This window comes from Bradyrhizobium sp. AZCC 1610 (assembly GCF_036924515.1).
Classification (GTDB): Bacteria; Pseudomonadota; Alphaproteobacteria; order Rhizobiales; family Xanthobacteraceae; genus Bradyrhizobium.
In genome coordinates this window covers 1-57,671 of sequence record NZ_JAZHRR010000001.1, presented here as the reverse complement: position 1 = coordinate 57,671, position 57,671 = coordinate 1, and the positions used below count along the sequence as shown (strand labels likewise).

The window sequence follows — 57,671 nt, the reverse complement described above, 5'->3', positions numbered from 1 at the left end:
CCGCAGAGCCAGGCGCAGACGCGACAGCCCGACGTCGGCGACCAGCCGGGGCTGATCGCGGACGATGCTGTCGAACTCGATCCGCAGTTCAGGAAGACGGCGGTGCTCTATCGCACCAACGAAGCGCCGGGCACCATCATCGTCGCCACGGCCGAACGCCATCTCTATCTGGTTCAGGGCAATGGCCGCGCGCTGCGCTACGGCATCGGCGTCGGCCGCGAGGGATTCCAGTGGCAGGGTCTCGTCAACATCACGCGCAAGGCGGAGTGGCCGGACTGGACACCGCCGCCCGAGATGATCGCGCGCCAGCCCTATCTGCCGCGCTTCATGGCCGGTGGGCCCGGCAATCCGCTCGGCGCGCGCGCGATGTATCTCGGCACCACCGTGTATCGCATCCACGGCACCAATCGGCCTGACACCATCGGCACCGCCGTCTCTTCCGGCTGCTTCCGCCTGGTCAACGCCGACGTCGCCGATCTCTACGAGCGTGTCCCGGTCGGCACCAAGGTGATTATCCGGCAAAAGCCGGAACTGTAATTGCGACGCGGTCTCTCAAGCCGATCCATCTCCCTGAAATTGTGAGTTGAAAAAATGCTACGGACATTCCGAGGCGGCCTCCTCATCGGGCTGGCGGTCGCAATCGCGATCGCGGCTATCGCGATCACCTATGAGCGTTACGACACCAAGACCCTGAAGCGGACGATCCGCCGCGGCGACGTGCTGTGCGGCGTCAACAAGGGCCTGCCCGGCTTCTCGATTCCCGACGACAAGGGCGACTGGACCGGCTTCGACGTCGATTTCTGCCGCGCCGTAGCCGCGGCGATCTTCGATGATCCCAAGAAGGCGAAATTCGTGGCCCTCGACGCCAACGAACGCTTCAGGGAGCTGCAGAGCCGCAAGGTCGACATCCTCTCCCGCAACACGACCTGGAGTATGTCGCGCGAGAGCAACTACGCTCTCTACTTCCCGGCGGTCGCCTATTATGACGGCCAGGGCTTCATGCTGCCGCGCTCGCGCAACATCGATTCCGCGCTGGACCTCAACGACAGCAAGGTTTGCGTGCAGGAGGGGACGACGACGGTGCTCAACGTCGCCGACCATTTCCGCGCCAACAACATGAAATACACCGAGGTAAAGTTTCCCAAGCTGGAAGACGTGCTCAAGGCCTATGAGTCCGGCAAGTGCGACACCTTCACCGCCGACGTCTCCCAGCTCTACGCGCTCCGCTTGAACCTCATCCAGCCGAGCGACCACGTCATCCTGCCCGACGTCATCTCCAAGGAGCCGCTCGCACCCGTGGTGCGTCAGCGCGACGACGACTGGATGATGCTCGTGAAGTGGACGCTGTACGCGATGATCAACGCCGAGGAACTCGGCATCACCTCGAAGAACATCGACGAGGCGATGAAGTCGAAGAAGCCCGATGTGATGCGGCTGGTCGGCACCGAGGGCGCCTACGGCGAAGACCTCGGCCTGAGCAAGGACTGGGCCGCCCGCATCATCCGCCATGTCGGCAATTACGGCGAAGTCTACGAGCGCAATGTCGGCGAAGGGTCGAAGCTGAAGATCCCGCGCGGACTGAACTCGCTCTGGAGCAATGGCGGCATCCAGTACGCCCCGCCGATAAGGTAAGTAAGTCCCTCAGCCGTCATTGCGAGGAGCGCAAGCGACGAAGCAATCCATACCTCACCAGCGGCGCTATGGATTGCTTCGCTTCGCTCGCAATGACGGCGAGACGGCTGCGCGTGATGCGCTCTGACTCTCAATAACTCTTCATCCGCGCCAGTTGGTCGGCGTGGTAATTGCTGTCCCCGAACAATTCCTGGCACACCCGCGCGCGCTTCATGAAGAAGCCGATATCGAACTGGTCGGTCATGCCCATGCCGCCATGCATCTGCACGCCCTCCTGCACCGCCAGCGTTGCCGTGGTTCCGGCGCGGGCCTTTGCAACTGCGACAGCGGCACCGGCGTGCTCGAAATCGCCGTCAAGCGTCTGCAGCGCCTTCAGGACGGCCGCGCGGGTGATTTCGATATCGATGTAAAGCTGCGCAGCGCGGTGCTGCAGCGCCTGGAATTCACCGATCAGCTTGCCGAACTGCTTGCGCTCCTTCAGATAGGTGACGGTGCGGCCGAACACCTCCTCGCTCAGGCCCACCATTTCGGAGGCCACCGCGCCGCGGCCGATATTGAGCACGCCTTCCAGCAGCGCCCCGCCCTGATCGACCTCACCGAGCACATGGTCCGCGTCGACCTCGACATGGACGAATTCGATTCTGGCGGCGTTATGCGCATCGACCATCACGATGCGTTCGACTGCGACGCCTTTGGCCTTGGGATCGACCAGGAACAGCGTCAGTCCGTTGCGCTCACCGGCCGCACCGCCGGTCCGCGCCGCGACGATCAGAAGATCGGCGGTGTGACCGTCGACAACAAGGGCCTTGGCGCCGTTCAGCATGAAACCATTGCCGGAACGCGCGGCCTGCAGTTTAGTCTGCAGCGGGCGATGCTTTGCGCCTTCATCGATCGCGAGCGCGGCCAGCAGCGAGCCGTCGGCGATCTTCGGCAGATGCGCTGATTTCTGCGCCTCGCTGCCGCCGCGCGCCAACGCGGAGGCCGCCAGCACCGCGGTCGACAAGAACGGCGACGGCATCAGGGTGCGGCCGATTTCCTCCATCACCACGCCGGCCTCGACACAACCGAGTCCAGAGCCGCCGAAATTCTCCGGCACCAGCAATCCGGAAAAGCCCATCTCGGCAAACGCTTTCCAGAGGTCGCGGGAAAATCCCGTGGCGTCCTTGCTGTCGCGCAAGCTGCGCAGATGCGCCACCGGCGCCTTGTCGCTGATAAGGCCGCGCGCGCTGTCGCGCAGCATGGATTGTTCTTCGGTAAGGACGAGTGCCATTGATGAATTCCGGTAATGCTGACGTTGATCGACTAGTCTTGATTTCAGGCAGTCGTCATGCCCGGGCTTGACCCGGGCATCCACGTCTTGGCCACACTGGCAAGAAAGACGTGGATGGCCGGGACAAGCCCGGCCATGACGGCGTGGAGCGCGCTCACGCCCCCGGCAGATCGAGGATGCGCTTGGCGACGATGCCGAGCATCACCTCGCTGGTGCCGCCTTCGATCGAGTTGGCCTTGGTGCGCAGCCAGGCGCGCGGGCGGGCGCCGCCTCGGGAGCGCTCGCTTTCCCATTCCAGCGCATCGATGCCGCCCGCCGACATCAGGATTTCGTGGCGGCGCTTGTTGAGTTCGGTGCCATAATATTTCATCGCCGAGGAAAACGCCGGATGCGACTGCCCGGCTTTCGCCAGATCGACCGCGCGTTCGGCCGCAGCGCCAAGTGCCGCCTCGTCGATTTCGAAGGTCGAGATCTGGCTGCGCAGCATCGCATCCTCCAGCCGGCCCTGCTCGTCGGCGCCGACGGAATCGGCCGCGACCTGGCCGAGCGGCCGGCCGACGCCGCGCTCACCCATCCCCGAGATCATCGCGCGCTCATGCTGCAGCAGGTATTTCGCGACATCCCAGCCGCGGTTGACGGTGCCCACTACATGCGATTTCGGCACGCGGACATTGTCGAAGAAGGTTTCGCAGAACGGCGAATAGCCCGAGATCAGGAGAATGGGCTTGGTCGACACACCCTTCGAAGCCATGTCGAACAGAATAAAACTGATGCCGTCATGCTTCTTCGCCGTGGGATCGGTGCGCACCAGGCAGAAGATCCAGTCGGCGTAGTTCGCGTATGACGTCCATATCTTCTGGCCGTTGATGATGTAGTCGTCGCCATCGCTCTCGGCGCGGGTCTGCAGCGAGGCGAGGTCCGATCCGGCGTTCGGCTCGGAATAGCCCTGGCACCAGCGGATCAGGCCCGCGGCGATTTTTGGCAGATGCTCCTTCTTCTGCGCCTCGTTGCCGTACTTCAAGAGCGCCGGCCCGAGCATCCAGATGCCAAAACTAGACAGCGGCGAGCGCGCGCCCATCACCGCCATCTCCTCGCGCAGCACCTTGTGCTCCGCAGGCGCGAGCCCTCCGCCGCCATATTCCTTCGGCCAGTCGGGCACGGTCCAGCCCTTGTCGCGCATCCGCTCGAACCAGATGCGCTGCGGCTCGGACGAGAATTTTGCGTTACGCCCACCCCAATACGTGTCGTTCTCCGAAGTCATCGGACGGCGCATCTCCGGCGGGCAATTGGCCTCCAGCCAGGCGCGGGTTTCACGGCGGAATGTTTCCAGATCGGACATGATGGCGTTTCCATGTGGGATGTTGGAGCTGACCTTAGCCCTCGCGTGGTGGAATTCAATATATGTCTGATGTCAGCCCATGCGGTGCCGACGGTAGTCATGACGCCCGATCGGGTGTATGCGCAAAGCCGTGACGATTGAAAAACAAGAGGAAACGGGCATGCGGTTGAAGTTGCTTTCGCCTGGCGAAATGAGCACCGACCAGAAAGAAACCTACGACGAAGCGATATCAGGCAAGCGCGGCGCCCCGCCCGCGCCGATGATGGCCTGGCTCAACAGCCCGGAGATGGCGCGGCACGCCACGCGGCTCGGCGAGCAACTGCGATTCAACACGATCTTTCCCGCAAAGCTTTCCGATATCGCAATCCTCGTCACCGCGCGGCACTGGACCTCGCATTACGAATGGTTCGCGCACAAACGACTGGCGTTGAAAGGCGGCATGGATCCGAAGATCATCGAGGACATCCGCGACCGCCGCACGCCTGTGTTCGATGACCCCAAGGGCAGGATGATCTACGACGTCGCCAAATCGCTGCATGAGGGTCACGGCGTGTCGCAGGCGCTGTATGATGAAGCCGTGAAGGTGCTCACCGAACGCGGGATCGTCGAGGTGATCGGGCTGTGCGGCTACTACACCATGGTGTCGATGACGCTGAACACGTTCGAGTTCGGATTGCCGGATGGAGAGGTGTCCGATCTTGCGTGATTGCAGTCCGTGACTACGTGTCCCGGACGCAGTGCAGCGCTTCTTCAGCGGTGCACTGCAGAGCCGGGACCCATGCCAGCTCCAACCAGGCCCCGGCTTAGCAGCGCACCGCTTTCGCGCTGCGCCGCATCCGGGGCACGCCAGCCGCTCGAAGGAAAAACCCATGCCCCCAACCCCACCCATCAATTCCGGCACCCGGATCGGGCATGTCCATCTCAAGGTCGCCGATCTCGAACGCGCGCTCGCCTTCTATTGCGGCGTGCTCGGCTTTGAGGTGATGCAGCGCATGGGCTCCGGTGCCGCATTCATTTCGGCCGGCGGCTATCACCATCACATCGGGCTCAACACCTGGGAAAGCAAAGGCGGCCATCCGCCTCCGCCTGGCACCACCGGGCTGTTTCACACCGCCATTCTCTATCCCACGCGCCCGGCGCTGGCGGATGCGCTGTATCGCGTGATCGAGGCCGGCATCGAACTTGATGGCGCCAGCGACCACGGCGTCAGCGAGGCGCTCTATTTGCGCGATCCCGACCAGAACGGCGTCGAACTCTACCGCGACCGGCCGCAGGAGGAATGGCCGCGCGCGGAGGACGGATCGCTGGCGATGTTCACGAAACGGTTGGATCTTGAGGATTTGCTGCGGCAGCGGGAAGCGTAGTTTTGTAGCCCGGATGAAGCGCAGCGAAATTCCGGCTACGCGCTTTTTCCGCGCCCCCGAATCATGATCAGCGCCGCCGCCGTCAGTTCCACCGCGATACAGCCATAGAACGGCAGCGTATAGCTTCCCGACAGATCGCGCAGCAGGCCGACCACGCCGGGCCCAAATGCGTAGGTGATCTGGTTGATCGCCGTGATCAGGCTGACCAGCACGCCGAACGAACGCGGTTCGAACTCGCGCTGCACGATCAGCGCCGGCAGCGTAATCAGATTGCCGACCGAGAAGCCGAACAGCGCGCAGGCGGCCATCAGCGCGTAATCATTGTGGACATTGATCACGACAAGGAGCGCGACCGCCTGGCTGACGAAGGAGAGCGAGGATGCCAGCCGCTGGTTCATCCGGTCGATCACGAACGAAAACAGCACGCGGCCGACCACCGCCATCGCCGTCAATAGCGCCACCGCAATCGCCGCCTGCTGCCGCCCGATCACCGAATCCAGAAACGCGATCAGGTGCACGATGAAGCCGACCTGCGCAAACAGCACCAGCGCGAACGCCGCTGACACCGAGAGGAAGCTGATATCGCGAAACGCCCGCGCGCGAATTTGCGTCGGCGACGGCGCATCAGCGGCTTCGATCTCACCGACGCTTGCAGGGACCGGCGGCCGTCCGACGGACAGCAGGATCACCGGAACCATCACCGCGACCATCACGACCGCCGACGCAGTCATCGCGCCGGAAAAGCCGAAATAGCCGATCGCCATGATCAGCAGCGGCACGCCGGCGATGCCGCCAAAACTCGCGCCGTTCAGCGCCAGGCTGATCGCCATGCCGCGCTTCTTGTCGAACCAGAGGCCCAGCGTATTGGTGATGATGCCGAGGCTGGTGCCGGCCCAGCCGAACGCCAGCACGGCGTTGGCGAGGTAAAGCTGCCAGGGCTCGCGCACCTGCCCGATCGAGATCGCCGCCGCCGCCATCGCCAACGTTCCCGCGACCAGGCAATTGCGCGGGCCGAACGCCTTGATGGCTTCGCTGACGAACGCGACCAGCGCGGCGCCGAACAGATAGAAGAACGTCGTGCCGGATGAGATCAGCGATGCCGGCCAGCCGTGCAGCCGCTGCAGTTCGGCGACATAGACGCTCTGGCCATAGAAGCCGAGCCCCCAGCCGAACGTCGCCAGCAGAAAACAGACGACGACGATGCGCCAGCCGTCGTAGCGGATCGAGGTTTCGTCGCGAGGGGAGCAGTTGAGCGCGTCCAAAAGAGGCCTCTTCGTTTCTGCCGCGTCATTGCCGCGCTTGCCCGGCACATGTCGGCAACAGCGAACAAAGCTGCAAGGGCCATCAATTCGACGGACACCGAACTGTCAGCAGGTGGCAACTACGGCTTCGACGGGTCGTAGAAGAACCGCTCGCGAAAGACCCTGTCGCCGCGCCATTCCTGCAGCGCGACTTCGTCGAACCGGCCGGTCTTGCCGGAACGATAGACGAACTCGAACACCCAGTTGATCGCGACGCGATCACCCTCGACCACTGACGCCACACAGGTTGACGTCACGCTCTTGACCCGTTCCAGCACCGCGCGCTCATGCGCCACCAGGACGTCGCGGCCGACCCGCGGCGGCGCCGCGTTCTCCTGCATGCTGGCGTCTTCGGTGTAGAAGCGCTCGATCGCGCCGGCGTGGTCGCCGGAGACGACGGCGGCAATGAACTCATCGAGACGGGCGCGCGACGGCATGGGGCCTCCTGCAATCAAATTGAAGATCAGATACCCGGACCGGGAATCTCGTTGACCGCCTGCAGCTTCGCCCGGCGCTTTGCGAATGACGCCAACGACAGCACCGCAAGGCCGAGCAGCACCGGCGGGAACACCACCATGTTTACCATCGACCAGCCGTAATGCGCCAGCAACTGGCCGGACGAGAACGAGCCGAGCGCCATCATCCCGAACACCAGGAAATCGTTGAAGGCCTGCACCTTGTTGCGTTCCTGCGGCCGATGCGTCTCCAGCACCAGCGCGGAGGCGCCGATAAAAGCAAAATTCCAGCCGACGCCGAGCACGATCAGCGTCGCCCAGAAATGCATTGCGGTGATGCCGGCAAGACCGATTCCCGCGGCTGCAGCTTCCAGCAGCAGGCCGACGGCAACGATCTTTGGCGCGCCGAAGCGCGCGATCAGCGAGCCCGTGAAGAAGCTCGGCCCGTACATCGCCACGATGTGCCACTGAATGCCGAAATTGGAATCGCTGACGGTCAATCCGCACATCTTCATGGCGAGCGGCGCCGAGGTCATCACGAGATTCATCATGGGGTACGCAATCACCCCGCACAGCGCCGCCGCAATGAAGCGCGGCTGCCGCGCGATCTCGAACAGCGGCCGGCCGCCATGCATATCTGACGGCGCCGGCTTTGGCGCATCGACGCCCCACAGCACCGCCATCGCCACCAGCGCGACGAAGGCCTGCACCACGAAGCTGAACGCAAACAAATAAGGCGGCCAGATATCCATGGTCCACTGCACGAGCTGCGGACCGAGCACGCCGGCGAACACGCCGCCCGCCATCACCCACGACACCGCCTTCGGCCGGAACGCGGTGCTGGCGCCGTCGGCGGCGGCAAAACGATAGGACTGCGCTACCGCGCCGTAGAGACCGCCGAGAAACGTCGCGCCGCAGAACAGCCAGAACGAAGCGTGCAGGACGGCGATGGCGGCGAGCGCGCCGGTCAGCACGCCGCAGAACGTGCCGATGATGAAAGCGGTGCGGCGGCCATAGGCGCGCGAGATCGCGCCGGTCGGCAGCGTGCCGGCGGCGAGCCCCAGCACATACATCGATAGCGGCACGGTGGCGAGCGAGATGCTTGGCGCCAGCGTCGCGCCGACGATCGAGCCGGTGGCGAAGATGACAGCCGAATTGGCGCCGGTCAGCGCCTGCGCCGCGGCGAGCCGCAGCACATTTGCGCGCGCACGTGCGTCATTGGCGATCTCTTCGGTAGCAATGGTAGTATCCAACATCGGCAATTCCGCCCCGGCAGGCCCCGGGGAGGGAGCCGCATCAATTAATTCCGCGGCACTATGAAGAGGTGAGGCTGCGCGATCAACCGGCGCAAACGGGCGCACGCTATGCGAGGGGCGCAAGATGCCTGTCGTGGGAAATGTTTCGTTGGACCGAAGAAGGGCGAGCGTAGCTCACCCGCTCTCTCTGCCGAAAACGCCCTTTCAAGGCCGCTTCCTGCCCGATCTCCTTTCGGCTCGCACTCCACCCGTCTTGTGGACCTTCGAGCGAGGATCCGCGACGCCGGGGTGCGGAAAACCCGGACTCCAATCAAGCGCAATCGTAGCGGCGAAGCCGAAGAAGCTGGAGCGGCTCATGCCAAGCTCGGTGGCGCGCTTGTCGATCCGCGCAATCAGGCTCTTCGGCAAATAGACGTTGACCCGCTCGGACGGATCGGGCGGATCGACCCCGACGATGAAATAGGCGACGACGTCGGCCCCCTTGGGCAACGCGATCTGCTCGATCGGCGTCGGCTCCGGCAGCGGCCTGCCCTGCTCTGCCATACCATCCACCGCTCGCGCCAGCGCGCCCTCCGCTTTCTCGATCGCCTCTTCCTGCGATCGCCCACCGGCAACGCAGCCCGGGAAATCGGGAAACCACGCGCCGAGCGCCCCGCGCCGGCCGCGCTCCAGCACTGCCGGATAGAGCCGCTTCTTCAATCTGGCCTCCCCGTGATTGTTATGCTATTTAACACACCCGTTAGTGTGTCAAATCACACATCTTATGTAACATAACCTGAGATGGAGGGCAAAATGGACGCGCAAGCCGAACTCTGTATCATCCGTGCGGCCTACGCGAAGCAGGTCCTTGCCGCTGCCAACGTGGTGGATGCGCGCGTCACGCAGGCGTTTGCGGCCATTCCCCGCGAGGATTTTCTCGGCCCCGGACCGTGGCTGGTGCGGCGGTGGCTACGTGACTATGTTTCGACACCCGACGCCGATCCCCTCTATCTCTATACCGACGATCTGGTCGCGCTCGTGCCCGAGCGTGGCCTCAACAACGGGCAACCGTCGTTGCACGCCTATCTCATTCACCAGGCCTCACCCGCCGCAGGCGAACACGTGGTGCATGTTGGAACGGGCACTGGCTATTACACCGCGATCCTGGCGCATCTCGTCGGGCCGTCGGGACGGGTGACGGCAATCGAGTATGATGGGGCTCTCGCCGCGCGAGCCAAAGCCAACCTCGCTCTATACGCAAATGTCGCCGTGATCGAGGGCGACGGCACGCAGGTGCCGTTCGATGACGCCGATGTCATCTATGTCAATGCCGGCTGCACACGGCCTGCCACACGCTGGCTCGACGACCTCGCCGATGGCGGCCGCCTGATCATGCCGATGACGTCGGATGAGGGATTTGGCGGCATCGCGCCGGAGCGCACGGCGAGCGCCGGCGCGGTGTTCCGAATTGAGCGAAGGGGCGCGGACTATCTTGCATACTGGATCTCGCCAGTTGCGATCTTTCCCTGCGCCGGCAGCCGCGACGAGGCGTCCGAACAAGCGCTTGCCGAAGCCTTTACCCGTGGCGGCTGGCAAAAGGTCACACGACTGTACCGAGAGCAGGACGTTCCCGACGAGCGCTGCTGGCTTCGCGGTCAGGGATGGTGCCTCGCCTACAATTGACGTACCGAAAGTCGCTTACGCCGACGTGGCCGTTCGCCCGAAGACCAGAATCAGGTTGTTGGCAGGCATTGGCACGGTTTCGACCAGTACAAGGCCGACCGTCGCAGCGAGCTTCTCGACATCGGCGATATCGCGCACACCCCATTCGGCGGCCTGCTGGCGAAGGCTGGTGTCGAACACGGCATTGCTCATCGCGGTGTGCTTGCCGTCGCGCTTGAAGGGGCCGTAAAGAAACAACCGACCGTCAGCGCGCAGATATCGCCCCGCGCCGGCGAACAGGCCCTCGGCGACGCGCCAGGGTGCGATGTGGATCACGTTGGCGCAGAACACCGCCAGCAATTCGGCAGGACCGCCGCCGGCTTGCATGGACAAAGACCATGCGGGATCGGTGAGATCGATCCGCTGCGGCGGACGAATGTTCGGCAGTCCGGCATGCGCGCGCCACGCTTCGATGCTTTTCAGGTGCGCGTCGTTGAGATCGCTCGGCCACCAGGTGATGCCGGGGGTGTGTTTTGCAAAATGAACGACATGCTGGCCGGTGCCGCTGCCGGCCTCCACGACGTCACCGGACTTGCCGGCGAGGAATCTCTGCAGCACCGCCCAGATCGGCGCATGGTTGCGGTGGAACGCCGCCGCATCGAGCCGGCCGTCCGGTTCGACCGGCCGGCCATCCTTGCCGAATTCCACCACATATTCGGCCATTGCCGCCTCGCCTGAAAATCGTTGTGGGCCTGAAACGCCGCAAGCGTCACTTCAGTTCGCCGCAATAAATCTCTTTCAGCACCTGCAGCAGGCGCAACGCGCGCTCGTCGGCAACCCGATAATGCAGCGTCTGCGACGTCCGCCGGAATTCGACCAGGCCATCGGCGCGCAATTTCGCCAGATGCTGCGACAATGCGGACTGGCTCAGCTTGACGATGCCGACGAGTTCCCCGACCGTCATCTCACCGCGCACGGCGAGAAAACAGAGGATCAGCAGGCGCTTTTCGTTGGCGAGCATTTTCAGGAGTTGCGCGGCTTCGCCCGCCTGCTTCGCCAGCTTCTTCAGCGCCGCCGCATCGTCGGCGCCGGGGGCGGATGGTGTCTCTTTGGCTGCCGCCGCGGCTGCTCTCATAGCATCAAATCCGGGATGGTTTTCCGTGCCTGCGAAGCACACATAACATACTAACGTCCCGACCATTGTTTAGCATTGACTAAATTAGCAAATGTCGATATCGGTTCAAAAAAGCAAGAAATGATGCGGCGATGTGGCCGTGAGGGGAAGAAAACGTGCGGCATAACCCGTTACGCAGCAAACTTGCTCTCTCCGATCTTGTCGGCTCGGACGCGCTCGTGGGGCGACGCAGCTTTCTCACCCTCGGCGCGGCGCTGACCGGCAGCCTCGCCCTTGGCGGCAAACCCGTAATCGCCGACCCCGCGCAGGAGGCTCCCCCCGCAGACGCCCCCTGGTCGCAATCGATCGGCGCAGGCGTGGTCGACCAGCCCTATGGCCGGCCGGCGGATACCGAAGCTTCCGTCATCCGGCGCAACGTCCCCTGGCTCACCGCCAGCGCGGAATCGTCGGTGAGCTTTTCGCCGTTGCAGGACCTGCACGGCATCATCACACCCAATGGATTATTCTTCGAGCGCCACCACGCGGGCCGGCCCGACATCGATCCGGCGCAGCACAAGCTCATGATCCACGGGCTGGTCGAGCGCCCGCTGCTGCTCACCATGAAGGACATCCTGCGTTTCCCATCGATATCGCGCATTCATTTCATCGAATGCCCGGCCAATGGCGGCATGAACTGGCGCGCCGCGCAGATGAACTCGCTGCAATTCAGCCACGGCATGGTCAGTTGCGCCGAATGGACCGGGGTCAGGCTATCGACGCTGCTGGAGGAGACAGGCGTCAAGAAGGAAGCGAAGTGGGCGATGGTCGAAGGCGCCGACGGCGCGCACATGAACCGCAGCCTCCCGCTCGACAAATGTCTCGACGATTGTCTCGTGGTCTACGCGCAAAACGGCGAGGCGCTGCGGCCCGAACAGGGCTATCCGCTGCGGCTGGTGGTGCCGGGCTGGGAAGGCAACGTCAACATCAAGTGGCTGCGCCGGATCAAGCTCGGCGACAAGCCGTGGCACTCCCGCGAGGAAACCTCGAAATACACCGACCTGATGCCGGACGGCACCTCGCGCGGCTTCACCTGGCTGATCGACGCCAAATCCGTCATCACCTTTCCCTGCCCTGAAAAGCCGCTCGACGGGCCCGGCCTCTATGAGATCAGGGGACTGGCCTGGACCGGCAACGGCAAGGTCAGGCGCGTCGACGTCTCCGTGGACGGCGGCGTCAACTGGCAGAGCGCGCGGCTGCACGAACCGGTGCTGTCGAAAGCGCTGACGAAATTCACCCTGCCCTGGCGCTGGGACGGCCGCCCGGCGCTGGTCGCATCCCGCGTCATCGACGAGACCGGTTACGTGCAACCGACAATTGCGGAGCTGCGAAAGCAGCGCGGCTCGAACTCGGTCTATCACAACAGTTCGATCCAGACCTGGCAGGTCAAATCAGACGGAAGCGTCTTCAATGTACAGCTCGCGTAAGATTTGCCTGCCGATCGTGGCCATCCTGCTTGCGGCCGGAGGCCTCGCAGGCGCGGCCGAGCCCGGCTATTTCGGTTACGGCAGCGTGGCGACGCCGGCACAGATCGCCGGATGGGATATCGACGTGCGCGGCGAAGACGGAGCAGGCCTGCCGCCCGGCAAGGGCACGGTTGACCGGGGCGCCGACGTCTATGCCGAGCAATGCGCCGCCTGTCATGGAACCTTCGGTGAAGGCGAAGGCCGCTTTCCCAAGCTGGTGGGCGGCGTGGGATCGCTCCGGGACGAGCGCCCGGAGCCGACGGTCGGCAGCTACTGGCCGTTTGCCCCGACCCTATGGGACTATATTAACCGCGCCATGCCGATGGCCGCGCCGCACACATTGTCAGCGGACGACGTTTATGCTTTGACCGCCTATATTCTGAGCCTGAACAATCTCGTCCCCAATGAATTCGTTGCCGATCGCAACAGTTTGCCGAAAGTCAAAATGCGCAATCGCGACAATTTCACATGGACCGACCCGCGACCTGATACGATGGCCAAACCGTGCATGAACGCATGCCTCGGTGCCGCCGGTGTCAGGATATCGTCGACGGCCGAGGGCAGGAGCCTGACGCCGCGCACGACCGGACCGCTCGACACGATGCAACCGAAATAGAAATTACGGAAACGCCTGTGACCGATCATTCTCCGACGAAATCCGCAAAGCTCCCGGCGTTCATGCTGGCGCTGGTGATCGGCGCTTTCGCTTCCAGTGGCACCGCGCAGGCGCAGTCCGCGGTGGACGAAGGCCGCAAGCTCGCCTTCGACCGCAGCAAGGGCAATTGCCTGACCTGTCACGCCATCAAGGGCGGCAACCTGCCCGGCACGATCGGGCCCGAGTTGGTCGACATCAAGAGCAAATATCCCAAGCGCGAGGATCTCGTCGCCATTCTCAACGACGAGACCCTGCGCAATCCGCTGACTGTGATGCCTCCGTTCGGACGCAACCGGATCCTGACCGAAAAGGAGATCAACGCGGTGGTGGATTTCCTGCAAACACTTTGAACGCTGCGCGCTTCAGGAGATTTTTGGATGAGTACTATCGAGAATGAATTTTCGGGGACGCGGCGGCTGATTCTGAAAGGCGCCGGCGTGGTGACGCTGATCGGCCTTGGCGTTGTCCCTCTCGACCTCTCGAGGGCGTTCGCGGCGGCCAACGACAAATATCCGGAAGAAGCCTTCAAGCAGAAGAGCGACGCCGACGCTATCAAGCTGCTCTACGGCAAGACTGCCGAGCCTTCGGACAAGGTGAAGATGGACGCGCCTGAAATCGCCGAGAACGGCGCCGTGGTGCCGATCTCGGTCTCTACGACGCTTGCCGATGTGACTTCGATCGCGTTCCTGGTCAGCGAAAATCCAAACGTCCTGATCGCGAAGTACAGCATTCCCGCCGGTACGATCCCGAGCGTGGCCAACCGTATCAAGATGGCGAAGACCAGCAATGTGACGGTGCTGGTGGAAGCCGGCGGCAAACTCTATAGCGCCAGCAAGGAAGTGAAGGTCACCGTCGGCGGCTGCGGCGGCTAACGGGTAGCGCGCATGATCCGGAAAGGTGGGCACCGGTTTTCCGACAAGATCATGGGCCAAATAATGGGCTAGGAGAAAACTCAGATGGCATCCACTATTCGCGTGCGCGCAACTTCGAGCGGCGAGACGACCGAAGTACAGGTACTGATCCAGCATCCGATGGATTCCGGCTTCGTCAAGAACACCAAGGGCGAGACCATTCCGCCGCACTTCATCCAGCAGCTCACCTTCGAGCATGACGGCAAGAACGTGTTCGCCGCCGACTGGGGCGGTGGCATCTCCAAGGATCCCTATGTCAAATTCGCCTTCAAGGGCGCCAAGAAGGGCGACGAGTTAAAGATTAGCTGGGTCGACAGCAAGGGCGCGACCGATACCACCACGGCGAAGATCCAATGAAGCTGCGATCCGCGATCTATCTGGCTTCCGCCGCGCTTGCGCTCGCGGCTCTGACGTTGGCGGGCGCGCTACCCTCGGGCGCGGCCGACACGGTCGATCCGGTCGCCGACGCCAAGGCGTTCAGGAAATTTTTCACCGACAAATTCCCGAAGGTCAAACTCGAGGATTTCGTCAACGGCCCCTATTCGATGAACGAGGACCTGTACCGGCAGTGGCAGGACAAGGAGCAATTCCCGCCCTACGAGTTCGCGCTCGAAATGGGCAAGGAGATGTTTTCCAAGCCGTTCAAGAACGGCAAGAGCTATGAGGATTGCTTCCCCAATAAGGGCATCGGCGTTCGCCAGAACTACCCTTACTTCGACGAGAAGGAAGGCAAGGTCATCACGCTCGAACTGGCTCTGAACCGCTGCCGCGAGGCCAATGGTGAACCGCCGTTCTCCTATGTGAAGGACGAAATGGCTGCGCTGACCGCCTATATGGCCTTCACCTCGCGCGGCAAGCCGATGGACATCAAGATCCCGAACGATCCGCGCGCGCTCGAAGCCTATGAGAACGGCAAGGAATATTTCTACACGCGGCGCGGCCAGCTTAACTTCTCCTGCGCCACCTGCCATGTGCAGAGCCCGGGCGAGCGAATCCGCGCCGAAATCCTGGCGCCCGCGCTCGGCATCGTCAACGCGATGCCGATCTACCGCTCGGAGTGGAGCGGCATGGGGACCACCAGCCGGCGCTTCACCACCTGCAACAGCCAGATCCGCGGCGTACCGCTCAGCCCGCAGGACGATGAATATCGCAACGTCGAATACTATTTGTCCTATGTCAGCAACGGACTACCGATATCGGGTCCGGGAGCGCGGCCATGAGGAACAGGACGCTCAAATCCGCATTGGTTCTGGCGCTGCTTGCCGCGGGCGGGACATCCGCGCTTGCCGCAGGCTCCGAGGACGACTTCAAGGCGGCGTACGCCGCGGCTGAAGCCGCCAACAAGGAGGCCGGCAAGCTGCGCAACCAATGGACTACCACGGCGTCGACGCTGGCGGCGGCGAAGAAGGCGGCTGATGCCGGCGATTTCGACAAGGCCACCGCGTCGGCCAAGGAAGCCGAGGCCCTGGCCAAGGCTTCGATCTTCCAGGCCACCAGCGAGAAGACCCGCTGGAGGGATATGGAAATTCGCTGAAACTGTTACGACGCGCTGAGACCCGCATGACCATCCGCCGCCGCGATTTCCTGACGCTAGCGGGCGCAGCCACCCTGTCCGGCAGCCTGCCACGGCTGGCGCGCGGCGCCGAGAATGCGGGCGTTTACGATCTCGAGCGCTTCGGCAATGCCCGCATCCTGCACACCACCGATACCCATGCGCAGCTCAGGCCGGTGTTCTTCCGTGAGCCGAGCGTCAACCTCGGCGTCGGACCGATGCGCGGCAACCCGCCGCATCTGGTCGGGCGGGCGTTTCTCGATCGCTTCGGCATCCGGCCCGACAGTGCCGACGCCTATGCTTTCACCTGCATCGAGTTCGAGAAAGCCGCCGGAAGATTCGGCAAGCTCGGCGGTTTTGCGCATTTGAAGACATTGGTCGACCGGATGCGCAGCGAGGCCGGCGCAGGGCGCGCGTTGTTGCTCGACGGCGGCGATCTCTGGCAGGGCAGCGGCCTTTCCAACACGCTGCAGGGCGCCGACATGGTGGATGCGGCCAACCTGCTCGGCATCGAGGCGATGACCGGTCATTGGGAATTCACCTATGGCGAGAAGGCGCTGCGCGCCAACCTCGAACGCTTCAAGGGCGAATTCCTCGCGCAGAACGTCTTTCTCACCGAGGAAGCCGCCTTCAACGACGCCAAGGCGTTCGATCCGGCCTCGGGGCGCGTCTTCAAGCCGTCCGTCATCAAGGAGATCGGCGGGCGTCGTGTCGCCGTGATCGGTCAGGCGTTCCCCTATGTGCCGATCGCGCACCCGAAGCGTTTTACGCCGGACTGGAAATTCGGCATCCGCGACGAGGAACTGCAAAAGCTCGTCGATACCCATCGCAACACCGACAAGGTCGATGCCGTCATTCTGCTCTCGCATAACGGCATGGATGTCGATCTCAAGCTCGCCAGCCGCGTCACCGGCATCGACGTCATCCTCGGCGGCCACACCCACGACGCCGTGCCGCAGCCGATTCCCGTGATCAATCCGGCGGGCGTCACGCTCGTCACCAATGCCGGTTCGAACGGCAAATTTCTGGCGGTACTCGATCTCGACATCGGCAAGGGCAAGGTCAGCAATGTGCGCTACCGGCTGCTGCCGGTGTTCTCGGAGCTGCTGAAGCCCGATCCTGCAATGCAGGCGCTGATCGACAAGACGCGCGAGCCGCATGCGGCCAGCCTCGACGAGAAGACCGGTGTGGCCGACCGCCTGCTCTATCGCCGCGGCAATTTCAGCGGCAGCATGGACCAGCTCATCTGCGACGCGCTTCTCGGCGAATTGAACGCCGAGATCGCGCTGTCGCCGGGTTTTCGCTGGGGCACCACCGCGCTGGCAGGCCAGCCGCTGACGATGGAGGACGTGCTGGCGCAGACCGCCGTCACTTATCCCGAGACCTACATCCAGACCATGACCGGCGGCCAGATCAAGGACATGCTGGAAGACATCTGCGACAATCTCTTCAACACCGATCCGTATTACCAGCAGGGCGGCGACATGGTCCGCGTCGGCGGGCTCGCTTACGCATGCACGCCAGCCGAATCCGTAGGCAAGCGGATTTCCGATGTGAAGCTCGACAACGGCCGTGCGCTGGAAGCCGGCAAGCGTTACAAGGTGGCGGGTTGGGCCTCGGTCAACGAGCAGACCGGCGCGCCGATCTGGGATGTGGTCGCCAGGCATCTCCGTTCAGGTAAGCCGCCCAATCGGGCGCCGCCGGGCGTCACGCTGAAAGGCGTCGAAGACAATCCGGGCATTGCGGGAAAGGGATGAGCGGTTTTTCGACCATCATTCGCACCATGGCCGCAGCGGCATTGATCGCAGCGGCCGCTTCCGATGCCCGCGCCCAGCAGGCACCGTTGCAGGACAAGCCGTTTGCGGAGCACAAGATCGTGCTGCAGCTCTCCGACAACGACCCGCGCAAGCAGGGACTCGTACTCAGTGTCGCCAGCAACCTGATGAAATTCTACGATCCCGACAAGGTCGCGATCGAGGTCGTGGCGTTCGGGCCCGGCATCGAGCTGCTGCGCCCGGAAAATCCCAACCGCAAGATGGTCGAGAGCCTGGTGGCGCAGGGCGCGCGTTTCGACATCTGCCTCAACACCGTCGATACGCTTGAACGCGAGAACGGCAAGCGGCCGGAGTTCATATCAGCGGCAACGCCGGTGCAGGTCGGCGTGGCGCAGATTTTGTTTCTGACGGAGAATGGGTATACGCTGGTGCGGCCATGACCGCCGCCACCCAAAGCATGGATTGCTTCGTCGCTAACGCTCCTCGCAATGACGTGAAGAGCAGGGCTGGAGCTACATCTGGCCCTGATGTGGTATTGTCGGAGATCAACTCGCTGCGGTATCGGCCATGATCTTTCGTCAGCTCTTCGATAGCGTTTCGGGCACTTACAGCTACCTGCTGGCGAGCCGTGCCGGCGGCGAGGCTTTGATCCTCGATCCCGTGCTGGAAAAGGCAGACCGCTACTGCCAACTCCTGCGCGAGCTCGATCTGCGGCTGGTGAAAGCAGTCGACACCCATCTGCACGCCGACCACGTCACGGGCCTCGGCGAACTACGCGACCGCACCCAGTGCATCACCATCATGGGCGAGCAGAGCAAAGCCGACGTGGTGTCGATGCGGGTCTCCGACGGCGACAAGGTGATGATCGAAGGTCTGAGCCTCGACGTCATGTACACGCCCGGCCACACCGACGACTCTTACAGCTACCTGATGGGCGATCGCGTCTTCACCGGCGATACGCTGCTGATCCGCGGCACCGGCCGCACCGATTTCCAGAACGGCTCTTCGCGCGCACAATATGAATCGATTTTCAACCGGCTGCTGAAACTGCCTGACGAAACCATGGTGTTTCCCGCCCACGACTACAAGGGCGACACGGTTTCCACCATCGGCGAGGAGCGGCGTTACAATCCGCGGCTGCAGGTGCGCTCGGTCGACGAATATATCGAGCTGATGGCCAACCTGAAGCTGCCGAACCCCAAGATGATGGACGTCGCGGTGCCCGCCAATATGCATGTCGGCCTGCACCAGGAGGAGCTTGCCAGGCAGGGGCTCGCGCTGTCCGCCCGCGACGCGATCAACAATCTCGGCCGGCCCGACATCCTGCTGGTCGATTTGCGCGAAACCAGCGAACGCGCCAAGCACGGCACGATCTCAGGCGCGCTGCATGCGCCCTACCCCGGCATCGCCGAGAGCCTCAAGCCCGGCGGCATGCTGCGCGAAGTCGCCGCCGCCACCGGCCGCCGCGTGGTGTTCTTCTGCGCCTTCGGCGAACGTTCCGCGATGGCGGTAGCCGCCGCCAAGAACGCAGGGCTGGCCAACACCGCGCATATCGAAGGCGGTATTGACGCGTGGAAGAAGATCGGCGGCCCGGTGGTGACGGGTTGAAGATCGTAGCCCGGATGGAGCGCAGCGAAATCCGGGGCGACGTAAAAAGATTCCCGGATTGCGCTTCGCTCCATCCGGGCTACGAATTCATTTTCCCACCCGCTGCACCTCCGCCGTCAGCGCATCGAGCGCATCCGCCAGCAACACGCCGCCGCACTCGGTCATGCGTTCCGGAATCACGATGCGCTTTTCCGGCGGATAGAAGCGCCCCAGCGCCGGATGCAGAAGAAATGCCTGGCCGTCGTCCCGTGCAGTGTCGCCGGCCTGCGAAACCACGATGAAATCGGGTCTCAAGTTCACGATCGCCTCCAGCGAGGCAAATCCACCGAAGGCGAAGCCAAGATCGCCGGCCGCGCTGCGCAAGCCAATTTCACTAAGCAGCGAACCGACAAAGCTGTCGCTGCCCGCCACCCAGCCGCGCCGCGACAACGGCAGCACGCGATAATGCCGTTCTGAGACCGCCCGGCGAGCGCGCGCCAGCGCCGCATCGAGCCGCGCGATTGCCACAGCCGCGCGATCCGGGTGCCCGGTGATATCGCCGGCCTCGCGGATCTGCTGCCGCGCTTCGTCGAGGGTCCGTGGCACCGCGAGTTCGGCGAGACGAAGCCCCTTGGCCTTCAACAGCTCCCGCGTCGAACGCTTGTCGAACGCGCTGGTGACGACGATGTCGGGCCTGATGAGCAGAACGTCCTCGGCTCCTCCTGATAACACCGGATAGCGGCTGATGTCGCCCGCCTGCGATTGCCAGCCGTCCCGCGAAAACCGGCTCAATCCCAGAATCTGCTCGGGGTCGGCAAGCGTCAGCAGCAATTGATCGGTGCAGACATTCATCGACACCAGGCGCGGCAGATTGGCGGCCGACGCGGCGCTACCCGGCAACGCGAGCGCCATTATCGCGACCAGAAGTGCCCGCCGCCGTCGCATCAGATATCCGCCCACGGCACGATCACCGCTTCGCGCTGGTACTCCGCGCGATAGGCCGAGATCCGGAACACATCCGCCATCACCTGCTCGGACAGCGCCTCTGCCAGCGCACCCTGCGACACCAGGCGGCCTTCACGCAGCACCAGCACATGGTCGGCAAACCGCGCCGCGAGGCCGAGGTCATGCGTCACCACGATGACGAGCACGCCGTTGTCGGCGGTCGCGCGCAAATTCTTCATAACGTCGATCTGGTGCCGCGGGTCGAGCGAGGCGGTCGGCTCGTCCGCCAGAATAACCGGCGCCTCCACCGCCAACGCACGGGCCAGCGCGACGCGGCTGCGTTCGCCGCCGGACAATTCGGTGACGCGGCGATCGCTGAACGCCATCACGTCGACCGCCTGCATCGCCCGCAGCACCGCATCGGCATCTTTCGGCGACAGGCGCGCCGGATCGGTCGCGCCATGCGGATAGCGGCCGAGCGCCACGATATCGCGCGCCGGCAGCGGCCAGTGCACGACATGCCCCTGGGGCAAATAGCCGAAGCGTTTTGCCCTTTCGCGCAGTGGCAGCGACGACAAGGTTTGGCCGCCGATCTCGATCTCGCCCTCGGACGGGATCAATCCCGCCAGTGCCCGTAACAGCGTGGTCTTGCCGGCGCCGTTCGGCCCGACCAGCGCCACCAGATGTCCAGCTTCCAGCGCCAGCGAGACGTCTTTCAGCACGACGCGGCCGGCGAGCCGCACGCCGAGTCCCTTTGCGATCAGAAGCGCCGTTTCGCTCATGCGACCCCTCCGCCGAGCGAGCGGCGCTCGCGCATGATCAGATAGAGGAAGAACGGAACGCCGATGATCGAAGTCAGCACGCCGACCTTGATATCCGATGTCGAGGGAATGATGCGCACCGCAATATCGGCCGCCAGCAACAGCGCCGAGCCTGCGAGCGCGCTCGGCACCAACAGCCGCCCCGGGTCGTGGCCGATCAACGGCCGCATCAGATGGGGTGCAACAAGCCCGATGAATCCGATGGTGCCGGTGACGGCGACCGCGCCGCCGACGCCGAGCGCGACGCCCGAAATCACGAACAGCCGCAGACGTCCGACATCTACACCGAGGCTTTGCGCGGTTTCCTCGCCCAGGCTCAGCGCGCGAAAGGCATGGCGCTGGCTGAACAGCATGGTCGCACCGGCAATGATAAACGGCAGCGCAAGGAAAACGTGCTGAAAGCTGCGATCCTCCAGCGAGCCGAGCAGCCAGAACGCGATCTCCAGCACCACGAACGGGTTGCTGGAGAGGTTCATCACCAGTGCGGTGGCCGCGCCGGCAAAGCTCGAAATCGCAAGCCCCGAGAGAATGAGGATCAAAAGCCCCGCATTGCGGCCGGCGATCGAGAGCAGCACGAACACCGAAACGAACGCCGCACAGATCGCCGCGACCGGCAGCGCGTAGGAGCGCACGTCGGCCAGCCCCAGCGCGATCACCAGCACGGCGCCGAACGCTGCCGATTGCGGCGCGCCGAACAGCGAGGGCGAAGCCAGCGGATTGCGCAGCAGGCCCTGCAGCGACGCGCCTGATAGCCCGAGGATGGCGCCGATCGCCAGCGCCAGCAGCGTCCGCGGCAGGCGGATTTCGCGCACGATAACCTGCGCCACGTCGCTGCCGCCGCCGAACAGCGCTTCCGTCACCGCAAGCGGCGACAGCCGCACCGGCCCGATGCCGAGCGAGATCAGCACCAGCAGCACAACGAGAACGGCAAGCGCCGCCGTCGCGCCGATCCGGCGGCGCGCGGCATCCTCGTTGGTCACGGTTACGGCCTCAACACTCATCGATCGTCCTAAAGCAGTTTTACCCGCGCCCCGGTACAGGAGCGCAGGCAGGCGTGCTCATGCGGCAAAAATAGCGCACTCGCCCAGTGAGGACCGCGAGCGCGCCCAAGGCGGATTGACTCGGACTTTGACAAACTTCTACCATAGTTCCCGACGGTTCCCGTTTTGGGGATCAAAAGGGAATGCGGTGCGGGGAAGCTCCCCTATTCCGCGGCTGCCCCCGCAACTGTAAGCGGCGAATCCTTCGTCATAGGCCACTGGGAATCTCGGTCCTGGGAAGGCGACGAAGGGTAGCGACCCGCGAGCCAGGAGACCTGCCGTCAGCCGTGGTCACACGCGAAGATGTCGGTCGGGGAGTACAGGCATTAGCTTCACCTAAGCTGTGTTAGCACATGGTGAGACTTGGTTCGCTGTGACGTGCCACTGACGTCATACCGAGGTCTGAACCATGTCTTCCACCAGCGCCACGCGGCAGCGCCGCTTCTGGCTTGCCTCCAGTTTCCTGATAACCACCGTATCGCTTGGCATTTCCGGCGCAGAGGCGCAGCAGACGACGGTCGAGCAATTGCCGCCGATCGAGGTCACCTCGCCCACCGATCCGAACCGGACCCGCGCCAAGCCAACCTACGACGAGGGATCGACGTCACGCCGCGTCGTGCCGGCGGCTGCGCCGTCGACCGGCACGCGGCCCGCCGCCGGGCCCGGCTCGAACGTCGCATCGCAAAGCGCCTCGCAAGGCGCGGACGGCAGCGGCGGCCGGCAGTTTTCAGGCATCGTCGGCACGGCGGCGACCGTTATTACCGCCGAAGAGATAGCGCATTCGCCCGCACAAACGTTGCAGGAAATCATCGCGCAAACGCCCGGCGTGCAGCTGACCAGCCTGTATGGCGGCGTCAACGGCGCCAAGACCAGCGTCGACCTCCGCGGATTTGGCGCGTTCGCGACCTCAAATACCCTGGTTCTCATCAACGGCCGAAGGCTCAACGACATCGACATGGCCGGCGTCGATTTTTCGACCATTCCGCGCGATTCGATCGAGCGCATTGAAATCACGCGCGGCAACAGCGGCGCGGTGCTCTACGGCGACAATGCAGTCGGCGGCGTTATCAACATCGTCCTGAAGAACGGCGTCGGCGGGCCGCCTGTCGCCATGCGCGCCGAGGCCGGTGTCGGCTCCTTCAATCAGCGCATGGCGTCGGTTTCGACTGCGCTTAACTCGGGACCGTGGTCGACGTCGTTCTACGGCAACGCCATCAAGTCCGACGGCTATCGCGCCAATAACGCGCTCGACCAGCGCAACGGCGTCGGCAATCTCAACTACACCACGCCCGACCTCAAGGCCTTCCTTACGGTGACTGGCGACGACCAGAAGCTCGGCTTTCCGGGCGGACGCACCGTCGATCCCTCGATCGGGCTAAATCAGCTCGTCACCGATCGCAGGGGTACAAATACGCCGTTCGATTACGGCAACCAGCAGGGCGCCAGCGCGACCGCCGGCTTCACCAAGACCCTGTGGAACGGCGCCGAACTGATCGTCGATGGCGGCGTCAGAGACAAGAAAACGCAAAGCGGATTCTTCGGCGCGATACCGTTTGCATCGCCACTTCCGAGTTTCTCCTCCACCTATAATGACGCGTCATTGCAGACCTGGTCGATCACGCCACGATTGAGCATCAAGAACTCGATCCTCGGGGTGCCCTCACATATCCTGACCGGCATCGATTATTACGATGCGACGTTCCGCCAGGACCGCGGGGCGTTCAAGGGCCTTGCGCCGACCCACATCTACGATCTGTCGCAGCAGACGCTGGCCGGCTACTGGCAGCACACGGTAGGCCTGTTGCCGACGACCGATTTCTCCTATGGCGCCAGGATTCAAAACACCAGCCTGAGCGCCCGGGATCGGTTCGACGCCAACGCGCCCGGTTGCGCCATGTTCTTTAATTGCAGCGATCAGGCCTCGCCGCTGGACAGCAACGAGACGCAATACGCCTTGCACGTCGGGCTCGAGCACCGGCTCAACAACACATTCTCGCTGTTTGGCCGCGCCGCGCGCGCGTTCCGTACTCCGACCGTCGATGAACGCGTCTCCAGCGGGCCTTTCTTCGTTCCGGGGACCTTTCAGTTGAAAACCCAGACCTCGCACGACGTCGAGGGCGGTTTTCGCGTCAAGGCCGGCGCATTCCAGATGCAATCGAGCATCTACAACATGGACCTCGAGAACGAGATCCATTTCATCCCGGCGCTGTTCTTCAACGTCAATCTTGATCCAACCCGCCGCTACGGCTCAGAGACCAGTGCGTCGCTGCGCGTCAGTGACACCCTGTCGCTGCGGGCGGGCGCGGCCTATACGCGCGCCGTGTTTCGCGAGGGGCCGTTCGCCGGCAACGACGTGCCACTGGTTTCCCGCTATACAGCCATGGGCGGCGTGACCTGGAACATCTGGCAAAACTATCTGGTGTTCGATGCCACACTCCGCGCCTGGAGCGAACGCATCATGGACAATGACCAGGCCAACACGCAACGGCGTATTCCGGCCGACGCCACCGTCGATTTGAAGCTGAGCGGCGCTTATGAACACTTCTTCTGGTCGCTTAGCGTGAACAACCTGTTTGACGCGCAGTACTACGACTACGCCATCGCCAGCTCGTTCACGCCGGGCCGCTTCTCGGCCTATCCGCTGCCCGGACGGACCTACATGGTGAAGGCTGGCGCGACGTTCTGATCCGACAGCCGGTTCGGCCTCCGGGCCGGACCGGCTTGTTCCGCCCTGACAAGCCAGTATTCTCTTTGGCATATCGCCAGAGAGAATATTGAGCCATGCCCGAACCGATCCCGCCACGCCGATGGACATGAACGGGTCATCGGCCATCGATCTGCTGCGGCGGGAAATATCCAATCCCGAGACGCAATGGAGCCTCGGCACCTTCGGCGCCATCGCCGAATTTTCGCGCGACCATGGCGAGCCGGTGCGCCTCGTCCAGTCGGCGGAAGTCGTTTCGGCCGTGACGCCGCGTGGCGGCATCGCCCTCAAACCTCATGCTGCGATCCGCCCCTTTGCGTCGGAGGGCATCACCAGGACCGGATGGAATCAAAGGATCGCGCTTTGCCTGCCGCAAGATGATTGCGCCATGAACCAGCGCGTCGCGCTGACCGAGATAGGCCCCGATCATGACGCGCCGCGGGAGGCAGATCGGGATTCCGTTCTGTTCGATCTCGGTCTCGGCGCGCTGCAGGCGGATTTCTGCGTCCGGATCGGCGATCACAGCCTCGCCGCGCGGCTGCGCAAACACTCAGGCCGCGCCGTGTTCGAACCCGGCAATCCCGCCATGGCAATGATCCTCGCGGCCAATCCGCACCGCGTCTTCATCAGCCGGCTCGGCCGCATCGAGGTCTATCAGCCGATCCCGCCGCCATCGGGCAAGAGCCCGGAAGGCCCGCATACGCATGTGCTGCCCCGACTTCTGAAAAGCGGCAGAACACATCCCGCGACCGAGCCGGTCCCTGAAGGTCTCGTTCCCTGCGCACATCTCTATCCGCCGCATCCGGCGCGGGACGGCCTGGGTGAGACCCGGCCGTTCGACGCCACGCACCATCATGCCTTTCAGCGGATGATGGCCGTGTGCGGCGATCCCGTGGAACTTGCGACCAAGCGGCGCGTGATCGATGCGGTGCTTGCCGGCGAGCCGCCCACGGCGGTGGCCGGTGACCGCCACGGCCGGACTGCCGTCCGCATTGCGTTGCGGCAGATGAGGTCGCAGGGACATACGTCAGCGGCGCTGAGCGCCTGGCTTGCGAGCTTCGATCAGGCTACCCCAGACGAGGCCGACGACGAAGCGGCCCTTTATCATGAGGGCTGATTTGACAAGAAAGTGCGCCTTTTTCGACCGAAAATAACATCCTCAGCGCCTCAATCCGTGATAAACCGCCCCAAGACCGCTCGACGATATCTGTCGTGATTTCAGAGGTATGACATGAACGATGAGCCGAAGAGCGCCGCCGAACTGAAAGAAATCCGGCTGAATCGCAAGCGCACCCAGGAAGTCGAAGGCATCAAGGCGATGGCCGAGATCGCGGCCGCCGACGTCGCGATCCGAAAGCGGACCGAGAAATTGCGTGCGCTGCGTCTGGCGAAGGAAGCGGCCGACCGTGAAAACCCGCCGGAACCGGCGGTCAAAAGCAAGGCCAAGACCAAGGCCGCTAAAAAAGGCTGACCTGAAATGACGAAAGAGGATCGTGATCGCGCCCAGGCACGCGCCGACAAGGTGGCAAGGGCAGCTCAAGACGCGAGATCCGGCAAGGCCGAACGCGACGCCAGCGCCAAGTCCGTGCTCGACAATATGGCGAAGCTGAAGGCGTTGCGGCTCGCGCGCGAGGCCGCCGAGCCGCAACGTGCTCCCGCCGCGAAGGCCGCAAAGAAGGCACCTGCCGGCACCAAGCGATCGAACGAGAAGCCGGTGGCCCTGTCCGACTGGCTGGCGAGCCAGCAGAACGGCGGACGGCGAACCTGAGGCCGGACTCTTACGGGTGTCTCGTCATGCCCGGGCGCGAAGCGTGTCTTCGCGCTTGTGGCCCGGCCGCGACGAAAAGTAAAGTCGGATATCCGCAGCGCTACGCCGGCCCCGGCCAATCGATCATCGAACGCGTCTTGTTCTCGGCATCGTAGACCTGAACCTGAAGCATCTGAAACCGGTTCTTCAAGGCCATGCCCACCTCTTCGGCGGCCTCGACCGTGTCGTGATGCGATTTGAAATGACCGTCCACCACCAGCGAGTAACCGGTGGTCGGCGCCTTGTCGGCGCGGATGATTTTGCGCGGCTGCGGTTCGTCCGCCGCAGTGCGGGGCTTCTTCATGCTGGCTCCGTGTGAAGGCCCTTTGGACTGAACGCCGCAAAAAGGGCAGGAAAGTTCTTGTGGTCAGCGCTAACATGCCGGCCAAACGCGATCAGATTGAGATCATGCGGTTACCCCGAATCGGCACGCAGAGCAACGTCGATTCATCCGGCGAAAAAAGGCATCACATGGGCGGAACTGGCAAGAAGAACGTGCCTCCGAAACCGGCGGACGACAAACCGAAGAAGCCGGAACGGATTCCGGTCGAGGACGATGATTACGAGGACGGCGACATCGCCACGCCGAAGCGTGATCGCCACGGCAATGACGATGAGCCGTTGTAGCGCGGCACACCGGATTGTCATCGCCCGGCTTGATGTGCGGACCGGGCGATGACGAGTTGAGGTTAGCCAAACCCCTCCTCCTCAATCATCCGAATGCTCTTCAGATCGAGCAGATGTGCGCCAAATCCACCACGCGCGAGTTGGACCGCTGACTTCGGCGAAGCCAGCAGCAATGCCGCCGTCACCGCCAGCGGCACGGCGCTGATCCAGTCCGCTTCCACCGGCGTGAGTTCTTCGGTGCTGCCGGCATAAGGCCCGCTGTTCGCAAACAGGCGCAGGCACTCCCTGGCAATATCGCGTCGCGTGCCGCCCCGCGCCGCGCATCCAAGCAGCGCCTGCATCGCCAGATGCGTGAGTACGCCCTCGCGGCTTTCCGGCAACGCCGTCGGCGTCTCGGCCAGCGATATCAGAAGCAGGAGCCCGACCAGATCGACACCGGCGCGATACGCGTTCATTGGCTCGACCAGCCGCGGATTGCAATCGATCAGCAACGGCGCGCCACCATCATCGGGCATGATGTAGTCGACCGATAGCGCACCATGCCAATCGAGCGCTTGTCCGACCTTTTCGAGGTGAGCGCGAACGACGGGCCGCCTCACGCTCTGCTTGATCGCTTCGCCGCCGCCAACCCCCGCGGCAACCTGCCGATAGGCATGAAAGCCGACCATTTGGCCGCGGCAAAATGCCGACTGCGCCTTCTCGGTCGTGCCAGCGACAAGGTCTTGCACCAAAATCTCGTCGGCAAATGCATCGCCGGCGCCGAGATCGTGCAGCGCGCTTTCGAGATCGTCGGCATTACGTATGAACCAGATGCCGCGGCTCGCAGTGCCGACCGAAGTTTTGACGACGGCAGGAAATCGGACGGCTTCACGCAATTGCTGCGCCGACGTCACGATTTGCGTCGGCGGCTGCGGCAGGATCAAGCGATCGAGCAGCCGGCTGAAGCCTGCCTTGCTGTGCGCGGTACGGTAGCTCGCGAAACTCGGCAGTGCGAGACCGGCGCGGCCTTCCATGCGCTGCTTCGCCCGGGCAAACAAAAATCCCTGCTCATGCGTCGGCAGCAGAACGTCGAATCTCCCGTCGGCCAGTCGCTGCTCGATGAACGCCAGATAGCCGGCGGGGTCATTCCGCAGTCCGGGGCAACGGTGAAATTTCCGGACGAAGCGCGAGAACCGCGCAAGGCACCACGGCGAGGGATCGCAGATCTCAACGTGATGGCCCGAAAGACCCAGAATCGTAATCGCCTCCCGGGCCGAGGTAGAGGAACCTTCGGAGACAAGCACCCGGAGCGGTTTTGCGGGATCAGGCATGCCGGATCATTGCCGCGCCGGGCCGCCTTTGTCTCCCGATTTAATGATGCAATCGGCGCGTCCCAGCCCTCCGCCGGGGCAGCCATGCAGCGGTATTCATGGACAAATAGCGGCTGGACGATATTTTCGATCTTCGCCGCTGCCGCAAGTGACACGGGATTTTGAGCTGACATGGTCTACATTCTGGCCGCACCGCAACAAGCCAAAGCGGACACTTCGCTGCGTACGCTGGCTGCGATTTCGGCCGCCCATTGGGTCAGCCATTTCCATCTTTTCGTGCTGCCGATGCTGTTTCCGTTCCTGAAGGAGCAACTCGGCGTCGGTTACATCGAGCTCGGTTTCGCATTGACCGTGTTCGGCGTCGTCTCCGGCCTGACGCAGGCGCCGATCGGTTATCTTGCCGACCATATCGGCGCGCGAAAGGTCCTGCTGATCGGCCTCACCGTCGGCGGCCTGGCGCTGATCATGCTCGGCCTGCATCTGAGCTACGTCTCGCTGATCGTCTGCGCCGCCCTGCTCGGCCTCGCCAACAGCGTCTATCACCCGTGCGACTATGCGATCCTGTCGACGCATATGGATGAAGCGCGAATGGGCCGGGCGTTTTCGGTCCACACCTTTGCGGGCTTCCTTGGCGGCGCGGTGGCGCCTGCGATCATGGCCACGCTGGTGGCAACCGTCGGCGGTCTCGGCGCCCTGATCGTGGCCGGCGCGGTCGGCCCCGTTGTGGCACTGCTGTTGATCGCGGTCCGAATTCCCGATGCGAGCTCGGCCGATCGCAAGACCGATGGCGCGCCAACGCCGCAGCTGAGCATCGTCACGCCTGATATCATCGTGCTGACGATCTTCTTCATGCTGCTCGGCCTGTCCAATGCCGGCATCAGCAATTTCGGCGTGGTCGCGCTGATGAGCGGCTATGGCGTGACGTTCTCGGCTGCCAATATCGCGCTGACCGCCTTTCTCGGCGCCAGCGCGGCCGGCGTGCTGGCCGGCGGCTATCTCGCCGACCGCACCCAGCGGCACGGCAATGTCGCCGCGGCGTGTTTTGCCATCAACGCCGTCATCATCACGGTCATTGCGACGATCAACCTGCCGTCGGTCGTGCTGACCGCCGCGATGGGGCTGGCCGGATTCCTCGGCGGCGTCATCGCGCCCTCGCGCGACATGCTGGTCCGCAACGCCGCACCGGCAGGCGCAGCGGGCCGCGCGTTCGGCATCGTCTCCACCGGCTTCAATTTCAGCGGCATCCTCAGCCCGCTATTGTTCGGCTGGATCATGGACCAGAGCCTGCCGCACTGGGTATTCGGCGCGTCCGTCATCTTCATGGTGCTGACGGTCCTGCTGGCGCTGGTTACCGACCGCAAGCCGGCGGAACCCGTCAAGGCGTAACTACCTGCCGATGCATTCCTGAGCCTCATCCCCGGCGGTTGACAGCATCAGACGGCGTCCGATGATGCGCCAACAAAACAGATGCGGGATGGAAGCCATGACCTCGACCCCCGACCTCGTGATCCGCGGCGGCACCATTGCCGATGGCAAGGGTGGCGAATTGTTCGAAGCCGATGTGGCTATCTCCGGCGGCCGCATCACCGAAGTCGGCAAGGTGGCGGGCAAAGGCAAGGAAGAGATCGACGCCAAGGGCAAACTGGTCACGCCGGGCTTCGTCGACGTCCACACCCATTATGACGGCCAGGTCACCTGGAGCCAGGACATCACGCCCTCCTCGCAGAACGGCGTCACGACGGCGATCATGGGCAATTGCGGCGTCGGTTTCGCGCCCTGCCGTCCGGCCGACCATGTCAGGCTGATCCAGTTGATGGAAGGCGTCGAGGACATCCCCGAGCCGGTGTTGAGCGCCGGCATCCCCTGGGCCTGGGAAAGTTTTCCGGATTACATGGAGTGGCTGTCGAAGCGAAATTTCGACATGGATATCGGCGCGCAACTGCCGCACGCGGCGCTGCGTGTGTACGTGATGGGCGAACGCGGCGCGCGGCGCGATCCGTCCACACCTGAAGACAACAAGGCGATGGCGGCGCTGGCTGCTGATGCCGTGCGATCAGGCGCGCTCGGCTTTTCGACGTCGCGCACGCTGAACCACCGCACCTCGACTGGCGACTTCACGCCGACGCTGAAAGCCGGCGAGGATGAACTGACCGCGATTGCGGCTGCGATGCATGCGCAAGGCCGCAGCGTGTTTCAGTTCGTGCTCGATCTCTCCGGCATCGACGAAGACCTGCCGATGATGCTGCGGGTGGCGGAGAACACCAAGATCCCGGTGTCGTTCTCGATCACGCAGAACGACAAGGCGCCGCAGCGCTGGCGCCAGACGCTCGACACCATCAGGGACGCTTCCGCGCGCGGCCTGTCGATCACCGCGCAGATAGCCGCCCGCCCGGTCGGGCTGATGCTCGGTCTGGAATTGTCGCGCAACCCGTTCCAGACTCATCCGAGCTACCAGGCCATCGCGCATCTGTCGCTCGTCGAGCGGCTCGCGCGCCTGCGCCAGCCGGAGGTACGGAAAGCCATCCTGAGCGAACACGCGACCGCGACCGACGATCCGCTGTTCTTCCGGCCGAACTACGACAAGATGTACCTGCTCGGAAACCCGCCGGATTACGAACAGCCGCCGGAAAATACCCTGGGCGCGCAAGCGGCTCGCCAGAGCAAACAGCCGGAAGAACTCGCCTATGACGCGATGCTCACCGACGAAGGCCGCGGCATGCTGTACGTGCCGTTCCTCAATTATGCCGACGGCAATCTCGATGCTATCAGAGAGATGCTGCGCGATCCCAATGCGGTGCCGGGCCTCTCCGACGGCGGCGCACATTGCGGCATCATCTGCGACGCCAGCTTCCCGACCTATCTCCTGACGCACTGGACCCGCGACCGCACCCGCGGCGAAAAGCTGTCGATCCCGTTCGTGGTGGCGGCGCAGTCGCGCAAGACCGCGCTGTCGATCGGGCTCCACGACCGCGGCGTGATCGCACCGGGCTTCAAGGCCGACGTCAACGTGATCGACTATGACCGGCTGCATCTGCATCCACCGAAAGTGCATTACGACCTGCCGGTCGGCGGACGCCGCCTGATGCAGCAGGTCGACGGCTATGAGGCCACCATCGTGTCAGGCATGGTGACGCAGCGCGGCGGCAAGGCCACCGGCGCAAGGCCGGGGCGGCTGGTGCGGGGCGCGCAGGGCGGTAAGCCGCGGATGGACGCGGCGGCGAGTTAGGCGAGAGGCGTAGCCCGGGTGGAGCGAAGCGTAACCCGGGGATCTCACAACCGGATCGACCGGTCCCGGATTGCGCTTCGCTCCATCCGGGCTACGAAACTCACGCGAATTTCGGCTGCACCGTCGCCTGAGCCATCAACCTTTTGCGCTCGGAATTCGGCCAGAGCAGCAAGAGCCCGAGTAGGCCCGACGCCGCCATCACCACCGCATTGATGGTGAAGCCGGTCATGTAGCCGTCGAGCGGCACCGCCGCGTTCTGGATCACGACGCCCATCACCGAAGGGGCAATCATCCCCGCCAGCGTATAGATCGCGCCATAGATTGCGAGTACGGCGCCGCGCTGCTGGACCGGCGTGAATTCGCCGAGCATCGGCGGGCAGACGACATAGATCGAGCCGCAGAGCCCGGAGCCGACCACGAGGAATGCGATCTGCCATCCCGCGCCGTTGACGTGCGGCAGCACCGCGAGGATCAACCCGCCGACGATCAGCGGCACCGAGCCGAGCACGCCGCGAGCGCCGCGCGTGGTGTATCCGCGCGTCAGCATCACCTGCGAAATCCATCCTGTCAGCAGTACGATAGTGGCGCCGAATACCCAGGGCAGCACTGAAATCCAGCCTGCATCCTTTTGCGAAAAGCCGAGTCCCTTGACGATGAACGGCGTGAACCAGGTCAACCCGAGCGACAGCGCCCAATAGGCCCCGAAGGTCGCAGCGCAGCAGCCGATGAACGTCCGCGAGGTCAGGAGCTGGAAATAGGGAACGCGCGGATCGGCTGCGGCCATCGCGACCGTCTGCACCAACGGTCCCTCCTTGCCCATCACCAGCCACGCCACGACCCACATTAGGCCGACCACGCCAAGCGCGCCGAAAGCGTAGTGCCAGCTATGATTGACGATGATCCAGTTCAGCGCCGGCACCGCGAGGATCACGCCGAATGCGGAGCCCTGCGAGAGAATGGCGGTGGGCAGCGTCCGCTTCTCGTCGGGAAACCATTTGTAGACGGCATGCGCCGCCACCGCGAAGGCTGGCCCCTCACCGGCACCGAGGATAATGCGGCAGATCACGAGCGTGGTGAAACTGACGGTGCCGACCATCGGAAACTGCGCCACCGACCAGATCACCGCCATCGCGAGCAGCACCCAGCGGGTGTCGACGCGGTTGACAATGAAGCCGACGACGATGGCCGAGATCGAAAACAGGAAGAAGAACGAGGAGCCGAGCAGGCCGAACTGTTCCGGTGAGAGTTTCAGTTCGTCCATGATCGGCGCACCGGCGAGGCCCACCACGATCTTGTCGGCAAAGTTCACCAGCATGAACAGGAACAGCAGGAAAGTGATTTTCCAGGCGCCCTTCGGCGTCCCATCGGGCGTCGGTTGCGCGGTCATGGCTGGCTTCCCCGTCTAACTTTGCAGGCTCTGTAAGATCGGCCGGTTTCAATGCTACAAGGGCGGTCGCGGGCAACGCAACCGGGATTTTCCTGCAGATGCCTGCTTGCGCAACTGCCGGCTGCGGCGACAGGCGCACGCCACAACCGGATCACGATCACGTCGCGGCGCGATTGAGGCCGTGATCCGGGGCGCCCGCCCTGATATGTTGCATGCTATCACGTCAGGGGATTTTCATGGTCAGATCGGTCCATCGTCGCGCATGACCAACGGCAATCCCAGCGTGACCGGTCGTGTGCTTCACGTCGCCGGCCTGACCAAGAGCTACCGTACCGCCGGCGAAGAGGTCGCGGTGCTGCGCGGGGTGAACCTGACGGTCGCCGCGGGCGAGAGCGTCGCGCTGACGGGTGAATCCGGTAGCGGCAAGAGCACGCTCTTGCACCTGATTGCAGGGCTCGATGCCGCCGATGGCGGCGAGATCAGGCTGGCCGACGCACAGGTCTGCGAACTCAACGATGCCGGGCGCGCGGAATTGCGCCGCGACCGGCTCGGCCTGGTGTTTCAGCAATTCAACCTGATTCCGAGTCTCACGGTGGAAGACAACCTCACTTTCCAGTCGCGCATTGCCGGCCGTCACGACGCGGCCTGGCACCACGAACTGGTGGAGCGGCTCGGGCTCGGCAATTTCCTCAAGCGCTATCCCGAGCAATTGTCCGGCGGCCAGCAACAACGCGTCGCGATCGGCCGGGCATTGGCCGTAAAGCCGCTGCTGCTGCTGGCAGACGAGCCGACCGGCAATCTCGACGAGGACACAGCGGACGAGGTGCTGGCGCTGGCGCGCGATCTGGTGACGCGCAGCGGCTGCGGTTTTCTGATGGTGACCCACAGCGAGCGGCTTGCCGCCACGCTCGACCGGCGGGTCAACCTCCATGCCGGCGTGATCGCGTGAAGCGCGCGCTGTGGACGCTGGCCGTATTGCTGAGCCATTGGCGGCGGCATCCGATGCAGCTTGCGACCTTGCTGATCGGATTGATCTCGGCGACCGCGCTGTGGAGCGGCGTGCAGGCGCTCAATCAGCAGGCGCGCACCTCCTACGATCGCGCCGCCGCCACGTTTGGCGGGACGCGCACCGCCATGCTGGTCGCCCGCAGCGGCGCAAGCTTTCCGCAAAAACTCTTCGTCGACTTGCGCCGCGCCGGCTGGCCGGTCTCGCCGGTACTCGAAGGCCGGGTCCAGATCGAGGGACGCTCGTTCCGTCTATTGGGCATCGAACCGGTGACGCTGCCCGCGGAAGTCGGCAACGCTCCCACAATTGGCAAAGCCGGCCTGCTGTCCTTCATGATACCGCCGGGCGCGATGCTGGTGGCGCCGGAAACGCTTTCCGATCTCAATCTCGCGGAAGGCGCCCGTCCCCAGGCCAATGGCGGCGCATGGCTGCCGCCGCTCCGCGTGCAGCCGAACCTGGTGCCCGGCGTATTGGTCGTCGACATCGGCGTCGCGCAGGGCCTGCTCAGGATGCCGGATCAGCTCTCGCGCCTCCTGATCGGCAAGACGGCGGGCAGGCGTGCTACCCTTGAAAGCATCGCCGGTGACATGCTTCGCCTGATCGAACCCGATGCAGAGACCGACCTCGAACGCCTCACCGACAGTTTTCACCTGAACCTGACCGCGTTCGGCTTTCTGTCATTCTTTGTCGGACTCTTTATCGTCAATTCGGCGATCGGGCTTGCGTTCGAACAACGGTTGCCGGTGCTGCGCACCTTGCGCGCCTGCGGCGTCTCGGCGCGGATGCTCAACGGCGTGCTGGTGCTTGAGCTGGTATCGCTGGCGCTGGTCGCGGGGCTGATTGGCCTCGTGTGCGGTTACTTCATCGCCGGCGCGTTGCTGCCCGACGTCGCCGCCTCCTTGCGCGGGCTCTATGGCGCGCAGATTCCGGGACACCTGACGCTCAAGCCGCAATGGTGGATCGCGGGTGTCGCCATCAGCATAACAGGCGCGCTCGCTGCCGCCGCCGCCAGCCTGACCAAGGCGCTGCGGCTGCCGCTGCTCGCCACCGCCCAGCCTTTTGCCTGGCAACAGGCGCAGCGGCGCTGGCTGACTTACCAGAGCGCGCTGGCGCTCGCAGCGTTCATCGCCGCGGCATGCTTTCTCTGGTTCGGCGATTCCCTGATTTCAGGCTTTGCCGTGCTTGCGGCGCTGATGCTCGGCGCCGCGCTGATCCTGCCGATGTTTCTGGAATTCATGCTGTCGCTTGGTCAGCGCTATGCGCGAGCCCCGCTCGTCGTCTGGTTTTGGGCGGACAGCCGTCAGCAACTATCCGGGCTGTCGCTCGCCTTGATGGCGCTGTTGCTTGCACTGTCGGTCAATGTCGGCGTCTCCACCATGGTCGAGAGCTTCAGCCGCACGTTCATGGTCTGGCTCGACGGGCGGCTGGCAGCGGATGTCTATGTCAATGCCGCCAACGACGCACAGGCCACCGAGATCAAGGCGTGGCTGCGCGAGCGTCCCGAGGTCGAGGCGGTCCTGCCCGGCGGCCGCGCCGATACGCAATTGGCGGGCGCGCCGATCGAGGTACTGGGCCTGCCCGATCACGCCACCTATCGCGACAACTGGCCACTGCTGCAATCGGCGGACAATGCCTGGATCAAGCTTCGTCCCGGCAATGCGGCGCTCGTCAGCGAACAACTGGCGCGGCGCATGCACCTTTCGGTCGGCGACCGCATCGAGGTATCAGCGTCAGGCGGAAACTGGACCCTCGACGTGGTCGGCATCTATGCCGATTACGGCAACCCCAAGGGCCAGATCGCGGTGAACTTCGCCGCGCTGACGCGGCGCTTTCCGGAAATTCCGCTGACGCGCATGGGATTGCGGGTCGCCTCGCCAAAGATACCAGCATTGATCTCGGCACTGCAGGAAAAATTCGCGCTCGACGAGCGCAATGTCGCCGATCAGGCGACGATGAAGGCGGAATCGACGCGGATCTTCAACCGCACCTTTGCGGTGACCGCCGCGCTGAACGCCTTCACGCTCGGGGTAGCCGGCATCGCGCTGTTGACGAGCCTGCTGACGCTTGCCAATTCGAGGCTACCGCAACTGGCGCCGCTATGGGCGATCGGCATCACGCGGCGGCGGCTCGCGGTCATCGAACTTCTGAAGACGATGTCAGTGGCGCTGATCACCACCATCTTCGCGCTTCCGCTCGGTCTGCTGGTTGCGTGGTGTCTGCTTGCGATCGTCAACGTCAAGGCGTTCGGCTGGCGGTTGCCGTTTCATGTCTTCCCGCTACAACTGCTGTGGCTCACTGGCGTCGCGATGGCGGCCGCGCTCGCCGCTGCGGCGCTTCCCGTCATCAGGCTGGCGCGCATGCAGCCGACGAGCCTGATCAGGATCTTCGCCAATGAACGGTAGCGGCCCGATCACCCGCCGCGGCTTCATTGGCGGCACGCTCCTCGCGGGGCTCAGTGGCAAGGCGCTCGCGCAGGGCTTCGCCGGACTTGGTGAAAGCGCCGATGGATTTGCGCCGGTCGTGCCCGGCAGGACATTCGCATTTCCCGCCGACCACGGGCCACATCCGGAGTTTCGCATCGAATGGTGGTATGTGACGGCCAATCTCGCCGACGCGCGCGGCACAGCCTACGGCGCTCAATGGACGCTGTTTCGCCAGGCGATCGCGGCGGGCGGCGCGCAGGAGGGCTGGGCCAACCAGCAGATCTGGATGGGCCATGCTGCCGTCACGCGCGCCGATACCCATCGCTTTGGCCAGGCGTTCGCGCGCGGCGGGGTCGGCCAGGCCGGCGTCGACGCAAGACCGTTTCACGCCTGGATCGATGCCTGGGAGATGCGCGGGCTCGGTCCGGTGAACGACGACAATATCGCACCCCTTGAACTGAAAGCATCGGGCGCCGATTTCAGCTATGCGCTGCGCCTCGATGCGGATCGGCCGCTGGTGCTGCAAGGCGACGGCGGCTACAGCCGCAAATCGCTGCGCGAACAGGCCTCCTATTATTACAGCCAGCCGCATTATACGGCGACGGGCATTCTTACCATCGACGACGCGCCTGTCGACGTCACCGGGATGGCGTGGCTCGATCGCGAGTGGAGCAGCCAGCCGCTGGCCTCCGATCAAAGCGGATGGGACTGGCTCTCGCTGCATTTCAACGCCGGCGACAAATTGATGCTGTACCGGATGCGCCAGACCGACGGCCAGCATTACGGCTCCGGCAAATGGATCGCGCCAGACGGCACGGCCGAGACACTCGGCTCCGAGGACATCGCCATGACCCCGCTGACCGTCACGGAGATCGAGGGACGAAAGATCCCGACGGCATGGCGCATCGCGATTGCGAAAATGGCGCTTGCGATCGAATGCAGGCCGCTCAATCCGAGAAGCTGGATGGGCACGAGCTTTCCCTATTGGGAAGGCCCGATCCGCTTTGCAGGCAGCCACACCGGGGTGGGCTATCTGGAAATGACGGGCTATTAAGCACCCGCACGAAACAGGGAGAATTTCCGCGATGTATCACTTCACCGCGCTCGTCACCTTGCTGGCGATCCTGGTCTACTTCTACTCGTCCATTCTGGTCTCGCAGGCTCGCGGCAAGTTCGGCGTCAAGCTGCCGGCCATTTCGGGCAATCCGGATTTCGAGCGCGTGTTTCGCGCGCAGATGAACACGCTGGAGTGGCTGCCGATCTTCCTGCCGTCGCTGTGGCTGTTCGCGATCTATATCGGCGATGGCATCGCGGCCGGGATCGGGCTGGTCTGGGTGATCGGCCGCATTCTCTACGTGTTCGGCTATGCCAGGTCGGTCAAGGACCGCGGCCCGGGTTTCGCGATCCAGGCGCTGGCGGCGATCGCGCTCTGGGTGGGAGCGATCGGCGCGATTGTGTGGCGGCTGGTGCAGGCGTGAGGCGCGTGCGAATGCCCGCCACGTTCCCCGGATGCTGCGCAGCGCTCTCGGGATCGCGGTTCGCGCGACTCCGGCGGTGCGCTGCTAATCCGGGGTCCATATCTGCAACAGTGGGCCCCGGCTCTGCGGTGCACCGTCGAGGAGACGCTGCACCGCGTCCGGGGCACGACAGTCAGTATCACTTCACCAGCGGGCAGCCGGAATCCTTCGCTGCCGGAAACGCTTTGTCGCCGGGCACGACAGCGAGCTGCTTGTAGTAGTCCCACGGCTTCTTCGACTCCTGTGGCTTCTTGACCTCGAACAGGTAGAGGTCGTGCACCATGCGGCCGTTTTCCAGCACCTTACCGCCCTGCGCGAAGTCGTCGTCCACCGGAAGCTCCTTCAGCTTCTTGGCGACCGCCTCGGTGTCCTTGGTGCCTGCCGCCTTGACCGCCTTCAGATATTGCAAGGTCGCCGAATAGGTGCCGGCCTGGATCATGTTCGGCATGCGGCCGGTACGCTTGAAGAAGCGTTCGGCGAGGTTTCGGCTCCTGGCGTCGCGGTCCCAGTAGTAGCCTTCCGTCAGCACCAGGCCCTGCGCGGCCTCAAGCCCGAGGCCATGGACTTCGGCCAGCGTCAGCAGCAGGCCGGCCAGCTTCTGGCCGCTCTTGACGATGCCGAATTCGGCCGCCTGCTTGATCGAATTGGTGGTATCGAGGCCGGCATTGGCGAGGCCGATGATCTTGGCTTTCGAGCTCTGCGCCTGCAGCAGGAACGACGAGAAGTCCGACGAGTTCAGGGGAATGCGGACCGCGCCGAGCACCTTGCCGCCCTTGGCCCTGACGTAGTCGCCGGTGTCCTTTTCCAGCGCATGGCCGAACGCGTAGTCCGCGGTCATGAAGAACCAGCTATCGCCGCCGGATTCCACCAGCGCGCCGCCGGTGCCGTAGGCGAGCGCGTGGGTATCGTAGGCCCAATGAAACCCGTAAGGCTGGCATGAATCTCCGGTGAGACGCGAGGTCGCCGCACCCACGACGATGTCGATCTTCTTCTTTTCCTTCGAAAGCTCGTGAATTGCGAGCGCGACCGAGGAGGTGGTCAGCTCCGTGATCATGTCGACGCCTTCGACCTCATACCAGCGCCGTGCAATGGCGGTGCCGAGATCCGGCTTGTTCTGGTGATCGGCGGAAATGACCTCGATCTTGTGGCCCAGCACCTCGCCGCCGAAATCCTCGACCGCCATCTTGGCGGCCTCGAAGGACCACTTGCCGCCGTAATCGGCGTAGACCCCGGACTGGTCGTTCAGAATGCCGATCTTGACACCCTGCGCCGAAGCCGGCGCGGCGAGCAAAAGACCACCCACCGCAACGGCCGCCAACAATGCCGACTTCATCTTTTTCTCCTGGAAGTTTCTATCAGAGAGTTTTGCCAACAGTACTTAATAACCCCGCGACTGCCCACCCGGTTCAGATGAGCCAAAAGTATCGGGACTTGCGATGCGGTGCACGATGGCGTTGCGGCTACGTCGCGGCCGGCTTCTTGCCCTTCCCGTCCGCCAGATTCCGCACGATGACATAGAAGATCGGCGTGAAGATCAGGCCGAACAGCGTGACGCCGAGCATGCCGAAGAACACCGCTACCCCCACCGCTTGCCGCATCTCCGACCCCGAGCCCGAGGAAATCACCAGCGGCAGCACGCCGAGGATGAACGCGAACGACGTCATCAGGATCGGCCGCAGCCGCAGCCGGCAGGCTTCGATCACGGCATCCAGCCGCGACTTTCCTTCGAGTTCGATATCGCGCGCGAACTCGACGATCAGAATGGCGTTCTTTGCCGCAAGCCCCACCAGCACCACAAAACCGATCTGGGTCAGGATGTTGACGTCCTGGCCCATAATCCGCACGCCGATGGTGGCGGCGAGCAGGCACATCGGCACGATCAGGATGACCGCGAACGGCAGGCTCCAGCTACCATATTGGGCCGCCAGCACCAGATACACGAACAGCACGCAGATCGGGAACACGTAGAGGCCGGTGTTGCCGCCGGTGACCTGCTGATAGGAAAGGTCCGTCCATTCATACGAGAAGCCGCTCGGCAGCGTCTCCTCTGCCAGCCGCTTGATAGTAGCAATGCCGGTGGCGGAACTGGTGCCCGGCAGCGTTTCGCCCTGCAGCTCGGACGCGGGGAAGAGATTGTAGCGCGCGACACGGTCGGGGCCGGAGATGTCGCTGAAGTTTACGACGCTGCCGAGCATCACCATGTCGCCGGCGGCGTTGCGGGTCCGCAGCCGCGCCAGATCGGAGGTCTCTTTCCGGAACGGCAGATCGGCCTGCGCCGTGACGCGGTAGGTGCGGCCGAACAGGTTGAAGTCGTTGACATAGGACGAGCCGAAATAGGTCTGGATCGTATCGTTGATGTTCGCAATCGGCACGCCGAGCTTCTGCGCCTTGACGCGATCGATATCGACGAACAACTGCGGCGTGTTGGCCGTGAACGGCGAGAATACCTGGGTCAGGCCAGGCGCCTTGCTCGCCGCACCGACCAGTTCACCCGTTGCCGCGGCAAGCATCTCGGAGCCGCGGCCCTGACGGTCCTGGACCCGCATGGTAAAGCCGCCGCCGGTGCCGATGCCGGGTATCGCGGGCGGCGGGATGACAATGATGAACGCGCCCTGGATGCTCGCCAGCCGGCCGCGCAGATTGTTCGCGATCGCGCCTGCGGACAACCCTTTCTTATGGCGCTCTTCCGGGTCCTCGAAGACGGGGAACAGCGCGGCGGCATTGCTCGCCTGCGTCCGCGTCGCACCCGAAAAGCCCGCAAATGCCGCCACACGAATGATGCCCGGGGTATCCAGCGCAATTCGCTCGATCTCACGCACGACCTCGGTGGTGCGCGCCAGCGACGCCGCACCCGGCAACTGCACCGAGACGATGACGTAACCGCGGTCCTGCGCCGGAATAAAACCTTGCGGCGTTGTCATCAGCAGCCACCCGGCGCTGCCGATCAGCGCCGCGTAAAGCACCAGCATCACGACGGAGTGCCGGATCACGAAATCGGCGGCGCTGGCATAGCCATGCGCCAGCCGGTCGAAACCGCGATTGAAGACGCCGGTAAAGGCGCCCCAGCCGCGTGCGATGAAGTTCCAGCGCGCCGGCGGCCGCTTGTCCGCATGCGGCTGCAGGATCTGCGAGGCCAGCGCCGGCGAAAGCGTCAACGAGCAGAAACAGGAAATCGCGGTCGCGACCGCGATGGTGACGGCGAACTGTTGGAAAAATTGCCCGGAGATGCCGCCGAGGAAGGCGGTCGGGACGAACACCGCGCACAGCACCAGCGCAATCGATACTAGCGCGCTGCCGACCTCTTCCATGGTGCGGAGCGCGGCGTCGCGCCGGCTCATGCCGTGCTCGAGATGGCGCTCGACGTTCTCGACCACCACGATCGCGTCGTCGACCACGATGCCGACCGCGAGCACCAGGCCGAACAGAGTGAGATTGTTGATCGAAAATCCGAGCGCCGCCATCACCGCAAAGGTGCCGACCAGCGACACCGGGATCGCGATGATCGGAATGATGGCGGGGCGCCAGCCTTGCAGGAACACCAGCACCACGATCACGACCAGCGCCATGGCTTCGTAGATCGTCTTGATGAGTTCGCTGACCGACTGCGCGATGAATTCGGTCGGGTTGTAGCCGATGTTGTAGTCAAGCCCGCGCGGAAAGCTTCCCTTCAGCGTTTCCATGGTGTTGGAAATGCTCTTGGCGGTGGCCAGCGCGTTCGACCCCGGCCGCTGGGTCACCAGCATCGCAACCGCCGACTTCCGTAGCAGGAAGCTGTTGGTCGAATAGGCCAGCGCGCCAAGCTCGATCCGCGCGACGTCGCGCAGCTTGACCGTGCGCCCGTCGGCGCCGGCCTTGACCACGATCTCCTCGAACTGCTTCGGGTCCTTCAGACGGCCGGTAAAGGTGAGATTCGGCGAGAAGGCACGGTCGGCGATCGGCGGCTCCGCGATCTGCCCGCCCGCGATCTGCACGTTTTGCGAGCGGATCGCCGCCACCACCTCGCCTGCGGTCAGGCCCAGCGTGGAGATCTTGTCGGGATCGAGCCACAGCCGCATCGAATAGTCGCGCGCGCCGAAAATCTGGATGTCGCCGACGCCATCGAGCCGCAGCAACTGGTCGCGGACCTGCAGCAGCGCGTAATTGGAGATGTAGAGCTGGTCGAACGTGTCGTCCGGCGACAGCATGAACACGACCATCAATATGTCGGGGCTGTTCTTGCGGGTGACGACGCCGTTGCGCTGCACCTCTTCGGGCAGCCGCGGCTGCGCGATCGCGACGCGGTTCTGCACCAGCACCTGCGCCTTGTCGAGATCGGTGCCGAGCTTGAACGTCACCGTGATCGTCAACTGCCCGTTCGAAGTGGCCTGGCTGTAGAGATACAGCATGTCCTCGACGCCGTTGATCTCCTGCTCGATCGGAGCCGCAACCGTATCGGAGACGGTTTGCGCCGAGGCACCGGGATATTGCGTGGTGACCGTGACCGTCGGCGGCACCACTTGCGGATATTCCGAGACCGGCAGCGTGGTGTAGGCGATCGCGCCGACGATCAGGAGCACGATCGACAGCACCATCGCCAGGATGGGCTGGTTGATAGAGAGACGGCCGAGATTCATGTCTTGGCACCGGCCGGTTTGACCTCGCCCGGCTGCGGGGTGACCTTTGCCCCCACCCGTGCCCGTTGCAGACCGTCGATAATGACGCGGTCTTCCGGCTTCAGGCCCTCACGGATTACGCGCAGGCCTTCATCGAGCGGCCCAAGCGTTACCGGCTTCGCCTCGACCGTGTTGTCATCCTTGACGACGAACACGATCTTGCGCGACTGGTCGGTCGCGACAGCCGTATCAGGCAGCAGCAACGCCTCATAGGGCGCACTGCCGATGATCCGGACCCGGCCGAACTGGCCGGGCAGGATCGAGAGATCCTTGTTCGGAATGACGGCGCGGCTGCGCAGCGTCCCGGTCGAGACGTCGAGGCGATTGTCGAGGAAATCCATCTTGCCCTCATGCGAGGGCTTGGTCTCGCCGGTCAGCGTCACCTGCACCGGGTTCGGCGTGTCGCGCGAGCTCGGGCGCTTTCCTTCGAACCATAGCCGGCTGTTGCGCTGGTAGGTCGCCTCGTCGACATCGAAATAGATGAAGATCGGATCGAGCGAGACGATCGAGGTGAGCAGCGTCGCGCCGCCCTCGCTGCCCTGCACGAGATTGCCGGGCGTGACCAGATGGCGGCTCACCCGGCCGGTGATCGGCGCCATCACATGGGTGAACTCGATATTGAGCTTGGCGGCCTTGAGCGCGCCTTCGGCCTGCATTTCCGCGGCGCGCGCTGCCTGCAAGGTCTGGCGACGCTGGTCGACGATGGAATCGGACACGGCTTGCGTCTGGTTCAGGGTCAGGGCGCGGTCGAGTTCGCGCCTGGCAAGCTCCGCTCTCGCGCGCGCGTCGGATAGCTGGCCGTCGGCCTGCTCGGCGACCGCCTCGAACGGACGGGCGTCAATCACGTAAAGCAGGTCGCCCGTGCGCACGATGGCGCCATCGCGGAATTCGACGCTCTTCACGAAACCGCCGACGCGGGCGCGAACCTGCACTTCCTGAATTGCCTCGAACCGCCCGGTGAATTCGTCCCAGTCCGTGACGGTGCGCTTCACCGGCTGCGCGACCGTGACGGGCGGCACTGCGGGAGCCGCCTGCTGCGCCGGCGTGTCGCCGCAGGCCGACAGCGCAAGCGCGGTCAGGGGGGCCAACCATCTGAGCCCGCGAAGTGGAAGTGAATGAATTCTGATGTTCTCCGGCGCGGCCGGATCCAATTGCTCAGTCGCGATCAATCCCATCTCCCCTGCACTCTCAACGTCCTGACGATGGAAGCGGCTGCCGTGGAACCTTGTGGCGGAGGCCACAGATGTGATCGGTCCCCAGTTTCGTCAAGAACCGGCCGGGATCAAGCACAATCGCTATGCATCGATACCGCTCACGTCGCATCGGTGCTTGGCAGACCGATGACGAAAACGTGACATCGCGCGACCGGCGTGATCCTTCACGCGGAGTGCGTTTGGCGCACCCCGGCGCCCTGGACTTCTCGTCGAAATCGCCATTCCCGCAGCACGATCTTCGGACATGACGCCGGGAATTTCCTCCGCTAACCTTGCCGCCAAGGCCCGCAACAAGGGCTAAAAATGTCCGGGGAGGACAGCCGTGCACAAAGGGCGTGTCGTATTCGGCGCGATGGATGAGGTCGTGTTCGGGCGGCCGGCATCCGAGGCGCTCGTCGAGCAGTTGAACCGGCTCGGCACCACACGCGCCTTCCTGATGGTCAGCGGCACCCTCAACCGCGAAACTGACGTGATCGAGAACATTCGCCGCGTGCTGGGACCGCGCTGCGCCGGCACCTTCGATGCGATGCCGCCGCATACGCCGCGCGCGGCCGTCGTTACCGCGGCAGACCAGGCCCGCACCGTCGATGCCGACATCATTGTTACCGTCGGTGGCGGTTCGATCACCGATGGCGCCAAGGCGGTGCAGCTTTGCCTCGCCAACGATATCCGCAGCCCCGACGATATCGACAGGATCAGGGCGGGTCGCGGCGCTTCGCCGCAGCTCGTCGCGCCGACGGTGCGCCAGATCAGCGTGCCGACGACGATTGCCGGCGGCGAGTTCTCTGCCACGGCAGGCGTCACGAACGAGAACACCAAGGTCAAGGAAGCGTTGCGCCATCCGCTGTTGATGCCGCGCGCGGTGATCCTCGATCCCTGGCTCAGCCTGCACACGCCGGAATGGCTGTGGCTCTCGACCGGCATCCGCGCCGTCGACCACTGCGTCGAGGGCATCTGCTCGCGCGAGGCGCACCCTTACGGCGACGCCCAGGCGCTGAAGGGTCTGTCGATGCTGTCGCAGGCGCTGCCGCGGGTGAAGGCCGACCCTAACGACCTCGACGCGCGGATGGATTGCCAGATCGGGACCTGGCTTTCGACCGGGCCGCTGGCTTCCGGCGTACCGATGGGCGCCAGCCATGGCGTCGGCTACGTACTCGGCGCGGAGTTCGGCGTGCCGCACGGCTACACCTCATGCGTGATGCTGCCGTCGGTGATGCGCTGGAACAAATCAGCCAATGCCGAGCGGCAGGCGCTGGTCGCAGCCGCGATGGGGCATCCGAACGATGACGCCGGCGACGTGCTCGACGCCTTCATTCGAGGCCTCGGCATGCCGCGCAGCCTGCGCGAGGTCAAAGTCGGGCCTGAGCATTTCGACCGCATTTCACACCAGGCGATGGCGACGCCGTGGGTGCCGCGCAACCCCCGCAAGATCGACGGCCCGGCGCAGGTGCGTGAAATTCTCGAACTGGCTGCATAAGGAGACGAGAGGCAAGATGTACACCGGCAAGCATGCTCATCTTCGTCCGCTGCAACCCGCCTTCATCATGGCTGATACCGGCGAGACCGTCACCTATCGCGAACTGGACGCGCGCTCCAACCGGCTGGCGCATCTGTTTCGCAGCCGCGGCCTCGAGCGACTCGATCACTATTCGATCTTCATGGAGAACAACAACCGCTACTTCGAAGCCTGTGCCGCGGGCGAACGGAGTGGATTGTATTATACCTGCGTGAACTCCTACCTGACGGCGGGCGAACTCGCTTACATCCTCACCAACAGCCAGTCGCGCATCCTCATCACCTCAAGAGCGAAACTCGACGTCGCCCGCGAGGCGCTGAAGGAATGTCCGAAGGTCGAACTTTGCATCATCGCCGACGGCGAAGGCGAAGGCGACCGCATCGTCGGCCTGCAACAGATAACCGCCGGCCTGCCGAAGACCCCGATTGCGGACGAAAGCGTCGGCACCGCGATGCTTTATTCCTCCGGCACCACCGGCCGGCCGAAAGGCATTTTGCGGCCGCTGCCGGAGCAACCGCCGGTACAAAACCTGCCGATCTTCGATTTCCTGCACAAGATCTGGCAGTACCGCGAAGGCATGATCTACCTCTCGCCTGCCCCGCTCTATCATTCTGCGCCGCAGGCAGCCGTCAACCTGACAATCCGTGCCGGCGGCACCGTCATCATCATGGAAAGTTTTGATCCGGAAAAATATCTGGAACTGGTTCCGAAGTGGGGCGTCACCCACACCCAGCTTGTGCCGACGATGTTCTCGCGCATGCTGAAACTGCCGGAAGAATTGCGCGCGCGCCATGACCTGTCATCCCTCGAAATCGCGATCCACGCCGCCGCGCCCTGCCCTGCTGCGGTGAAGGACGACATCATCAGATGGTGGGGACCGATCATCCATGAATATTACGGCGCTACCGAAGGGCTCGGCTTCACCGCCTGCGACAGCGAGCAATGGCTGTCCCACCGCGGCACCGTAGGCCGAGTGCTGCTCGGCGATCTGCATATCCTCGACGAGAACATGCAGCCCTGCCCGATCGGCACGCCGGGGACGGTGTGGTTCAAGACCGCGACGCCGTTCGAATATTTCAACGATCCTGCGAAGACCCAGGGAGGCCCGCTCGCCCGACGGCAGCATGAGCACGGTCGGCGACGTCGGCTATGTCGACGATGACGGCTATCTCTATCTGACCGATCGCGCCACGTTCATGATCATCTCCGGCGGCGTCAACATCTATCCGCAGGAATGCGAGAACCTGCTGATCACCCATCCCAAGATCGCGGATGCGGCGGTGTTCGGCGTGCCCAATCCGGATCTCGGCGAGGAAGTGAAGGCGGTGGTGCAGCCGATGCCGGGGGTCTCACCGAGCCCGGACCTGGCCGAGGAATTGATCGCATTCTGCAGCCTGTCGCTGTCGCGCCAGAAGGTGCCGCGATCGATCGATTTCGAGGCGGAACTGCCGCGGCTTCCAACCGGAAAACTCTACAAGCGCCTGTTGCGCGACCGCTACTGGGGCCACAAGACCTCGCGGATCGTGTGACGCACATGATCCGAGGCATGGTGGTGCAGTGCGTCATCGTCATGTCTGACATTTTGGCGTGAGCCGCAGCGCAACGACCGCGCCGCAACGGAGTTGCGGATTTACTGCAAATTGTGGGCAGTCACCGCAAGTTCCGCCACGCGGATTTTGGTTAGTCCGAATTACCAATCTCTGCATCGGCTTGGCTGGTTGCGGGGACGCGCCGTCATGCTATCGTCTGAGGCAATCGGCCATTTGAGACCGAGTGAATGTGGGAGGGGACACCATGCGGAGCGTGCAAGCGCTTGCCGTCGCGGCATTGTTATTGCTGCCGGCTTTTGACGTCGCATCGGCGGGCGAACCGAAACAGGGCGGGACCCTCAGGGTTTATCACCGCGACAGTCCGGGCAGCGCCTCGATCCATGAAGGCGCGACCTTTTCGATCAACATTCCCTTCATGCCGGTCTTCAACAACCTGGTGATGTTCAAGCAGGACGTCCCGCAAAACAGCGTGGAGTCGATCGTTCCGGATCTGGCGGAAAGCTGGGCCTGGAGCGACGACGGCAAGAAACTCACGTTCAAACTGAAGCAGGGCGTCAAATGGCATGACGGCAAGCCGTTCACGTCGGCCGATGTCAAATGCACGTTCGACATGCTGATGGGCAAGTCGCAACAGAAATTCCGCCAGAACCCGCGAAAGTCCTGGTACGATCAGGTCAGCGACGTGACGACGAACGGCGACTTTGAAGCATCGTTCAGCCTGAAACGGCCGCAACCGGCGCTATTGTCGCTGCTCTCCTCCGGCTACACGCCGGTTTATCCCTGCCACGTCTCGCCGGCCGAGATGCGTACCAAGCCGGTCGGCACCGGGCCGTTCAAGTTCGTCGAGTTCAAGGCCAACGAATCGATCAAGCTCACCAAGAATCCCGATTACTTCAAGAAGGGCCTGCCGCACCTCGACGGCATCGAATTCACCATCATTACCAACCGTTCGACCGCCATTCTCGGATTTGTCTCGGGCAAGTTCGACATGACTTTCCCGACGGAGGTGTCGATCCCGTTGCTGAAGGACGTCAAGTCGCAGGCGCCCAACGCCGTCTGCGTGGTCGAACCGGTCAACGTCTCGACCAACATCATCGTCAACTCGTCCTCTCCGCCGTTCGACAATATCGACATTCGCCGCGCGCTCTCGCTCGCGCTCGATCGCAAGGCCTTCATCTCGATCCTGTTCGAAGGCCAGGCGGATATCGGCGGCGTCATGCTGCCGGCGCCGGGTGGGCTGTGGGCGATGCCGAACGAAATGCTGGAATCGATTCCGGGCTATGGCCCCGATATCAACGCCAACCGGGAAGAGGCGCGCAAGCTGATGCAGAAGGCGGGTTACGGCCCGGACAAGCGCCTCGCCGTCAAGATCGCGACCCGTAACATCCCGATCTACCGAGATCCCGCCGTCATCCTGATCGATCAGATCAAGAGCATCTATATCGACGGCGAACTCGACGTCGTTGATACCGCGCAATGGTTCCCGAAAGTCGCCCGCAAGGATTATTCGCTCGGCCTGAACCTTACCGGCAACGCCGTCGACGATCCCGATCAGTCGTTCTACGAAAACTATTCCTGCGGATCGGAGCGAAATTATACCAACTATTGCAACAAGGAGATCGAGAAGCTGTTCGATCAGCAATCGATGGAAAAGGATGTTGCCAAGCGCAAGAAGCTGGTCTGGGAGATCGACAAGAAACTTCAGGAAGACGTGGCGCGGCCGACCATCCTGCACAGCCGCGCGGGTTCTTGCTGGCATCCCTATGTCAAGGGCATCACCATCATGGTGAACAGCTCCTATAACGGCTATCGTTACGAAGACGTCTGGATGGACAAGTAACGGCAAGCCGCAACCATAGCGTTTTCGAGCGAAGTGGATCCCGGTTCGCGTGAAGAAAATGCGTCAAAACAAGAAGCTGGAGCCCGGTTCTGATTCAATCAGAACCGGAAGGCTCTAGCCGGCCGGTCAGGGAGAGCAACAAGGTGTTTGCTTACATCGTGCGACGCCTCGTATTGATGCTCGTGACCCTGATCGGGATCTCGATCATCATTTTCGTGCTGCTGCGCGTCGTCCCCGGCAACATCGTCGATATCCTGTTCGACGCCGCAGGCTTCGTCGATCCCACCGACAAGGCCAATCTGGAAAAGGAACTGGGCCTCAATCTTCCGATCTACGTGCAGTATCTGCACTGGATCGGCGGGCTGCTGCACGGCGATCTCGGCTATTCCTATGTGTCCGAAAAACCGGCGCTGGAGGAGATCCTGCCGCGAATTCCGATCACGGCCCGGCTGGCGGCCCTCGCGCTGCTGTTCTCCGCCTCGATCGGCATTCCCTTAGGGGTCATCAGCGCCGTGCATCAGGGCTCGCGGCTTGATTATACCCTGCGCGTCGTCAGCCTAAGCGGGCTGTCGCTGCCGTCCTTCTGGCTCGGGCTGTTGATTTTGATGGCGTCGGTTTCCCTGTTCGGAAGCATGCCGATCTACAACCCCAACCCCGCGACCTGGACCGAAGCTTTTGCGATCTATGCGGTTCCGGCGATGGCGGTCGGCTTTCGCAGCGCGGCACTGACGATGCGCATCACGCGCTCCTCGATGCTCGAAATCCTGCGGCAGGATTACATTCGCACCGCGCGCGCCAAGGGCGCCTCGGAATCCTCGGTCAATTATCGTCACGCGCTGAAGAATGCCATCCTTCCGGTTATCACCGTGATTGGCATCGAGGCGGCCTTCCTGATCGGCGGGCTGATCGTCACCGAAACCGTATTCAATATCCCCGGCATCGCGCGTTTCCTGGTCGAGGCGCTGCGCTGGCGCGATTACCCAATCGTCCAGAATCTCGTGATGCTGATCGCCGTCGTCGTGGTGGTCGCGAACTTCACCGTCGACATGCTTTACGCCGCGATCGATCCGCGCATCCGGTATGGGGATTAGCAGCTTGGCCACCATCAACTTCGATAGCGAACTGAGACGGGCCGGCGCCCATTCGACGCATGGCTGGCGCCGCCTGACGTTCCTCGCGCAACGCTACATACTCGGCACCATCGGCCTCTTCATCATGGTGATGTTCGTCTGGGTGGCGATATCGGCCGATCTGATCTGCCGCTTCAGTCCGCTCAGCGTCGATTCCGCTCACCGGTTGGCAGCGCCCGACGCAGTGCACTGGCTGGGAACGGATTCGTTCGGCCGGGATGTCTGGAGCCGGATCGTCCACGGCGCACGAATCTCGCTCGCCGTCGGCATCGGCTCGACGTTGCTGGGCTCGTCGATCGGCGTCATCGTCGGTCTCGCATCCGGTTATCTGTCGGGCTGGGTCGATCTGCTGTTCCAACGCATTACGGATATCCTGCAGGCCTTGCCGCTGCTGGTGCTGGCGCTGGTGATGACGGCGGCGCTGGGCCCCTCGCTGCCGAACGTGATCATTGCGATTGCGATCCCGCTGATCCCAACGGTCGCCCGCGTGATCCGCGCCAATACGCTGGCGCTGCGCGAGCAACCGTTCGTCGAGGCCGCCAAGTCGATCGGCATGAGCGAAACCCGCATCGCTTTCCGCCACGTTCTGCCCAACACGCTGGCGCCGCTGATCGTGCTGGCGACCGCGCAACTCGGATCCACCATTCTCACTGAAGCTTCGCTGTCGTTCCTCGGCCTCGGCATTCCCGAGCCCTATCCGTCATGGGGACGGATGCTATCGGAATCGGCGGCGGAATATGTCCGCACCGCGCCATGGCTGGTGATCTTCCCCGGCGTCGCCATCAGCCTCGCGGTGTTCGGCACCAATTTGTTCGGCGACGCATTGCGCGACATCCTCGACCCGAGGCAGCGCGGCTGATGACCGAGACGAAGAAGGAAGACACGGTTCTCGACGTAAAGAACCTGCAGACGGTGTTCTTCACCAATTCGGGATTGTTCCGCGCGGTCGACGACGTCTCGTTCAGCGTCCGCCGCGGCGAGACGCTGGCGATCGTCGGCGAATCCGGCTGCGGCAAGAGCGTGACCGCGCTGTCGGTGATGCGGCTGGTGCCTGACCCGCCCGGCCGAGTCGTCGGCGGCTCCGTAACGCTGGAAGGGACCGACCTGCTCAAGCTCGATGAAGCCGAGATGCGCAATATCCGCGGCAACCGGATCTCGATGATCTTCCAGGAACCGATGACTTCGCTCAATCCCGTCATGCGGATCGGCGACCAGATCACGGAAGTGCTCCACCTGCACCAGGACCTGACATCAAAGCAGGCGTGGGCGAAGGCGGTCGAGATGCTGCGTCTGGTCCGCATCCCCGAGCCGGAACGCCGGGCGCACGAATATCCGCATCAGCTCTCCGGCGGCATGCGGCAGCGCGCCATGATCGCAATGGCGCTGGCGTGCCGGCCGACGCTATTGATCGCTGACGAACCAACCACGGCGCTCGACGTGACCATCCAGGCACAAATCCTGGCGCTGATCGTCGATCTGCAGAAGACGCTCGGGACTGGATTGATCCTGATCACGCACGATCTCGGCGTGGTGGCGCAAACGGCGCAGCGCGTTATCGTGATGTATGCCGGCAGGAAGGTCGAGGAAGCGACCGTGGAGGACCTGTTCGAGAATCCAAGGCACCCGTATACGCGGGGGCTGATGGCTTCGATGCCGGCGGTGATTTCATTCGGCGCGAGGACCGATGCGCGACTGACCGAGATTCCCGGCATGGTGCCGTCGCTGACAAACCTGCCGCCGGGCTGCGCCTTTGCGCCGCGCTGCAGCCTCGCCATCGATCGCTGCCGCGCAGAATACCCGCCGCTGCAGGAAGTCGACGGCGACCACTTTGCGGCGTGCTGGCGCGCTGCGGAATTGGTGGGCGCGCCATGACCGATCAACGTCCCCTGCTTGAAGTCACCGACCTCGTCAAGCATTACGCAGTGCGCGGCGGCGTCCTGCGTCGGCGCGTCGGCACCGTGCATGCGGTGGACGGCGTCAGCTTCTCCGTCGGCCGGGGCGAGACGCTCGGGCTGGTCGGCGAGTCCGGCTGCGGCAAGTCGACGGTCGCGCGCACCGTGCTCCGGCTGGTGGAGCCGTCCAGCGGCGCCATCAAGCTCAACGGCACCGACATCACCGGTTTGAGCAAGTCCGAGATGCGGCCGCATCGGCGCTCGATGCAGATCGTGTTCCAGGACCCGTTCGCCTCGCTCAATCCACGCATGACCGCGGGCGATATCGTCGGCGAACCGCTCAGCGTCCACGGCCTTGCCACCGGCCGGGCGCAACAGGAACGGGTTGCCGAACTGTTCGCGCAGGTCGGCCTCAGGGCCGATCAGATGAAGAGCTATCCGCACCAGTTCTCCGGCGGACAGCGGCAGCGCATCTGTATCGCACGGGCGCTGTCGCTCGGACCAAGCCTGATCGTGTGCGACGAGCCGGTATCTGCGCTCGACGTCTCGATCCAGGCGCAGGTCATCAACCTGTTGATCGACCTGCAGCGCAAGAACGATTTTTCGTACCTGTTCATCGCCCATGATCTCGCCGTCGTCGCCCATATCAGTCACCGCGTCGCCGTGATGTATCTCGGACGCATCGTCGAGATCGCCGACAAAGCCGAATTGTTTGCGAACCCGCGTCATCCCTATACGCAAGCGCTGCTGGCATCGGTCCCGATCGCCGATCCAAAAGCAAAGCGCCTTGCGCCCATGGTCGACGGCGACGTGCCCAGCCCGATCAACCCGCCGTCCGGCTGCGCCTTCCACACCCGCTGCCGCTATGTCATGGACCGCTGCAAGGTGGATCGGCCGGCGCTGGTGGAAGCCGGCGAACGGCACGAGGTGGCGTGCTGGTTGAATGAAGGCACGGGACGGCCGGAGTAGAATTCGTAGGGTGGGCAAAGCGCAGCGTGCCCACCATTACGCGCGGAATGCTAAATGGTGGGCACGGCGCAAGCGCGCCTTTGCCCACCCTTGTATTAGCGCACCAGATTATACTTGCGTCGTTCCGTGAGGAATGGCCCAGCCTGGGTGGCCACCCGGGCTGGGCCGCCGATCGATCGGATCGATGCCCACCGAAGCCTTGAGGGCTGTCTGTCGTAGCAAGATCGCGGTCGGCACTTCATCGGGACCCGGATGGTTGAACGAACTTTAGGTTCGCATTCACAAGGGAGGGTCGACGAAGATGGCTAAGCGTATCACAGTCTGTGCCGGGATCGATACCGGCAAACGGAAGCTCGACGTGGCAATCGATGGCAACTGCGAGCAGTTGCAGGTCGAGAACACGGCGGAAGGTCACAAGGTGCTATTGGAGTGGCTGCGGCGCCACAAGGTCAAGCGCATTGGGATCGAGGCGAGCGGCGGCTATGAACAAGCGGTCGTCGTCGAGTTGCGACGCAAGCGGTTTGTCGTGGTGGTGTTTCAGCCGGCGCAGGTGCGTGCCTACGCCAAGTTCCACTTGCAGCGAGCCAAGAACGACAAGATCGATGCCGCGCTGATCGCGGCCTGCACTGCTGCGGTCAAGAAGATCCATCCCGCCCCCGATCCCCGGCTGCAGCCTTTTGCCGAACACCTGACGTTGATCGAGCAGATCGGCGAGGATATTAAACTGTACAAGAACCGGCTCGAGACCTGCCGAGATCCGCGTATCCAGAAGGTCTGGAAGGAAGAGATCGCCCGCCTGGCCAAGCGGGCGAGGGTCGAACTCAAGGCTCTGGTGGCCGCGATCCGCGAGCATCGCGACCTCGCCCAGCGGCTCGACCTGATCTACAGCGTCGGCGGCGCCGGGCTGCCGACCGCAGTCGCGATCCTGGTGCGCATGCCCGAGATCGGCCAGCTCAGCCGCGAGCAAGCCGCAGCCCTCGCCGGGCTCGCGCCCTATGACGATGACAGCGGCGAGCAAGTCGGCGCTCGTCACATCGACGGCGGGCGCAAGAGGCTGCGCCGGGCGCTCTATACCGCCGCGCTGCCGGCATCCTTTCGCTGGAACCCGCAGCTTATCGCTCTTTACAAGCGGCTGAAGGCCGCCGGAAAAGAACACAAGCGCTGCCTCATCGCCTGCGCCAGGAAGCTGCTCATCTTCGTCAACACCGTCGTGGCCCGCGGCACGCTGTGGCAAGATGAACCGCCTCCAACCGCCGTAATCGCCCGGACCGGATGAATTCGGTTTCTTGGTTCGACCGCAGCACCGTTTCTTCGTCCCGACCTGCCGCTCCGACGACGTCGCGCGCAGACGCCGTCAAGGATGGCCGTCGCTCTGCTCCCTCCACCGCCACGCTGTCGTCAGGCCACGCCTTGACGGCGGTGAGCACGGCGTCAGCCTCACCGGCGATCGGGTGAAGCTTTAATGGTTGCTACGCAGCTAAGCCACCGCCTCGATCTCAACTACAATCTTCCCCGTCGTCACCTGCTCGCCTTCGGCCACGTCGATGGCTAACACCGTGCCGGCGACACCCGCCGTATGCACATGCTCCATCTTCATGGCCTCCAGCGTCATCACAGGCTGGCCGAGCGCGACCTGCTCGCCCGGCTTGACCAGCAGCGCCACCACGCGGCCGTTCATCGCCGCGCGCACCTTGCCGTCGCCGCCGGCCGCCGCAGCCGACACCGGCGCTGCCAGCGTCAGGTCGCGAACGGCAATCGTGACACCGCGATGCAGGATATGCAGGCGGTCGCCGGCGCGCAGGAATTTTGCTGAAACCATCATGCCGTCGGTACGGAACCGGATCGTATCGGAGCCGAGTTCGTCTATCTCGAACTGCCGCTCGCCGCCATCGACGGCAGCGACATAGCCGCCGTCGCGCTCGCGCACGATGTCGACCTCGTGCACGCCATGGCCAAGCTCGATCCGCATCGTCAGCGGAAACGTCGCCGCCAGACTTCGCCCGCTGCGCCAGGGCGGCGCGTGCGGATCGGTAACGTAGAGCAGCAAGGCGGCCAACGCGGCCTCCGCCTTGTCGTTTGCGCGAGGTGCCAGCAGTTCATCGCGATGATTGCCGATAAAAGCCGTGGTCGCTTCGCCCTTGGCAAAGTCGGGATGGCGCAGGCAGGAAATCAGAAATCCCTGATTGGTGATGACACCAAACGCCGCGGTCTGCTCCAGTCCGCAGATCAGCCGGCCCCGGGCCTCGTTACGGTCGGCGCCATGGCTGATGATCTTGGCGATCATCGAATCGTAGTAGGGCGGGATTTCCGAACCGGATTGCAGCGCGTGCTCGACGCGGACGCCGTCCGGCATCTGCCACAGCGCCATCCGGCCCGACTGCGGCATGAAATCATGGTCCGAATCCTCGGAACACAACCGCACCTCGATGGCGTGGCCGGAGAATCTGATATCTTCCTGCCTGAGGCCAAGTGGCTCGCCCGCGGCGATGCGCAACTGCAGCTCGACCAGATCGAGCCCGGTGATCGCCTCGGTGACGGGATGCTCGACCTGCAGCCGCGTGTTCATTTCCATGAAATAGAACTCGCCGCTTGGGTCGAGCAGGAATTCCAGCGTGCCGGCGCCCTCGTAGCCGATCGCTTGGACCGCGGCGACAGCGACTGCACCCATCCGCGCCCGCAATTCCGGCGTCACCTTCGGCGACGGCGCTTCCTCGATCAGCTTCTGATGCCGGCGCTGCACCGAGCAATCGCGCTCGCCGAGATGAATGGCGTTGCCGTAGCGGTCGCCAAACACCTGGATCTCGATGTGGCGGGGATTGACGATGGCGCGCTCCAGAATCACGGTGGGATCGCCGAACGCGCCCTGCGTCTCCGACCTCGCGCTGCGCAGCGCATCCGGAAATGCCGCGGCATCCGCCACCAGCCGCATGCCGCGCCCGCCGCCACCCGCGATCGCCTTGATCATGACGGGGAAGCCGATCTTCCTGGCTTCCGACAGCATCACGGCGTCGCTCTGGTCCGCGCCCTGATAGCCGGGCACGATAGGTACGCCGGCCTTTTGCATGATGTCCTTGGCGCCGGCCTTGTTGCCCAACGCCCGGATCGCCTCCGGCGACGGCCCGATAAAGACCAGTCCGGCATCGCGGCAGGCCTGCGCAAAGTCCTCGTTCTCGGCGAGGAAACCGTAACCGGGATGGACTGCACCGGCGCCGCTGGCCTTCGCGGCGGCGATGATCGCATCGATCTTCAGATAGGATTGCGCCGGCAGCGCCTCGCCGATCCGCACCGCCTGGTCCGCCTCGCGGACATGCAGCGCATCGCGGTCGGCATCGGAATAGACTGCGACCACGCCATAACCAAGCCGCCGCGCAGAGCGCATGATCCGCAGCGCGATCTCGCCGCGGTTGGCAACGAGAACCTTGAAGAACGGCGTTCGCTTCACGTCAGTTCCGCTCATGGCCGCGCGACCGAAAATTGCATGCGCTGGGGCGTGCGGGCCTCGGCCTCACGACAGATCGCCAGCACTTCGGAAAGCACGCTGCGGGTATCGCGAGGATCGATCACGCCGTCGTCCAGCAGACGCGCGCTGGTCGAGAACACGTCCATCTGGCCGTCGAACACGCCCGTGATCTGCGCCTTCATCGCATCCAGCTTCTCCTTCTCGATCGGCTTGCCGCGCCGTACCGCAGCAGCCTCGGTCACGATCGCCATGGTTTCCGCCGCCTGCTCGCCGCCCATCACGGCAGTCTTGGCGTTCGGCCAGGAGAAACAGAAGCGCGGATGGAAGCCGCGCCCGCACATGCCGTAATTTCCGGCGCCGAACGACGCGCCGCAATAGATCGTGATCTGCGGCACGGTCGCCGAGGTCACCGCCTGGATCATCTTGGAGCCATGCTTGATCATGCCGGCCTCTTCATAGGCCTTACCCACCATGTAGCCGGTGGTGTTGTTCATATACAGGATCGGCGTGCGCGACTGGCAGCAAGCCTGGATGAAGTGCGTCGCCTTGTTGGCGCCGGGCACGTCGAGCGGGCCGTTGTTGGTGATGATCCCGATCGCCTGCCCCTCGATGCGAGCGTGGCCGCATACGGTGGCGGGACCATAGTTCGCGCCGAACTCGGTGAAATCGGAATCGTCGACAAAGCGCGCGATGGCCTGGCGCATGTCGACGGGACGCTTGTGGTCCATCGGCATGATACCGAGCAGCTCCTCGGCGTCATAGCGGGGCGGCTTGAAGGTTACTTCCGCCGGTTTCGACCGGTCCCATTCCAGATTGGCCATGATGTCGCGCGCGATGCGGAGCGCGTCGCGATCGTCTTCGGCCAGATAGTCGCCGAGACCGGAAATGGAGGTGTGCATCTCGGCGCCGCCGAGCTCTTCCTCCGTTGCGACCTCACCCGTAGCAGCTTTCAACAGCGGCGGGCCGGCGAGGAATGCGCGGGTGCGGCCACGCACCATCACGATGTAATCGGATAATCCAGTCTGATACGCGCCGCCCGCGGTCGATGATCCGTGCGTCACAGTAACAACGGGAAGGCCCGCCGCCGACAGCCGCGCCAGATTGCGAAAGATGTTGCCGCCGCGGATAAAATCCTCGACCCGGTAGCGCAGCAGGTTGGCGCCGGCGCTTTCGACCAGTTGCACATAAGGCAGCTTGTTCTCCAGCGCCAGTTCCTGCACCCGCAGCGTCTTGTCGAGGCCGTACGGCTGCAGCGCGCCG

52 protein-coding genes, 1 pseudogene and 1 riboswitch (1 of these 54 running past the window's edge) are annotated in these 57,671 nt (G+C 63.7%); of the genes and pseudogenes, 34 read left to right on the top strand and 19 right to left on the bottom strand.

The genetic code is table 11. From position 1 onward, the window contains the following. Both V1279_RS00265 and V1279_RS00260 read left to right on the top strand, forming a co-directional pair. Positions 1-537: the 3' portion of a L,D-transpeptidase gene (locus V1279_RS00265; RefSeq protein WP_334431448.1), read on the top strand. Its footprint begins 63 nt before the window's first position; 537 of the gene's 600 nt are visible here — the last part of the coding sequence; its start codon lies beyond the left edge, outside the window; its stop codon occupies positions 535-537. Between the two features lie 54 nt (positions 538-591). Continuing rightward, positions 592-1,632, top strand: coding sequence for an amino acid ABC transporter substrate-binding protein (locus V1279_RS00260; RefSeq protein WP_334431447.1), 1,041 nt, complete (start codon positions 592-594; stop codon positions 1,630-1,632). Between the two features lie 130 nt (positions 1,633-1,762). Here V1279_RS00260 and V1279_RS00255 read toward each other — a convergent pair whose 3' ends face one another. Together V1279_RS00255 and V1279_RS00250 are read right to left on the bottom strand one after the other, a co-directional pair. Continuing rightward, positions 1,763-2,902 (bottom strand): acyl-CoA dehydrogenase family protein, encoded by a 1,140-nt coding sequence (locus V1279_RS00255; protein WP_334431446.1) that lies wholly within the window; start codon positions 2,900-2,902, stop codon positions 1,763-1,765. 154 nt (positions 2,903-3,056) lie between these two features. Continuing rightward, positions 3,057-4,241 (bottom strand): acyl-CoA dehydrogenase family protein, encoded by a 1,185-nt coding sequence (locus V1279_RS00250; RefSeq protein WP_334431445.1) that lies wholly within the window; start codon positions 4,239-4,241, stop codon positions 3,057-3,059. A gap of 160 nt (positions 4,242-4,401) precedes the next feature. On the opposite strand from V1279_RS00250, the gene V1279_RS00245 reads away from it, so the two are divergent. After that, positions 4,402-4,947, top strand: a complete 546-nt coding sequence (locus V1279_RS00245) for a carboxymuconolactone decarboxylase family protein (protein WP_334431444.1) — start codon at positions 4,402-4,404, stop codon at positions 4,945-4,947. Between the two features lie 163 nt (positions 4,948-5,110). Then, positions 5,111-5,605: a VOC family protein gene (locus V1279_RS00240; protein WP_334431443.1), complete on the top strand. Its 495-nt coding sequence runs from the start codon at positions 5,111-5,113 to the stop codon at positions 5,603-5,605. 35 nt (positions 5,606-5,640) lie between these two features. On the opposite strand, the gene V1279_RS00235 is transcribed toward V1279_RS00240, so the two are convergent. From V1279_RS00235 to V1279_RS00220, 4 genes are all read right to left on the bottom strand, one after another. After that, on the bottom strand, positions 5,641-6,867 hold the full coding sequence (locus V1279_RS00235; RefSeq protein WP_334431442.1) for an MFS transporter: 1,227 nt from the start codon (positions 6,865-6,867) through the stop codon (positions 5,641-5,643). Positions 6,868-6,986: 119 nt separating this feature from the next. Further along, positions 6,987-7,343: a nuclear transport factor 2 family protein gene (locus V1279_RS00230; protein ID WP_334431441.1), complete on the bottom strand. Its 357-nt coding sequence runs from the start codon at positions 7,341-7,343 to the stop codon at positions 6,987-6,989. A gap of 26 nt (positions 7,344-7,369) precedes the next feature. Next, the gene (locus tag V1279_RS00225; RefSeq protein ID WP_334431440.1) at positions 7,370-8,617 is read right to left on the bottom strand and encodes an MFS transporter; all 1,248 of its coding nucleotides are present in this window, start codon (positions 8,615-8,617) and stop codon (positions 7,370-7,372) included. Positions 8,618-8,821: 204 nt separating this feature from the next. Continuing rightward, the gene (locus V1279_RS00220; protein WP_334431439.1) at positions 8,822-9,316 is read right to left on the bottom strand and encodes a type II toxin-antitoxin system HicB family antitoxin; all 495 of its coding nucleotides are present in this window, start codon (positions 9,314-9,316) and stop codon (positions 8,822-8,824) included. 93 nt (positions 9,317-9,409) lie between these two features. Here V1279_RS00220 and V1279_RS00215 point away from each other — a divergent pair, with 93 nt between their 5' ends. Then, positions 9,410-10,279 carry a protein-L-isoaspartate O-methyltransferase family protein gene (locus V1279_RS00215; protein WP_334431438.1) on the top strand — a complete coding sequence of 290 codons (870 nt, stop codon included), beginning with the start codon at positions 9,410-9,412 and terminating at the stop codon, positions 10,277-10,279. 15 nt (positions 10,280-10,294) lie between these two features. Here the strand turns inward: V1279_RS00215 and V1279_RS00210 are convergent, their stop codons facing one another. Both V1279_RS00210 and V1279_RS00205 read right to left on the bottom strand, forming a co-directional pair. Next, on the bottom strand, positions 10,295-10,981 hold the full coding sequence (locus V1279_RS00210) for a DUF938 domain-containing protein (protein WP_334431437.1): 687 nt from the start codon (positions 10,979-10,981) through the stop codon (positions 10,295-10,297). Between the two features lie 46 nt (positions 10,982-11,027). After that, positions 11,028-11,393 carry an ArsR/SmtB family transcription factor gene (locus tag V1279_RS00205; protein ID WP_334431436.1) on the bottom strand — a complete coding sequence of 122 codons (366 nt, stop codon included), beginning with the start codon at positions 11,391-11,393 and terminating at the stop codon, positions 11,028-11,030. A gap of 254 nt (positions 11,394-11,647) precedes the next feature. On the opposite strand from V1279_RS00205, the gene soxC reads away from it, so the two are divergent. The 10 genes from soxC (at position 11,648) to V1279_RS00155 (ending at position 19,396) form a co-directional block, all read left to right on the top strand. Further along, positions 11,648-12,856, top strand: a complete 1,209-nt coding sequence (soxC, locus tag V1279_RS00200) for a sulfite dehydrogenase (protein WP_334446112.1) — start codon at positions 11,648-11,650, stop codon at positions 12,854-12,856. Continuing rightward, the gene (locus V1279_RS00195; protein ID WP_334431435.1) at positions 12,840-13,511 is read left to right on the top strand and encodes a c-type cytochrome; all 672 of its coding nucleotides are present in this window, start codon (positions 12,840-12,842) and stop codon (positions 13,509-13,511) included. The genes soxC and V1279_RS00195 overlap by 17 nt, the downstream gene beginning before the upstream one ends. A gap of 62 nt (positions 13,512-13,573) precedes the next feature. Beyond that, positions 13,574-13,900: a sulfur oxidation c-type cytochrome SoxX gene (soxX, locus tag V1279_RS00190; protein ID WP_334446110.1), complete on the top strand. Its 327-nt coding sequence runs from the start codon at positions 13,574-13,576 to the stop codon at positions 13,898-13,900. 27 nt (positions 13,901-13,927) lie between these two features. Then, positions 13,928-14,422 carry a thiosulfate oxidation carrier protein SoxY gene (gene soxY / locus V1279_RS00185; RefSeq protein ID WP_334431434.1) on the top strand — a complete coding sequence of 165 codons (495 nt, stop codon included), beginning with the start codon at positions 13,928-13,930 and terminating at the stop codon, positions 14,420-14,422. An 84-nt stretch (positions 14,423-14,506) separates the two neighbouring features. Next, the gene (gene soxZ, locus V1279_RS00180) at positions 14,507-14,818 is read left to right on the top strand and encodes a thiosulfate oxidation carrier complex protein SoxZ (RefSeq protein WP_334431433.1); all 312 of its coding nucleotides are present in this window, start codon (positions 14,507-14,509) and stop codon (positions 14,816-14,818) included. After that, the gene (gene soxA, locus V1279_RS00175; RefSeq protein WP_334431432.1) at positions 14,815-15,681 is read left to right on the top strand and encodes a sulfur oxidation c-type cytochrome SoxA; all 867 of its coding nucleotides are present in this window, start codon (positions 14,815-14,817) and stop codon (positions 15,679-15,681) included. The genes soxZ and soxA overlap by 4 nt, the downstream gene beginning before the upstream one ends. Further along, positions 15,678-15,995, top strand: coding sequence for a hypothetical protein (locus tag V1279_RS00170; protein WP_334431431.1), 318 nt, complete (start codon positions 15,678-15,680; stop codon positions 15,993-15,995). Before soxA ends, V1279_RS00170 begins: the two co-directional genes overlap by 4 nt. 26 nt (positions 15,996-16,021) lie before the next feature. After that, positions 16,022-17,770: a thiosulfohydrolase SoxB gene (soxB, locus tag V1279_RS00165; RefSeq protein ID WP_334431430.1), complete on the top strand. Its 1,749-nt coding sequence runs from the start codon at positions 16,022-16,024 to the stop codon at positions 17,768-17,770. Continuing rightward, the gene (locus V1279_RS00160; RefSeq protein WP_442894709.1) at positions 17,767-18,228 is read left to right on the top strand and encodes a DsrE family protein; all 462 of its coding nucleotides are present in this window, start codon (positions 17,767-17,769) and stop codon (positions 18,226-18,228) included. Before soxB ends, V1279_RS00160 begins: the two co-directional genes overlap by 4 nt. Positions 18,229-18,355: 127 nt before the next feature. Beyond that, positions 18,356-19,396, top strand: a complete 1,041-nt coding sequence (locus V1279_RS00155; RefSeq protein WP_334431429.1) for an MBL fold metallo-hydrolase — start codon at positions 18,356-18,358, stop codon at positions 19,394-19,396. A gap of 87 nt (positions 19,397-19,483) precedes the next feature. Here V1279_RS00155 and V1279_RS00150 read toward each other — a convergent pair whose 3' ends face one another. From V1279_RS00150 to V1279_RS00140, 3 genes are read right to left on the bottom strand one after another with little or no spacing between them, the layout of a single operon-like run. Next, complete coding sequence (locus V1279_RS00150) at positions 19,484-20,320, bottom strand: ABC transporter substrate-binding protein (protein WP_334431428.1); 837 nt, start codon at positions 20,318-20,320, stop codon at positions 19,484-19,486. Continuing rightward, positions 20,320-21,102 carry an ABC transporter ATP-binding protein gene (locus V1279_RS00145; protein WP_334431427.1) on the bottom strand — a complete coding sequence of 261 codons (783 nt, stop codon included), beginning with the start codon at positions 21,100-21,102 and terminating at the stop codon, positions 20,320-20,322. Before V1279_RS00145 ends, V1279_RS00150 begins: the two co-directional genes overlap by 1 nt. Next, positions 21,099-22,142, bottom strand: a complete 1,044-nt coding sequence (locus tag V1279_RS00140) for a FecCD family ABC transporter permease (RefSeq protein ID WP_334431426.1) — start codon at positions 22,140-22,142, stop codon at positions 21,099-21,101. Before V1279_RS00140 ends, V1279_RS00145 begins: the two co-directional genes overlap by 4 nt. Positions 22,143-22,279: 137 nt before the next feature. After that, positions 22,280-22,478: riboswitch (cobalamin riboswitch) on the top strand. A gap of 112 nt (positions 22,479-22,590) precedes the next feature. On the opposite strand from V1279_RS00140, the gene V1279_RS00135 reads away from it, so the two are divergent. From V1279_RS00135 to V1279_RS00120, 4 genes are all read left to right on the top strand, one after another. Next, positions 22,591-24,867 (top strand): TonB-dependent receptor, encoded by a 2,277-nt coding sequence (locus V1279_RS00135; protein ID WP_334431425.1) that lies wholly within the window; start codon positions 22,591-22,593, stop codon positions 24,865-24,867. An 88-nt stretch (positions 24,868-24,955) separates the two neighbouring features. Next, positions 24,956-26,002: a DUF6925 family protein gene (locus tag V1279_RS00130; protein WP_334431424.1), complete on the top strand. Its 1,047-nt coding sequence runs from the start codon at positions 24,956-24,958 to the stop codon at positions 26,000-26,002. A gap of 114 nt (positions 26,003-26,116) precedes the next feature. Beyond that, complete coding sequence (locus V1279_RS00125; protein WP_212420111.1) at positions 26,117-26,356, top strand: transcriptional regulator; 240 nt, start codon at positions 26,117-26,119, stop codon at positions 26,354-26,356. A gap of 6 nt (positions 26,357-26,362) precedes the next feature. Then, complete coding sequence (locus V1279_RS00120; RefSeq protein WP_334431423.1) at positions 26,363-26,653, top strand: hypothetical protein; 291 nt, start codon at positions 26,363-26,365, stop codon at positions 26,651-26,653. A 100-nt stretch (positions 26,654-26,753) separates the two neighbouring features. Here V1279_RS00120 and V1279_RS00115 read toward each other — a convergent pair whose 3' ends face one another. After that, positions 26,754-26,996: a hypothetical protein gene (locus V1279_RS00115; RefSeq protein ID WP_334431422.1), complete on the bottom strand. Its 243-nt coding sequence runs from the start codon at positions 26,994-26,996 to the stop codon at positions 26,754-26,756. Positions 26,997-27,100: 104 nt separating this feature from the next. Between V1279_RS00115 and V1279_RS00110 the strand changes: the two genes are divergently transcribed. Continuing rightward, a complete protein-coding gene (locus V1279_RS00110; protein ID WP_334446755.1) occupies positions 27,101-27,319 on the top strand; it encodes a hypothetical protein in 219 nt (72 codons plus the stop codon). Positions 27,320-27,381: 62 nt separating this feature from the next. On the opposite strand, the gene V1279_RS00105 is transcribed toward V1279_RS00110, so the two are convergent. Further along, positions 27,382-28,629, bottom strand: a complete 1,248-nt coding sequence (locus V1279_RS00105) for a hypothetical protein (protein ID WP_334431421.1) — start codon at positions 28,627-28,629, stop codon at positions 27,382-27,384. A gap of 171 nt (positions 28,630-28,800) precedes the next feature. On the opposite strand from V1279_RS00105, the gene V1279_RS00100 reads away from it, so the two are divergent. Both V1279_RS00100 and V1279_RS00095 read left to right on the top strand, forming a co-directional pair. Continuing rightward, a complete protein-coding gene (locus tag V1279_RS00100; protein ID WP_334431420.1) occupies positions 28,801-30,015 on the top strand; it encodes an MFS transporter in 1,215 nt (404 codons plus the stop codon). Positions 30,016-30,112: 97 nt separating this feature from the next. After that, positions 30,113-31,855: an N-acyl-D-amino-acid deacylase family protein gene (locus tag V1279_RS00095; RefSeq protein ID WP_334431419.1), complete on the top strand. Its 1,743-nt coding sequence runs from the start codon at positions 30,113-30,115 to the stop codon at positions 31,853-31,855. Positions 31,856-31,955: 100 nt separating this feature from the next. On the opposite strand, the gene V1279_RS00090 is transcribed toward V1279_RS00095, so the two are convergent. Continuing rightward, a complete protein-coding gene (locus V1279_RS00090) occupies positions 31,956-33,242 on the bottom strand; it encodes an MFS transporter (RefSeq protein WP_334431418.1) in 1,287 nt (428 codons plus the stop codon). 262 nt (positions 33,243-33,504) lie between these two features. Here V1279_RS00090 and V1279_RS00085 point away from each other — a divergent pair, with 262 nt between their 5' ends. From V1279_RS00085 to V1279_RS00070, 4 genes are read left to right on the top strand one after another with little or no spacing between them, the layout of a single operon-like run. Next, complete coding sequence (locus V1279_RS00085; protein ID WP_334446108.1) at positions 33,505-34,191, top strand: ABC transporter ATP-binding protein; 687 nt, start codon at positions 33,505-33,507, stop codon at positions 34,189-34,191. Continuing rightward, positions 34,188-36,650 carry an ABC transporter permease gene (locus V1279_RS00080; RefSeq protein ID WP_334431417.1) on the top strand — a complete coding sequence of 821 codons (2,463 nt, stop codon included), beginning with the start codon at positions 34,188-34,190 and terminating at the stop codon, positions 36,648-36,650. Before V1279_RS00085 ends, V1279_RS00080 begins: the two co-directional genes overlap by 4 nt. Beyond that, on the top strand, positions 36,640-37,725 hold the full coding sequence (locus V1279_RS00075; protein ID WP_334431416.1) for a lipocalin-like domain-containing protein: 1,086 nt from the start codon (positions 36,640-36,642) through the stop codon (positions 37,723-37,725). Before V1279_RS00080 ends, V1279_RS00075 begins: the two co-directional genes overlap by 11 nt. A gap of 31 nt (positions 37,726-37,756) precedes the next feature. Next, the gene (locus tag V1279_RS00070) at positions 37,757-38,149 is read left to right on the top strand and encodes an MAPEG family protein (protein ID WP_334431415.1); all 393 of its coding nucleotides are present in this window, start codon (positions 37,757-37,759) and stop codon (positions 38,147-38,149) included. A 178-nt stretch (positions 38,150-38,327) separates the two neighbouring features. On the opposite strand, the gene V1279_RS00065 is transcribed toward V1279_RS00070, so the two are convergent. From V1279_RS00065 to V1279_RS00055, 3 genes are all read right to left on the bottom strand, one after another. Then, positions 38,328-39,521, bottom strand: a complete 1,194-nt coding sequence (locus V1279_RS00065; RefSeq protein ID WP_334431414.1) for an ABC transporter substrate-binding protein — start codon at positions 39,519-39,521, stop codon at positions 38,328-38,330. A gap of 127 nt (positions 39,522-39,648) precedes the next feature. Beyond that, positions 39,649-42,801, bottom strand: coding sequence for an efflux RND transporter permease subunit (locus tag V1279_RS00060; protein ID WP_334431413.1), 3,153 nt, complete (start codon positions 42,799-42,801; stop codon positions 39,649-39,651). Continuing rightward, positions 42,798-43,928, bottom strand: a complete 1,131-nt coding sequence (locus tag V1279_RS00055; protein ID WP_334431412.1) for an efflux RND transporter periplasmic adaptor subunit — start codon at positions 43,926-43,928, stop codon at positions 42,798-42,800. The genes V1279_RS00060 and V1279_RS00055 overlap by 4 nt, the downstream gene beginning before the upstream one ends. A 448-nt stretch (positions 43,929-44,376) precedes the next feature. On the opposite strand from V1279_RS00055, the gene V1279_RS00050 reads away from it, so the two are divergent. The 8 genes and pseudogenes from V1279_RS00050 (at position 44,377) to V1279_RS00015 (ending at position 54,227) form a co-directional block, all read left to right on the top strand. After that, a complete protein-coding gene (locus tag V1279_RS00050; RefSeq protein ID WP_334431411.1) occupies positions 44,377-45,531 on the top strand; it encodes an iron-containing alcohol dehydrogenase in 1,155 nt (384 codons plus the stop codon). 16 nt (positions 45,532-45,547) lie between these two features. Further along, positions 45,548-47,099 (top strand): annotated as a pseudogene (locus V1279_RS00045) (AMP-binding protein). A gap of 265 nt (positions 47,100-47,364) precedes the next feature. Further along, positions 47,365-48,960 carry an ABC transporter substrate-binding protein gene (locus V1279_RS00040; RefSeq protein ID WP_334431410.1) on the top strand — a complete coding sequence of 532 codons (1,596 nt, stop codon included), beginning with the start codon at positions 47,365-47,367 and terminating at the stop codon, positions 48,958-48,960. Between the two features lie 143 nt (positions 48,961-49,103). Beyond that, entirely contained in the window at positions 49,104-50,051 is a 948-nt protein-coding gene (locus V1279_RS00035; RefSeq protein WP_334431409.1) for an ABC transporter permease, read from the top strand. 4 nt (positions 50,052-50,055) lie between these two features. Continuing rightward, complete coding sequence (locus tag V1279_RS00030) at positions 50,056-50,949, top strand: ABC transporter permease (protein WP_334431408.1); 894 nt, start codon at positions 50,056-50,058, stop codon at positions 50,947-50,949. Then, positions 50,949-51,962, top strand: coding sequence for an ABC transporter ATP-binding protein (locus tag V1279_RS00025; protein WP_334431407.1), 1,014 nt, complete (start codon positions 50,949-50,951; stop codon positions 51,960-51,962). Before V1279_RS00030 ends, V1279_RS00025 begins: the two co-directional genes overlap by 1 nt. Continuing rightward, positions 51,959-52,951, top strand: coding sequence for an ABC transporter ATP-binding protein (locus V1279_RS00020; RefSeq protein ID WP_334431406.1), 993 nt, complete (start codon positions 51,959-51,961; stop codon positions 52,949-52,951). Before V1279_RS00025 ends, V1279_RS00020 begins: the two co-directional genes overlap by 4 nt. 301 nt (positions 52,952-53,252) lie before the next feature. Further along, positions 53,253-54,227, top strand: coding sequence for an IS110 family transposase (locus V1279_RS00015; protein ID WP_334431405.1), 975 nt, complete (start codon positions 53,253-53,255; stop codon positions 54,225-54,227). Positions 54,228-54,428: 201 nt separating this feature from the next. Here V1279_RS00015 and V1279_RS00010 read toward each other — a convergent pair whose 3' ends face one another. Then, complete coding sequence (locus V1279_RS00010; protein ID WP_334431404.1) at positions 54,429-56,408, bottom strand: acetyl/propionyl/methylcrotonyl-CoA carboxylase subunit alpha; 1,980 nt, start codon at positions 56,406-56,408, stop codon at positions 54,429-54,431. Next, the coding region (locus tag V1279_RS00005) for an acyl-CoA carboxylase subunit beta (protein WP_334431403.1) at positions 56,405-57,671 on the bottom strand (1,267 nt) is incomplete at its 5' end. The genes V1279_RS00005 and V1279_RS00010, both read right to left, overlap by 4 nt.

Bases quoted from the DNA above. Each gene is read 5' to 3' on its own strand.
- V1279_RS00260 (WP_334431447.1), top strand. From the start codon at position 592: ATGCTACGGACATTCCGAGGCGGCCTCCTCATCGGGCTGGCGGTCGCA.
- V1279_RS00255 (WP_334431446.1), bottom strand. From the start codon at position 2,902: ATGGCACTCGTCCTTACCGAAGAACAATCCATGCTGCGCGACAGCGCG.
- V1279_RS00250 (WP_334431445.1), bottom strand. From the start codon at position 4,241: ATGTCCGATCTGGAAACATTCCGCCGTGAAACCCGCGCCTGGCTGGAG.
- V1279_RS00245 (WP_334431444.1), top strand. From the start codon at position 4,402: ATGCGGTTGAAGTTGCTTTCGCCTGGCGAAATGAGCACCGACCAGAAA.
- V1279_RS00240 (WP_334431443.1), top strand. From the start codon at position 5,111: ATGCCCCCAACCCCACCCATCAATTCCGGCACCCGGATCGGGCATGTC.
- V1279_RS00230 (WP_334431441.1), bottom strand. From the start codon at position 7,343: ATGCCGTCGCGCGCCCGTCTCGATGAGTTCATTGCCGCCGTCGTCTCC.
- V1279_RS00225 (WP_334431440.1), bottom strand. From the start codon at position 8,617: ATGTTGGATACTACCATTGCTACCGAAGAGATCGCCAATGACGCACGT.
- V1279_RS00215 (WP_334431438.1), top strand. From the start codon at position 9,410: ATGGACGCGCAAGCCGAACTCTGTATCATCCGTGCGGCCTACGCGAAG.
- V1279_RS00210 (WP_334431437.1), bottom strand. From the start codon at position 10,981: ATGGCCGAATATGTGGTGGAATTCGGCAAGGATGGCCGGCCGGTCGAA.
- V1279_RS00205 (WP_334431436.1), bottom strand. From the start codon at position 11,393: ATGAGAGCAGCCGCGGCGGCAGCCAAAGAGACACCATCCGCCCCCGGC.
- V1279_RS00195 (WP_334431435.1), top strand. From the start codon at position 12,840: ATGTACAGCTCGCGTAAGATTTGCCTGCCGATCGTGGCCATCCTGCTT.
- soxX (WP_334446110.1), top strand. From the start codon at position 13,574: ATGCTGGCGCTGGTGATCGGCGCTTTCGCTTCCAGTGGCACCGCGCAG.
- soxY (WP_334431434.1), top strand. From the start codon at position 13,928: ATGAGTACTATCGAGAATGAATTTTCGGGGACGCGGCGGCTGATTCTG.
- soxZ (WP_334431433.1), top strand. From the start codon at position 14,507: ATGGCATCCACTATTCGCGTGCGCGCAACTTCGAGCGGCGAGACGACC.
- soxA (WP_334431432.1), top strand. From the start codon at position 14,815: ATGAAGCTGCGATCCGCGATCTATCTGGCTTCCGCCGCGCTTGCGCTC.
- V1279_RS00170 (WP_334431431.1), top strand. From the start codon at position 15,678: ATGAGGAACAGGACGCTCAAATCCGCATTGGTTCTGGCGCTGCTTGCC.
- soxB (WP_334431430.1), top strand. From the start codon at position 16,022: ATGACCATCCGCCGCCGCGATTTCCTGACGCTAGCGGGCGCAGCCACC.
- V1279_RS00160 (WP_442894709.1), top strand. From the start codon at position 17,767: ATGAGCGGTTTTTCGACCATCATTCGCACCATGGCCGCAGCGGCATTG.
- V1279_RS00155 (WP_334431429.1), top strand. From the start codon at position 18,356: ATGATCTTTCGTCAGCTCTTCGATAGCGTTTCGGGCACTTACAGCTAC.
- V1279_RS00150 (WP_334431428.1), bottom strand. From the start codon at position 20,320: ATGCGACGGCGGCGGGCACTTCTGGTCGCGATAATGGCGCTCGCGTTG.
- V1279_RS00145 (WP_334431427.1), bottom strand. From the start codon at position 21,102: ATGAGCGAAACGGCGCTTCTGATCGCAAAGGGACTCGGCGTGCGGCTC.
- V1279_RS00140 (WP_334431426.1), bottom strand. From the start codon at position 22,142: ATGAGTGTTGAGGCCGTAACCGTGACCAACGAGGATGCCGCGCGCCGC.
- V1279_RS00135 (WP_334431425.1), top strand. From the start codon at position 22,591: ATGTCTTCCACCAGCGCCACGCGGCAGCGCCGCTTCTGGCTTGCCTCC.
- V1279_RS00125 (WP_212420111.1), top strand. From the start codon at position 26,117: ATGAACGATGAGCCGAAGAGCGCCGCCGAACTGAAAGAAATCCGGCTG.
- V1279_RS00120 (WP_334431423.1), top strand. From the start codon at position 26,363: ATGACGAAAGAGGATCGTGATCGCGCCCAGGCACGCGCCGACAAGGTG.
- V1279_RS00115 (WP_334431422.1), bottom strand. From the start codon at position 26,996: ATGAAGAAGCCCCGCACTGCGGCGGACGAACCGCAGCCGCGCAAAATC.
- V1279_RS00110 (WP_334446755.1), top strand. From the start codon at position 27,101: ATGCGGTTACCCCGAATCGGCACGCAGAGCAACGTCGATTCATCCGGC.
- V1279_RS00105 (WP_334431421.1), bottom strand. From the start codon at position 28,629: ATGCCTGATCCCGCAAAACCGCTCCGGGTGCTTGTCTCCGAAGGTTCC.
- V1279_RS00100 (WP_334431420.1), top strand. From the start codon at position 28,801: ATGGTCTACATTCTGGCCGCACCGCAACAAGCCAAAGCGGACACTTCG.
- V1279_RS00095 (WP_334431419.1), top strand. From the start codon at position 30,113: ATGACCTCGACCCCCGACCTCGTGATCCGCGGCGGCACCATTGCCGAT.
- V1279_RS00090 (WP_334431418.1), bottom strand. From the start codon at position 33,242: ATGACCGCGCAACCGACGCCCGATGGGACGCCGAAGGGCGCCTGGAAA.
- V1279_RS00085 (WP_334446108.1), top strand. From the start codon at position 33,505: ATGACCAACGGCAATCCCAGCGTGACCGGTCGTGTGCTTCACGTCGCC.
- V1279_RS00075 (WP_334431416.1), top strand. From the start codon at position 36,640: ATGAACGGTAGCGGCCCGATCACCCGCCGCGGCTTCATTGGCGGCACG.
- V1279_RS00070 (WP_334431415.1), top strand. From the start codon at position 37,757: ATGTATCACTTCACCGCGCTCGTCACCTTGCTGGCGATCCTGGTCTAC.
- V1279_RS00065 (WP_334431414.1), bottom strand. From the start codon at position 39,521: ATGAAGTCGGCATTGTTGGCGGCCGTTGCGGTGGGTGGTCTTTTGCTC.
- V1279_RS00060 (WP_334431413.1), bottom strand. From the start codon at position 42,801: ATGAATCTCGGCCGTCTCTCTATCAACCAGCCCATCCTGGCGATGGTG.
- V1279_RS00040 (WP_334431410.1), top strand. From the start codon at position 47,365: ATGCGGAGCGTGCAAGCGCTTGCCGTCGCGGCATTGTTATTGCTGCCG.
- V1279_RS00025 (WP_334431407.1), top strand. From the start codon at position 50,949: ATGACCGAGACGAAGAAGGAAGACACGGTTCTCGACGTAAAGAACCTG.
- V1279_RS00020 (WP_334431406.1), top strand. From the start codon at position 51,959: ATGACCGATCAACGTCCCCTGCTTGAAGTCACCGACCTCGTCAAGCAT.
- V1279_RS00015 (WP_334431405.1), top strand. From the start codon at position 53,253: ATGGCTAAGCGTATCACAGTCTGTGCCGGGATCGATACCGGCAAACGG.
- V1279_RS00010 (WP_334431404.1), bottom strand. From the start codon at position 56,408: ATGAGCGGAACTGACGTGAAGCGAACGCCGTTCTTCAAGGTTCTCGTT.